This is a genomic window from Streptosporangium sp. NPDC002721, assembly GCF_042888905.1.
Taxonomy (GTDB): domain Bacteria; phylum Actinomycetota; class Actinomycetes; order Streptosporangiales; family Streptosporangiaceae; genus Streptosporangium.
Window position 1 is genome coordinate 208,284 of sequence record NZ_JBIAQI010000015.1, and the last position, 51,531, is coordinate 259,814.

Annotated in this window: 49 protein-coding genes and 2 tRNA genes; 13 read left to right on the forward strand and 38 right to left on the reverse strand. The window is 71.9% G+C overall.

The window, feature by feature from the left end:
- A partial coding sequence (locus ACFYWM_RS23010) for a hypothetical protein (RefSeq protein ID WP_389917482.1) occupies positions 1-255 on the reverse strand: 255 nt, incomplete at its 3' end.
- Positions 256-875: 620 nt separating this feature from the next.
- Here ACFYWM_RS23010 and ACFYWM_RS23015 point away from each other — a divergent pair.
- From ACFYWM_RS23015 to ACFYWM_RS23025, 3 genes are all read left to right on the forward strand, one after another.
- On the forward strand, positions 876-2,261 hold the full coding sequence (locus tag ACFYWM_RS23015) for a selenium-binding protein SBP56-related protein (protein ID WP_389917483.1): 1,386 nt from the start codon (positions 876-878) through the stop codon (positions 2,259-2,261).
- Between the two features lie 115 nt (positions 2,262-2,376).
- Complete coding sequence (locus tag ACFYWM_RS23020; protein WP_389917484.1) at positions 2,377-3,012, forward strand: hypothetical protein; 636 nt, start codon at positions 2,377-2,379, stop codon at positions 3,010-3,012.
- A 73-nt stretch (positions 3,013-3,085) separates the two neighbouring features.
- A complete protein-coding gene (locus ACFYWM_RS23025; protein WP_389917485.1) occupies positions 3,086-4,360 on the forward strand; it encodes a serpin family protein in 1,275 nt (424 codons plus the stop codon).
- A gap of 112 nt (positions 4,361-4,472) precedes the next feature.
- Here ACFYWM_RS23025 and ACFYWM_RS23030 read toward each other — a convergent pair whose 3' ends face one another.
- Positions 4,473-5,306, reverse strand: coding sequence for a hypothetical protein (locus ACFYWM_RS23030; protein WP_389917486.1), 834 nt, complete (start codon positions 5,304-5,306; stop codon positions 4,473-4,475).
- Between the two features lie 291 nt (positions 5,307-5,597).
- Between ACFYWM_RS23030 and ACFYWM_RS23035 the strand changes: the two genes are divergently transcribed.
- Positions 5,598-6,215 carry a MerR family transcriptional regulator gene (locus ACFYWM_RS23035; protein WP_389917487.1) on the forward strand — a complete coding sequence of 206 codons (618 nt, stop codon included), beginning with the start codon at positions 5,598-5,600 and terminating at the stop codon, positions 6,213-6,215.
- Positions 6,216-6,233: 18 nt separating this feature from the next.
- On the opposite strand, the gene ACFYWM_RS23040 is transcribed toward ACFYWM_RS23035, so the two are convergent.
- Both ACFYWM_RS23040 and ACFYWM_RS23045 read right to left on the reverse strand, forming a co-directional pair.
- Complete coding sequence (locus ACFYWM_RS23040; protein ID WP_389917488.1) at positions 6,234-6,728, reverse strand: SRPBCC family protein; 495 nt, start codon at positions 6,726-6,728, stop codon at positions 6,234-6,236.
- A 305-nt stretch (positions 6,729-7,033) separates the two neighbouring features.
- Positions 7,034-7,951 (reverse strand): diacylglycerol/lipid kinase family protein, encoded by a 918-nt coding sequence (locus ACFYWM_RS23045; protein ID WP_389917489.1) that lies wholly within the window; start codon positions 7,949-7,951, stop codon positions 7,034-7,036.
- A gap of 200 nt (positions 7,952-8,151) precedes the next feature.
- On the opposite strand from ACFYWM_RS23045, the gene ACFYWM_RS23050 reads away from it, so the two are divergent.
- Complete coding sequence (locus tag ACFYWM_RS23050) at positions 8,152-8,649, forward strand: hypothetical protein (RefSeq protein WP_389917490.1); 498 nt, start codon at positions 8,152-8,154, stop codon at positions 8,647-8,649.
- Positions 8,650-8,839: 190 nt separating this feature from the next.
- Here ACFYWM_RS23050 and ACFYWM_RS23055 read toward each other — a convergent pair.
- Together ACFYWM_RS23055 and ACFYWM_RS23060 are read right to left on the reverse strand one after the other, a co-directional pair.
- A tRNA-Ala gene (locus ACFYWM_RS23055) sits at positions 8,840-8,912 on the reverse strand.
- Between the two features lie 19 nt (positions 8,913-8,931).
- Positions 8,932-10,362 carry an MFS transporter gene (locus ACFYWM_RS23060; protein ID WP_389917491.1) on the reverse strand — a complete coding sequence of 477 codons (1,431 nt, stop codon included), beginning with the start codon at positions 10,360-10,362 and terminating at the stop codon, positions 8,932-8,934.
- Positions 10,363-10,489: 127 nt separating this feature from the next.
- Between ACFYWM_RS23060 and ACFYWM_RS23065 the strand changes: the two genes are divergently transcribed.
- Complete coding sequence (locus tag ACFYWM_RS23065) at positions 10,490-11,374, forward strand: RNA polymerase sigma-70 factor (protein WP_389917492.1); 885 nt, start codon at positions 10,490-10,492, stop codon at positions 11,372-11,374.
- A gap of 64 nt (positions 11,375-11,438) precedes the next feature.
- Positions 11,439-12,644, forward strand: a complete 1,206-nt coding sequence (locus ACFYWM_RS23070) for a phytoene desaturase family protein (protein ID WP_389917493.1) — start codon at positions 11,439-11,441, stop codon at positions 12,642-12,644.
- A gap of 17 nt (positions 12,645-12,661) precedes the next feature.
- Here ACFYWM_RS23070 and ACFYWM_RS23075 read toward each other — a convergent pair whose 3' ends face one another.
- From ACFYWM_RS23075 to ACFYWM_RS23095, 5 genes are all read right to left on the reverse strand, one after another.
- Entirely contained in the window at positions 12,662-13,606 is a 945-nt protein-coding gene (locus ACFYWM_RS23075; RefSeq protein ID WP_389917494.1) for a metal-dependent hydrolase, read from the reverse strand.
- 67 nt (positions 13,607-13,673) lie between these two features.
- Entirely contained in the window at positions 13,674-14,903 is a 1,230-nt protein-coding gene (locus ACFYWM_RS23080) for a CynX/NimT family MFS transporter (protein WP_389917495.1), read from the reverse strand.
- 284 nt (positions 14,904-15,187) lie between these two features.
- On the reverse strand, positions 15,188-15,835 hold the full coding sequence (locus ACFYWM_RS23085) for an SRPBCC family protein (protein ID WP_389917496.1): 648 nt from the start codon (positions 15,833-15,835) through the stop codon (positions 15,188-15,190).
- A gap of 67 nt (positions 15,836-15,902) precedes the next feature.
- Positions 15,903-16,283 (reverse strand): hypothetical protein, encoded by a 381-nt coding sequence (locus ACFYWM_RS23090; protein WP_389917497.1) that lies wholly within the window; start codon positions 16,281-16,283, stop codon positions 15,903-15,905.
- Positions 16,280-16,642 carry a hypothetical protein gene (locus tag ACFYWM_RS23095; protein WP_389917498.1) on the reverse strand — a complete coding sequence of 121 codons (363 nt, stop codon included), beginning with the start codon at positions 16,640-16,642 and terminating at the stop codon, positions 16,280-16,282. The genes ACFYWM_RS23090 and ACFYWM_RS23095 overlap by 4 nt, the downstream gene beginning before the upstream one ends.
- Before the next feature lie 86 nt (positions 16,643-16,728).
- On the opposite strand from ACFYWM_RS23095, the gene ACFYWM_RS23100 reads away from it, so the two are divergent.
- Positions 16,729-17,286: a DUF523 domain-containing protein gene (locus tag ACFYWM_RS23100; protein ID WP_389917499.1), complete on the forward strand. Its 558-nt coding sequence runs from the start codon at positions 16,729-16,731 to the stop codon at positions 17,284-17,286.
- Here the strand turns inward: ACFYWM_RS23100 and ACFYWM_RS23105 are convergent.
- A complete protein-coding gene (locus tag ACFYWM_RS23105) occupies positions 17,283-17,483 on the reverse strand; it encodes a hypothetical protein (RefSeq protein ID WP_389917500.1) in 201 nt (66 codons plus the stop codon). The genes ACFYWM_RS23100 and ACFYWM_RS23105 overlap by 4 nt on opposite strands.
- Here ACFYWM_RS23105 and ACFYWM_RS23110 point away from each other — a divergent pair.
- The 4 genes from ACFYWM_RS23110 to ACFYWM_RS23125 all read left to right on the forward strand — a co-directional run bounded on the left by ACFYWM_RS23110 (position 17,473) and on the right by ACFYWM_RS23125 (position 21,284).
- A complete protein-coding gene (locus ACFYWM_RS23110; RefSeq protein ID WP_389917501.1) occupies positions 17,473-17,991 on the forward strand; it encodes a hypothetical protein in 519 nt (172 codons plus the stop codon). The genes ACFYWM_RS23105 and ACFYWM_RS23110 overlap by 11 nt on opposite strands.
- 43 nt (positions 17,992-18,034) lie before the next feature.
- Positions 18,035-18,712, forward strand: coding sequence for a response regulator transcription factor (locus ACFYWM_RS23115; protein ID WP_389917502.1), 678 nt, complete (start codon positions 18,035-18,037; stop codon positions 18,710-18,712).
- The gene (locus tag ACFYWM_RS23120) at positions 18,709-20,049 is read left to right on the forward strand and encodes a sensor histidine kinase (protein ID WP_389917503.1); all 1,341 of its coding nucleotides are present in this window, start codon (positions 18,709-18,711) and stop codon (positions 20,047-20,049) included. The genes ACFYWM_RS23115 and ACFYWM_RS23120 overlap by 4 nt, the downstream gene beginning before the upstream one ends.
- Before the next feature lie 248 nt (positions 20,050-20,297).
- The gene (locus ACFYWM_RS23125; RefSeq protein WP_389917504.1) at positions 20,298-21,284 is read left to right on the forward strand and encodes a helix-turn-helix transcriptional regulator; all 987 of its coding nucleotides are present in this window, start codon (positions 20,298-20,300) and stop codon (positions 21,282-21,284) included.
- Positions 21,285-21,504: 220 nt separating this feature from the next.
- Here ACFYWM_RS23125 and ACFYWM_RS23130 read toward each other — a convergent pair.
- From ACFYWM_RS23130 to nadD, 4 genes are all read right to left on the reverse strand, one after another.
- Positions 21,505-21,577: transfer RNA gene (locus tag ACFYWM_RS23130), tRNA-Ala, on the reverse strand.
- 126 nt (positions 21,578-21,703) lie between these two features.
- Positions 21,704-22,357 carry a histidine phosphatase family protein gene (locus ACFYWM_RS23135; protein ID WP_389917505.1) on the reverse strand — a complete coding sequence of 218 codons (654 nt, stop codon included), beginning with the start codon at positions 22,355-22,357 and terminating at the stop codon, positions 21,704-21,706.
- On the reverse strand, positions 22,354-22,761 hold the full coding sequence (rsfS, locus tag ACFYWM_RS23140; protein WP_362873202.1) for a ribosome silencing factor: 408 nt from the start codon (positions 22,759-22,761) through the stop codon (positions 22,354-22,356). The genes ACFYWM_RS23135 and rsfS overlap by 4 nt, the downstream gene beginning before the upstream one ends.
- Positions 22,762-23,154: 393 nt before the next feature.
- The gene (gene nadD / locus ACFYWM_RS23145; protein ID WP_389917506.1) at positions 23,155-23,775 is read right to left on the reverse strand and encodes a nicotinate-nucleotide adenylyltransferase; all 621 of its coding nucleotides are present in this window, start codon (positions 23,773-23,775) and stop codon (positions 23,155-23,157) included.
- A gap of 74 nt (positions 23,776-23,849) precedes the next feature.
- On the opposite strand from nadD, the gene ACFYWM_RS23150 reads away from it, so the two are divergent.
- The gene (locus tag ACFYWM_RS23150) at positions 23,850-24,875 is read left to right on the forward strand and encodes a M48 family metallopeptidase (protein ID WP_389917507.1); all 1,026 of its coding nucleotides are present in this window, start codon (positions 23,850-23,852) and stop codon (positions 24,873-24,875) included.
- Between the two features lie 203 nt (positions 24,876-25,078).
- Here the strand turns inward: ACFYWM_RS23150 and ACFYWM_RS23155 are convergent, their stop codons facing one another.
- From ACFYWM_RS23155 to ACFYWM_RS23260, 22 genes are all read right to left on the reverse strand, one after another.
- Positions 25,079-27,016 carry a protein kinase gene (locus ACFYWM_RS23155; protein WP_389917508.1) on the reverse strand — a complete coding sequence of 646 codons (1,938 nt, stop codon included), beginning with the start codon at positions 27,014-27,016 and terminating at the stop codon, positions 25,079-25,081.
- A 180-nt stretch (positions 27,017-27,196) separates the two neighbouring features.
- Positions 27,197-28,486, reverse strand: a complete 1,290-nt coding sequence (locus ACFYWM_RS23160) for a glutamate-5-semialdehyde dehydrogenase (RefSeq protein WP_389917509.1) — start codon at positions 28,484-28,486, stop codon at positions 27,197-27,199.
- A gap of 17 nt (positions 28,487-28,503) precedes the next feature.
- Positions 28,504-29,628 (reverse strand): glutamate 5-kinase, encoded by a 1,125-nt coding sequence (gene proB, locus ACFYWM_RS23165; RefSeq protein WP_389917510.1) that lies wholly within the window; start codon positions 29,626-29,628, stop codon positions 28,504-28,506.
- 189 nt (positions 29,629-29,817) lie between these two features.
- On the reverse strand, positions 29,818-31,170 hold the full coding sequence (gene obgE / locus ACFYWM_RS23170) for a GTPase ObgE (RefSeq protein WP_389917511.1): 1,353 nt from the start codon (positions 31,168-31,170) through the stop codon (positions 29,818-29,820).
- 117 nt (positions 31,171-31,287) lie between these two features.
- Complete coding sequence (gene rpmA / locus ACFYWM_RS23175; protein ID WP_389917512.1) at positions 31,288-31,545, reverse strand: 50S ribosomal protein L27; 258 nt, start codon at positions 31,543-31,545, stop codon at positions 31,288-31,290.
- A 19-nt stretch (positions 31,546-31,564) separates the two neighbouring features.
- Complete coding sequence (gene rplU, locus ACFYWM_RS23180; RefSeq protein ID WP_030924785.1) at positions 31,565-31,867, reverse strand: 50S ribosomal protein L21; 303 nt, start codon at positions 31,865-31,867, stop codon at positions 31,565-31,567.
- Positions 31,868-32,076: 209 nt separating this feature from the next.
- Complete coding sequence (locus ACFYWM_RS23185; RefSeq protein WP_389917513.1) at positions 32,077-34,869, reverse strand: Rne/Rng family ribonuclease; 2,793 nt, start codon at positions 34,867-34,869, stop codon at positions 32,077-32,079.
- A 97-nt stretch (positions 34,870-34,966) separates the two neighbouring features.
- The gene (locus ACFYWM_RS23190; protein WP_389917514.1) at positions 34,967-35,728 is read right to left on the reverse strand and encodes a TIGR03936 family radical SAM-associated protein; all 762 of its coding nucleotides are present in this window, start codon (positions 35,726-35,728) and stop codon (positions 34,967-34,969) included.
- A 121-nt stretch (positions 35,729-35,849) separates the two neighbouring features.
- Positions 35,850-37,760, reverse strand: a complete 1,911-nt coding sequence (locus ACFYWM_RS23195) for a TIGR03960 family B12-binding radical SAM protein (RefSeq protein ID WP_389917515.1) — start codon at positions 37,758-37,760, stop codon at positions 35,850-35,852.
- A gap of 18 nt (positions 37,761-37,778) precedes the next feature.
- Complete coding sequence (locus ACFYWM_RS23200) at positions 37,779-38,675, reverse strand: phosphotransferase family protein (protein ID WP_389917516.1); 897 nt, start codon at positions 38,673-38,675, stop codon at positions 37,779-37,781.
- The gene (locus ACFYWM_RS23205) at positions 38,672-40,105 is read right to left on the reverse strand and encodes a hypothetical protein (RefSeq protein ID WP_389917517.1); all 1,434 of its coding nucleotides are present in this window, start codon (positions 40,103-40,105) and stop codon (positions 38,672-38,674) included. The genes ACFYWM_RS23200 and ACFYWM_RS23205 overlap by 4 nt, the downstream gene beginning before the upstream one ends.
- Before the next feature lie 31 nt (positions 40,106-40,136).
- A complete protein-coding gene (locus tag ACFYWM_RS23210) occupies positions 40,137-40,364 on the reverse strand; it encodes a hypothetical protein (RefSeq protein ID WP_389917518.1) in 228 nt (75 codons plus the stop codon).
- Positions 40,365-40,507: 143 nt separating this feature from the next.
- Positions 40,508-41,671 (reverse strand): rod shape-determining protein RodA, encoded by a 1,164-nt coding sequence (gene rodA / locus ACFYWM_RS23215; RefSeq protein WP_389917519.1) that lies wholly within the window; start codon positions 41,669-41,671, stop codon positions 40,508-40,510.
- Positions 41,668-41,880 (reverse strand): hypothetical protein, encoded by a 213-nt coding sequence (locus ACFYWM_RS23220; RefSeq protein ID WP_389917520.1) that lies wholly within the window; start codon positions 41,878-41,880, stop codon positions 41,668-41,670. The genes rodA and ACFYWM_RS23220 overlap by 4 nt, the downstream gene beginning before the upstream one ends.
- Positions 41,877-43,940: a penicillin-binding protein 2 gene (mrdA, locus tag ACFYWM_RS23225; protein ID WP_389917521.1), complete on the reverse strand. Its 2,064-nt coding sequence runs from the start codon at positions 43,938-43,940 to the stop codon at positions 41,877-41,879. Before mrdA ends, ACFYWM_RS23220 begins: the two co-directional genes overlap by 4 nt.
- Before the next feature lie 97 nt (positions 43,941-44,037).
- Entirely contained in the window at positions 44,038-44,565 is a 528-nt protein-coding gene (gene mreD, locus ACFYWM_RS23230) for a rod shape-determining protein MreD (protein ID WP_389917522.1), read from the reverse strand.
- Between the two features lie 4 nt (positions 44,566-44,569).
- Positions 44,570-45,652: a rod shape-determining protein MreC gene (gene mreC, locus ACFYWM_RS23235; protein WP_389917523.1), complete on the reverse strand. Its 1,083-nt coding sequence runs from the start codon at positions 45,650-45,652 to the stop codon at positions 44,570-44,572.
- The gene (locus ACFYWM_RS23240) at positions 45,652-46,683 is read right to left on the reverse strand and encodes a rod shape-determining protein (RefSeq protein ID WP_389917524.1); all 1,032 of its coding nucleotides are present in this window, start codon (positions 46,681-46,683) and stop codon (positions 45,652-45,654) included. The genes mreC and ACFYWM_RS23240 overlap by 1 nt, the downstream gene beginning before the upstream one ends.
- Before the next feature lie 191 nt (positions 46,684-46,874).
- Positions 46,875-47,285, reverse strand: a complete 411-nt coding sequence (gene ndk, locus ACFYWM_RS23245) for a nucleoside-diphosphate kinase (protein WP_389917525.1) — start codon at positions 47,283-47,285, stop codon at positions 46,875-46,877.
- 123 nt (positions 47,286-47,408) lie between these two features.
- A complete protein-coding gene (locus tag ACFYWM_RS23250) occupies positions 47,409-49,331 on the reverse strand; it encodes a hypothetical protein (RefSeq protein WP_389917526.1) in 1,923 nt (640 codons plus the stop codon).
- Positions 49,332-49,342: 11 nt separating this feature from the next.
- Positions 49,343-49,681 (reverse strand): DUF4233 domain-containing protein, encoded by a 339-nt coding sequence (locus ACFYWM_RS23255; protein ID WP_389917527.1) that lies wholly within the window; start codon positions 49,679-49,681, stop codon positions 49,343-49,345.
- A 197-nt stretch (positions 49,682-49,878) separates the two neighbouring features.
- Positions 49,879-51,171: a bifunctional folylpolyglutamate synthase/dihydrofolate synthase gene (locus tag ACFYWM_RS23260; protein WP_389917528.1), complete on the reverse strand. Its 1,293-nt coding sequence runs from the start codon at positions 51,169-51,171 to the stop codon at positions 49,879-49,881.
- Between the last annotated feature and the right edge of the window lie 360 nt (positions 51,172-51,531).

Consider the following 51,531-nt stretch of genomic DNA (forward strand, 5'->3'; position numbering starts at 1 on the left):
TCGCAGGCGCCGACGGCGCACCCGGACCGGAAGGACCAGCCGGACCCGCAGGCGCCGACGGCGCACCCGGACCGGAAGGACCAGCCGGACCCGCAGGACCTGAGGGACCCGCAGGGCCCGCAGGCGCCGACGGCGCACCGGGACCCGAGGGACCAGCCGGACCCGCAGGCGCCGACGGCGCACCCGGACCCGAGGGACCAGCCGGACCCGCAGGACCTGAGGGACCCGCAGGGCCCGCAGGCGCCGACGGCGCACCCGGACCGGAAGGACCAGCCGGACCCGCAGGACCTGAGGGACCCGCCGGGCCCGTTGGGCCTCAGGGCCCGCCCGGACCTCCCGGAGCGGGAACGGTCAGCAGGCCGATCGTCGGTCTCCCGGTCGTCGGTACCCCGGTGGTCAGCCTTCCGGTGGTCAGCACCCCGGTTTACTGGGCCCAGCCGAGGGCCTGCACGGTCGCCGCTGTGAGAGTCTGCTGAGATTTCCAGGGGCCTTACGGAAACAGGTCGATTGACGTGTCCCGGCCCGGCGGTTCACTTCGAAGGTCCGTAGGACCGGGAAAGTGAAACTCGGGAACGGCCGCGCGGGCCGGATGGCCGTCAACTGAAATATGGAGAGGTGCGGGGCATTATGCCTCGCACCTCTCCGCTTGTCCGAAACATTCGGTTTACTACCTTCCCCGCGAAACCCCTCGACCAGAGGATCTCGCGCCCACGCGGACCGTTTTCCGCGTTCACCGGCTCGCGAACCGGCGGAACCGGACGACCGGGCCCACCCTCCCGTCCACGCCGGTCACACAGAACGACCCCTGGACAACAGACAGTTTTCCTACATGATTAGTTGGGTACCGATTCCGGCTACGAGTTCAGGAGTTCACCGTGGCGCTCATTCAGCCCGATCCCACCTTCTATCCGTCGGCCCGCGACGCCATGACGGCCCCGAAGGAGGAGCTCGCCTACGTCGCGCTGCTCGCCACGACCGGTGACGACCGGCCGGACGGGCTCGCCACGATCGACCTGTCGGACGGGTCGATCGCCGACGTGCACGACATGTCCGTCCCCGGCGACGAGCTCCACCACTTCGGCTGGAACGTGTGCAGCGCCGCCCTGTGCCCGTACGCGCCGCACCCGCACGTGGAGCGGCGCTATCTGGTCCTTCCGGGCCTGAGGTCCAGCAGGATCTACATCTTCGACGTCAAGGACGACCCCTGGCGCCCCAAGCTCGTCAAGACGATCGAGCCGGAGACCATCTTCGAGAAGACCGGCTACAGCCGCCCGCACACCGTCCACTGCGGCACCGACGCCATCTACGTCAGCGCGCTCGGCAACGTGGACGGCGACGCGCCCGGCGGCGTGTTCACGCTCGACCACGACACCTTCGAGCCCAAGGGCCGCTGGGAGGCCGACCGGGGTCCGCAGCGGCTGCACTACGACTTCTGGTGGCACCTCGGGCACGACACGATGATCACCAGCGAGTGGGGCACGCCCAACCAGATCGAGCCGGGGCCCTCGCTGGAGCTTCTCGTCGGCCGGCAGTACGGCCACCGGCTGCACGTCTGGGACCTGGTCAAGCGCAGGCACCTCCAGGAGATCGACCTGGGCGACCAGCACCAGATGGCCCTGGAGCTCCGGCCCGCCCACGACCCGACCAAGACCTACGGCTTCGTCAACAGCGTGATCAACGTCGAGGACCTGTCGGCCAACATCTTCACCTGGTATCTGGACAACGGCGTCTGGAAGGCCCGCAAGACGATCACGATCCCGGCCGAGCCCGCCGACCCGAGCCTGCTGCCCGAGCCGCTCAAGCAGTTCGGCGCGGTACCACCGCTGGTCAGCGACATCTCGCTCACGCTCGACGACCGGATCCTGCTCGTCTCCGCCTGGGGCACCGGCGAGCTCAAGGCGTACGACGTCTCCGACCCCTTCGACCCGCGCGAGACCGGCTCGGTCCGGCTCGGCGGGATCGCTCGGCGCGAGGGCCACCCCGCCGATCCGGGCCGGGCGCTGAACGGGGGGCCGCAGATGGTCGAGGCCAGCAGGGACGGGCGGCGGGTGTACTTCACCAACTCGCTCTACCGCTCCTGGGACGACGTCTTCTACCCCGACGGCATCTCCAGCTGGATGGCGAAGGTGGACATCGCCGACGACGGTTCGATCGCCCTCGATCCGGGTTTCCTCGTCGACTTCGCCGCCGACGGCCGCCGCGCGCACCAGGTCCGCCTGCAGGGCGGCGACTCCTCCTCCGACTCCTACTGCTTCCCATGACCATGCGTCCCATGACCCCGGCCGCGGACCCACCGGCCACCGCCACCGCCTCCGCCGCCGCAGCCGCCCTCCCGCCGATCCCGGTCACCTTCCCACTTCCCGCGAGGCGTGTCCGATGGATCTGACGTCCCTGCTCGTCCTGGCCGGGCTCGGTGCCTTCCACGGTCTGAACCCGGCCATGGGCTGGCTCTTCGCGGTCGCGCTCGGGCTGCAGGAGCGCTCGCGCGACGGGGTGCTACGCGCGCTGCCGCCCATCGTGCTCGGTCACGCGGGCTCGGTGCTGATCACGCTCGGGCTGGTGTCGGCGGCCAGGCTGGCCGCCCCGCCCAAGGCGGTCTCGTACGGCGTGGCGGCCGTGGTGTGCGGGTTCGGCCTCTGGCGGCTGCTGCGGCGGCGCCATCCCCGCTGGGTCGGCATGAAGGTGACGAAGTGGCAGCTGGCCGGGTGGTCGTTCCTGATGGCCACCGCCCACGGGGCCGGGCTGATGGTGCTCCCGGTCACCCTGAACGGCGGACACGCCGGACACGGCGGGCACGGCGGCCACGAAGGACACGAGGCCGCCGCGCTGGTCTCGCAGAGCCTGCTGACGACCGGGGTGCACACGATGGCCATGCTGGTGACCACCACCGTCCTGGCCCTCGTCGTCTACGAGCGGCTGGGCGTGGCGGTGCTCCGCAAGGCGTGGTTCAACCTCGACCTCGCCTGGGCCGTCGCCCTCATCGGGGCGGGCGCCTTCGCCGCGTTCACCTGATGCCGCCCGCCCCGCGGACCGGCCGGCACGCGAACCGGGTGAACCGCCCGGCGGTGGCGTACGTCTCAGGAGCATGCGCCGACTGTTACCCGCACTGCTGGCCGTCGCCGCCCTCTCGGCGTGCGCCATGACCGAGTCCAGCGCGATCACCGCGAAGGGGGTGAAGCGGGAGGTCCCCAAGAACCCCCCTGTCGCGGAGACCGTACGTGGTCTGACCGCCTTCGGACACTCCCTGTTCGCCGCGACCGCGAAGCCCGGGGCCAACACCGTCCTGTCGCCTCTGAGCATCGGTTACGCCTTCGGCATGGCGAGGGCCGGGGCCACCGGGGGCACCGGGGGCACCGGGGGCACCGGGGGCACTGCCACCGAGCTCGACGCGGTCTTCGGCTTCCCCGCCGAGGGCCCGCACACCTCCCTCAACGAGCTCACCCGGCAGATCGTCACGACCGACGACCCGCCGCCCCCGCCCGGCCCGGACGCGGAGCGGGACGCCCAGGGAGGCGCCCCCGAGCCTCCGGTCATGGGCATCGCCAACGAGTTGTTCACCCAGGAGGGGCTGAGCGTCAAGCCCGGGTTCCTGCGCACGCTCGCGGCGCAGTACGGCACGGGCGTGCGCCAGGTGGACTTCACCGGGGACGCCACGGAGGTCATCAACGCCTGGGCCGAGGAGCGGACCGCCGGGCGGATCAAGAAGGTGTTCGACGACCTGCCCGCGAAGACCAAGCTGGTCATCGCCAACGCCATCTATCTCAAGGCCGACTGGACGACACCGTTCACCGACCCGCCGGAGGAGGGCGCCACCTTCACCCGCGCCGACGGTACGACGATCCGCACCCCCCTGATGCGCCGCGACGGCTCCATCCCGTACGCGGAAGGGTCCGGCTGGCAGGCCGTGGAGCTGCGTTACACCGGGGACGAGCTGGCCATGTGGGTCCTCGTGCCGCGGGCGGGCGGCTCCCCCGGCGACCTGCTCTCCCCCGCCGTGATGGCGCGGGTGGCCAACGGGCTCAAGGAACGGCCGGTGCGGCTCGCCATGCCCCGATGGGACTTCTCCGCGACCCTGGACCTGGCGGAGTCGCTCGCGAAGCTGGGGTTGCGGGGGAACGACTACTCGGGGATCGTCGACGGGGCCCACCTCGACCAGGCGATCCACCGCGCCAACATCGCCGTGGACGAGTGGGGTACCGAGGCCGCCGCCGTCACCGGCCTCGCCTTCCCCGCGTCGGCCCCGCCACCGCCCGAGGCCGAGGTCCGCGCCGACCGTCCGTTCGCCTTCGCGATCGTCCACCGGCCGACGCTGACCCCGCTGTTCATCGGCCAGGTCGCCGACCCGTCCGCGAGAAACTGATCCGGCCGCCCGGCGAGAGGTGACCGGGAAGGCCCCGGTCACCCCGCGGGCGACGACCGCGAGAACCCGTCCGCACGGCGAGGGTGACCGCGAAGGCCGTACCCCCGCGACCTCAGCCGGAGAGGGTGAGCAGGCCGTTGTCCACCACGGCCCGGCCGAAGGGGCGGGCCAGCTCGGCCAGGCGGGCCAGCTCGTCGTCGGAGAGCGCGGCGTACGCGGGCAGTGCCAGCTCGTCGGTGCGGTCCTCGATCCGCCGCCTGAGCGCCGCGCCCTCCTCGGTGAGCCCGTCGCCGGCCAGCAGGCCGCGCTCGCGCAGCCTCTCCTCGGCCCCGGCCCACTCCTCCTCGGGCCAGTCGCGGCTGAACTTGAGGAACACCGTGGGGACGTGCCCGGTCGCGGCGTGCAGGACCAGCGCGTCCAGCGGGCCGACACCCTCGGCGAGCAGGCACGCGACGTGCCCGTCCCCCCGGAACTCGCGAAGCAGCGTCTGGGCGTGCCAGAGCCGCGGGAGCGGCTCCGAGGGCCAGGGCAGCGCGGCGTGCGCGGCGAACAGCGGGCGTCCCTGGGGATGCTCACACGCCCTCTCCGCGGCGCGGACGGCGAGCTCCGTCGTCTCGGCGAGCGTGTCGATCTCGTGGATCCCGGCCCGGCGCAGGGCCGCCACGGCGGCTTCGAGGCGGGCCGCGAGCACCTTCTCCGGGGTCGTGACCTGCCACGCGGCGGGAAGCGCGCGCCGTACGAGAGCGGGGTGGAAGTTGTAGAAGGTCGCGATGACCAGCTCGGCGGAGGCGGTGCCGAAGGCCGCGGCGCGGGAGGCGAAGTAACCCGCGCGGCTGTCGAGACCGAGCGCGGCGTAGCGCTCGGTGGCCTCGGGCACGAAGTAGATCATCCCGTGGACGGGCTCCAGGCGGCGCCAGGATTGACGGGCCAGCTGGACGTCGGTCATCACGCCTCCAGGGAGTCAACAGGACAGCCGGCGCCCGGGACCCCCGGTCTCGCGCCGAGCGAGGCCGACGTCCCCTTCGAACCGACCAGTTGGTATCTGGGAACCTATTCCTACCCGCCAGTAGCCGTCAACGACGGTACGCCACGAAGACGCCCGGCCGGACCGGACGCGAGCACGACGACCGTGCGCGCCCGCTACCGAGGCCGTGGGCCGGGACTCGCGGAAGGGGCGGCGGAGACGGGGCCCGGGGTTGCGGCTGACACGGTGTCACCCCCTATACCTGGAGGCACCATGTTCAGCATCGGAGCGTTCTCCCAGCTCGGCCAGGTGTCGGTGCGCGTGTTGCGCCACTACGACGCGATCGGCCTGCTCCGGCCCGCCCACGTCGACCCGGGCAGCGGGCACCGCTTCTACCGGGCCGACCAGCTGTCGCGACTCAACCGCGTCATCGCCCTGAAGGACCTCGGCCTCACCCTGCGCCAGATCGGTTCGATCCTGGACGAGCGGGTCGACACCGCGGAGCTGTACGGGATGCTGCGGCTGCGCCGCGCCGAGCTGTGCCGGCGCGTCGACGCCGCCGGGGTGAAGGTCACCGGCTACGGCATCGCCCGGTACGAGCCCGAGGCCGACGGCCGGGTGACCGTGCGCGCCGGGCTGGAGGTCGCCGCGGAGACGAGCGGCGACCACGACTTCGCGGTCGTGGACCTGCCGGAGATCGAGCAGGCCGCCACGATCATCCACCGCGGCCCGATGGAGGAGGTGGGACCGACGTTCCAGACACTGGCCCACTGGATCGACGAGCACGACTACCGCGGTCTCGGGCTGGCCAGGGAGGTCTCCATCGACTGCCCGGAGGGCGACCACGACAACTGGGTGACCGAACTGCAGATGACGGTCACGCGGGTGTGACGACCACCCGGGCCGCGTTCACCGCGACGACCGGGGACAGCGGTCACGCGAGGTGGCCGTCCCCCGCGGACGGCGCCACGCGTCCGTGCTGACCAGATCGGCGAGGCGGCGGACGTTCTGCTGGAGCTTGCGCCTGAGCATGCGTTCGAGCATGGGAGCGCGCAGGCGCAGCAGGCCGGGGAGGCGGAGCCGGAACCACATGGTCACCCGGCACCGGTCGTCGTCCAGCGGCACGACCGACCTGCCGCCCTCGACGTCGATCCCCGACGTCCCCCGCCAGAGGAACTCCCTGCCTGGTACCACCGAGGTCACCAGGCCGCTGATGTAGAAGCCGCGTCCGGCGATACGCAGGGTCTCGTCGGTGGTGGTGCCCGGGACGACGAGACCCGGCGGATCGGGCGCCATCGTGGTCACGCCCGCGCGCCACCGGGGATCCTGTCCGAAGTCGGCGACGATCCGCCATATCTCGGCCGCCGGACGGTCTATGTCGATCGACACCTTCAGCTCGATCACGGTCCGTACACGATCCCCGTCGGCCGGTCGGGAACGGCGGCCTCGGTCCAGCGATTACCGGCCATCGACCCACTCTTTCCCACTAAGCGAAATCGGTCGATAAACCATATCCAATCTACATTTGTCATGAATGTTAACGAAAAGGGGGATTTTGTAACGCCCCCGGCGGCCGTACCCGCGAACCGGCCGCGCGCGGTGACCCGCGATCACGACCGGCCGGAACCGAGGGCCCGGGATCGACTCGTCAGAGCCGAGGGTCCCGGGATCACGGCCGGTCAGGGCCGGTCACGGCCGGCGCCCCCGGATCACGACTCGTCGGAGCCGGTGGACTCGGGGACACGGATGGTGATGCCGCCGGGCACGACCTTGGCCTTGAGCTCGGTGACGGTGCCCTTGGCGCCGCCGTCCAGCTCGTAGGTCATGGGGGTGGCGAACGTGGCGGTCACCTTGCGCGCCCGGGACATCCGGACGAACGGCGACTCGTCGGACCGCCCCACACTCATCCGGCCGAGCACGCGCGCCCACTGGATCGGCCCCGTCGCGGTGGTCACGCCGATCTCCAGCCACCCGTCGTCGGGACGCGCGTCGTCGAACGCCTCGATACCGCCGGTGATGGTGCCGACGTTGCCCAGCAGCAGGCAGCTCGCCTCGCCCTCGAACCACGTCACACCGTCGATCTTGACCTCCATCCGCACGAGCTCCCCCCGGACGTGGCGCAGGCCCGTCCAGACGTACGCCACGCGCCCCAGGCGGTCCTTCAGCCCCCGGTCGGCGTCCTCGATCATCGCCGCGTCGAAGCCGACCCCGGCCATGACGGCGAAGTGCTCCCCGTTGACCTTCCCGAGGTCCAGCTTCCTGCTCTCGCCGTGGAAGGCGATGTGCACGGCCTTGGGCAGGTCCTCGGGGATGCCCAGGTTCTGCGCGAAGAGGTTGGCCGTCCCGGCGGGAAGGATGCCGACCGTGACACCGGAGCCCGCGAGCGTGTCCACGCAACGCTGCACCATGCCGTCGCCACCCCACACCAGGACCAGGTCGGCCCCTTCCTTCAACGCCTTCTTCGCCTTCTTCGGCGCCTTCTTACTCTTGGGCACCTCGTACCAGAGCAGCTTGTCGACTCCCTCGTCGGCGAGAAGCCTGCGCAGCTCGTCCAGCCCTCCGCCGAACGTCTTCTTCTGGTGGGCGATCACCGCGACCGTGCCGACCTTCTGCTTGCCGGGCAGCATCTGACCTCCTGTGGCGCCACGTCGTGTTTGTCAACGGCTGCCCTCACCCCGGAGCGGCAAACGTCGCCCCTCCTCCGGGGAGTGAGTGCCCGCTCGTCGCGCGCCCCCAGCTCGTGCCCCGTTTTTTCCGTTTCCTGAGCGCCCATCCAGTTCGGCCAATCGGCGATGCGCGGATCCCGGGAGTCACTATGGTCACACCCATGGAGCAACTGGCGTTCGCCTCGACCACCCTGGTCAACTTCAAGGACAGGACCTACCGCTGGGTGGACGTGAAGCACTTCCGTCTCACCGCCCCGCAGGACGACGAACCGCTGCTCACCGCGCTGCTCTCCCACCAGCTGTACCGGAACGACTATCTGGGCTCCGGCTCCCGGGAGGACGACGGCCCGGTGCACGGCCCCTACCGCCTCGACGCGCTCTCCGCCGCCTCGTTCGAGGAGGTCGACCAGGAGACCGCCTGCGCCACGATCCGCACCTGGGCCGGCAGGTACGCCGACCTTCCCGAGACGATCGCCCACGACCTGGAGGCCGAGGTCTACCCGCTGATCCGCGCGGCCACCTCCCGCTACCGCCTCCGCACCCTCGACGAGGCGGCCCGCGACGACGACCTGGGGTGGATCCTCGGCGAGTTCCACGAACTCATCCTGATCGACCGGAACCAGGACTCCCTGGCCGTCGTCGTCGCCTCGGACGACTGACCCGCCCCGCCTTTCACAGAATTCGGGAACAGGCCGACGAGGCGGCCCCTGAGCGAAGCGAGGGAGGGGGGCGTGGGGGCGGAGCCCCCGCACCGGGGGGCCCGGGGGGTCGTCCCCCCGACAGAAACGACGAAGGGGCCCGCCGGAAGCAGGCTTCAAACCTGCGAACAGCGGACCCCAGTCACCGAAGTGGAGCTATGGGGATTCGAACCCCAGACCTCCTCCATGCCATGGAGGCGCGCTACCAGCTGCGCCATAGCCCCTTGCGATGCAGATGAAATCCTAACCGATTCGGGACAGTCCTCGCGCCCTCATTCCGGTCACGAGCGCGACGGCCGCCGAGCCCATGGCGCTCGCGGTGATGATGGCGAAGGAGATCACGTACGCGTCGCGGGAGGGGACGGAGGTGCCGGCGATGGTGACGGAGGTGAGGAGGGCCGAGGTCGCGGCGCCGGAGACGCTGCCGCCGATGGAGCGGACCAGGGAGTTGATGCCGCTGGCGATGCCGCTCTGGTCCATGGGCACGTGCTGCACGGCGAGCGCCCCCAGCGCCGCGTACCCGACGCCGAATCCCAGTCCCTGCACGGCGTTGGAGCCGATCAGGTGGAGCACCGAGTCGTTGAAGAGGGTGAACCACCCGAATCCGGTCGCGCACAGGCCCGCGCCGAGGGCGAGGGAGTAGGCGGGGCCGAGGCGCGTGGAGAGGCGGCCCGCCACGAAGGAGGCCAGCAGCATGGTCACGGTGCTGGGCAGGGCGTAGATACCCACGTCGAGGACCGACCCGCCGAAGCCGTACCCGGCCGACGGAGGTGTCTGGACGAAGCTGGAGATCAGGGTGAAGGAGCCGAACATGGCGAAACCCAGGAGCAGCGAGGCCAGGTTGGCCGGCAGGGACCGGGGCCCGACGAGCAGGTGCAGCCGCACCATCGGCGACCGGAGCCGCATCTGGCTGACGACCCACGCGGCGCAGGACAGGGCCGCGCCCGCGAACAGCCCGACGACGGTTCCCGAGCCCCAGCCCCAGTCGTTGCCCTTGGAGATCGCCAGCAGCAGGCAGACGAGCCAGACCGACAGCAGCGCCGCGCCGACGAGGTCGGGGCGGCCTCCGGCACCGGCCCCGCCGTCGTGGGCGCTGAGCGCGATGAGGACGACCGCGCCCACGGCGAGACCGGCGGTGATCCAGAAGACCGGGTGGTGGTCGGAGGTACGGTCGGCGATCAGGCCGGTGACGATCATGCCGAGGCTGCCGCCGACGCCCATGGTGGCGCTGACCACCCCGATGGCCGTCATGACCCTGGCGGGCGGGAAACCGTCCTTGATCATGCCGATGGCCAGCGGGATCAGCGCGGTCGACGCGCCCTGCAGGGCCCGGCCGGCGATCAACATGGGGAGCGAGCCGGACAGGGCGCAGACCACCGAGCCCAGGACGAGCAGGCCGACGGTGAGCAGGATCATCCGCTTCTTGCCGTACATGTCACCGAGGCGCGACAGCAGCGGCGTGGCCACCGCGCCGGCGAGCAGCGAGGCGGTGAAGACCCAGGTGACCTCGGCCACCGACACGCCGAAGGTGACCATCAGCCGGGGCAGCAGCGGGATGACCACGGTCTGCTGGACGGAGACGACCATCCCCGCCGTGGAGAGCGCCACCAGGGTCAGCCGCAGATGCCTGCCCTGCCGGATGGTGCCCGGTTCGGCGAGGGTCGTTCCCGTCACTGCCCACTCCTCCGCTGTCTCCGCTGTCTCCGCTGCGGACTTCCGCCCTCGCATGGTAAAGGGTCGCAGTAAACAACCGTTTACCGGGTCGTGTCACACCGGGGCCCCGTGATACGTCTGTCCTCCTATGGCCGTCGAGCGTTTCGAAGAGCACCGCGACCTGCTCACCGGGGTCGCCTACCGGATCCTGGGCAGCGTGACCGACGCCGAGGACGTCGTCCAGGAGGCGTGGCTGCGCTGGTCGGGGGTGGACGTCTCCCAGGTGGAGGACGACCGGGCGTATCTGATCAGGGTCGTGACACGGCTCTCCATCGACCGGCTGCGGCGGGTGAGGAGCCGGCGTGAGGCCTACGTCGGGTCGTGGCTGCCGGAGCTGGTCGTCACCCCGGACGTGGCCGAGCACGCCGAGCTCGCCGACTCGGTGGAGCTGGCCCTGCTCGTGGTGCTGGAGACCCTCTCCCCGCTGGAGCGCGCGGTGTTCGTGCTGCGGGAGGCGTTCGGCATGTCGTACGCGGAGATCGGCGAGGTGATCGGGCGCGGCGAGGCGGCGACCCGGCAGCTCGCCCGGCGCGGCAGGGAGCACGTCCAGGAGGGCAGGCCGAGGTTCGAGGTGGACCGGGGGCTGCGGCGCAGGCTCACCGAGCGGTTCGCCGAGGCGGCCGCGGGCGGTGACCTGGGGGCGCTGACCGCGATCCTCGCCGAGGACGTGTCGCTGGTCAGCGACGGCGGCGGCAGGGCCAAGGCCCCGCTGCGGGTCATCGTCGGCGCGAGCAGGGTGGCGCGCTTCCTGTCCTCGATCGCCACCGGGAGCCGCCTGCGGGGCTTCATGGAGAGCATCGGCGCCGGACCTGTCTCCGGTTTCGACGTGCGGATCACGGAGGTGAACGGCGGGCCGGCCGTGGTGGTGACCGCGGACGGCCGGCCGATCACCGTGTTCTCCCTGGTCGTCGAGGACGGCCTGATCAGGACCGTCTTCCTGGTGGCGAACCCGGAGAAGCTCGCCCACCTCTGATGTCCCCCGGGGAACGGCGCGGCGGTGATGTCACGAACGGCACCTCCCGGCCCGTCGTACGGGCATGACACGAGAGACGCGACAGATCAGCGGCGGCGACATCACCGTCGTCGGCGGCGGGCTCGCCGGCCTCACCGCGGCCATCGCGTGCGCCGAGGGCGGCGCACGGGTCACCCTCCACGAGGCGCACCGGGAGCTGGGCGGCCGGGCCCGCAGCACCGCCGCGCCGTACGTCGCCAATGAGGGCACCCACGTCTTCTACTCCGACGGCGAGCCCTGGCGCTGGCTGGCGGCCAGGGGGCTGGTCCGGCCGTACGCCAGGCTCACGCCGGGCATGCTCGCCAGGAGCAGGTTCCGCCACGGCGGCCGGCTGTCGGGGGTGCCGCCCAGGTCGCTGCTGGGGGCGCTCGCCAGGCGGCGGCTGCGGGCGCCGGTGGACGAGGACTTCGGCACCTGGGCCACCCGTCGTCTCGGCGAGGAGGGCATGCGGGCCGCCTCGGGACTGGCCGGGGTGATCACCTACGACGCGGACCCCGGGCGGCTGTCGGCGGCGTTCGTCTGGGAGCGGGTGCTGCGGGCGACCGCGCCGAGGTATCCGGCCCCGCGCTACGTCGTCGGCGGCTGGGGGCGGGTGATCGACCGGATGGCCGTCCACGCGCGCGGCCTGGGCGTGCGGATCGAGACCGGCTCGCGGGTGGACCGCCTGCCCGAGGGCGCCCCCGTGATCGTGGCGACCTCGCTGGACGCCGCCAGGACGCTGCTCGGCGACGGGTCGCTGCGCTGGGAGAGCGGGAAGGCCGTCCTGCTCGACCTCGGCCTGCGGGCGAGCGCCGGCGACCTCTTCTTCGTCTCCGACCTGGACGAGGGAGGCTTCCTGGAGCGCTACAGCCTGCCGGACCCCTCGCTCGCCCCCGGGGGGCACAGCCTCTGCCAGCTGCAGATGCCGGTCAGGCCGGGTGAGGCGAGGGCGGAGGCGATCTCCAGGGTGGAGCGGGTGGCCGATCTCGGGCTTCCCGGCTGGCGGGAGCGGACGACCTGGCGGCGGGAGGCCATGTGCGACGGCCGCACCGGCGCCCTGGACCTGCCGGGGGCCACCTGGCGGGACCGGCCCGCGATCGACCGGGGCGACGGCGTCTGGCTGGCCGGTGACGCGGTGGCGGCTCCCGGCCTGCTCAGCGAGGTCTCCTCGCACAGCGCCCTGATCGCCGCGGAGGCCGCCCTGCGGGCCGTCTCCGCGGCGGGCCGCCCGAAGCCGCGCCTGACCGCGTGATCCTCCCCCGGCGCCCCCTACGGGCCGACGGTGGTGAGCATGGTCAGCTCGGAACCGTCGGCGGACAGCTCCAGGGTCACGGCGACCGTGCCGAGCTCGGCGGTGCTCGACAGGTGCGTCCCCCCGCACGGGATGGAGACCTCGGCCTCGGGCAGGGCGCAGCGCCAGGTGCGCCGGGCGGTGAGCTCCGGGCCGGGGCTGTCGATCCCGACGGCGGCGTCGGCCTCGATCCACTCCCGGAGGCGGTCGCCGACCAGATGGGTGATCTTCGGGAGCTCCTCGGCCAGCCCCTCGGTGCCGAACCCCTTGCGGCGCAGCGACTTGCCCAGCCGGTAGACGTCGTGGCTGCCGCCGGGGAGGATCCGCGAGGAGACGATGGCGGCCTGGTCGAAGTCGGGGTGCCCCAGCCCGTCGGCGGGCACCTCCTTGCGCCACCGCCCGGCCAGCGCCGCGTTGAGCGCGAGGGCGGCGAGGTGGCAGGCGGTGTGCCCCGCCGAGAGCGCGCGACGACGCGCGGCGTCGACCACCAACTCGACCTCGCCACCGATCCCGACCCCGGCACCGGCGCCGGCACCGGCACCGGCACCGGCACCGGCACCGGTGAGACCGTCGGCGGCGGGACCGCCGCCCGTGACAGGTTCGCCCGCGACGGGTTCGGCCGTGACGTGGACGACCAGCCAGTGCCAGCCCGGGGTCCCCCGGCGCACCGGGATGTCCGCGCCGAGACGGACGGTCTCCTCACCCTCGGCCACGGCCCCGGTCACGCAGTCGGTCACCGCGATCCCGCCGATGGTCCCCGTGTCGGCGGGCTGGTCGGGCCAGGTGTGGTCCAGCGGGTGGAAAGGGGTCTCGGCCACGACGGTCCCGTACCCGTCGCCGACCGGCACGGTGGCGACGACGACCGAACGCCCCTTGACCTCTCCGCCCGGATAGCCGACCCGCGTCGAATCCGTGATTGGCATCGCCCCATTATGCCGGTACGGCCCGCGCCGCCCCCGAAAGGGCGCGGGCCGTACCGGTCACGGCGGGTCAGCGCGCCAGGGCCCGCTCGTCCTCCAGGTAGCCCGGACGGCCCGCGTGCCAGCCGGCCACGAACTGGACGGCGACCATCGCGAGCAGCAGCAGGAACGGCAGCGTCCAGCCACCGGTCGACTCGTGCATGACGCCGACGAGCAGGGGCCCGGCACCCGCGATGAGATACCCGGTGCTCTGCCCGAAGGCCGACAGCGCGGCCGTCGCCTCGGGAGTGCGGGTACGCATGGCGAGCATGGTCAGCGCGAGCGGGAAGGACCCCATGCCGATGCCGACCAGTCCGGCGAAGGCCCAGGCCAGGCTGGAGGGCCCGAGCCAGAGGCCGAGGAAACCGGCCGTGTAGAAGAGGACGAAGGCGGCCACCACCGGCCTCTGGTCGGAGAACCTCGACGCGATCGCGGGCACGACGAGCGAGACCGGGATGCCGATCGCGGTGAAGACGCCCAGGACCAGGCCCGCCTGCGAGGTGGTGTAGCCGCCGTCGGTGAGGATCTTCGGCAGGAAGCCGAACATGATGTAGGCGACCATGCTCTGGGTGCCGAAGTAGGCGGCGACCGCCCAGGCCAGCCTGCTGCGGAGCAGGACGCGGGCACCCGTTCCCCCGCTCGCTCCGTGCCGCTCCGGCTCACTGCGCGAGAGCGCAAGCCACGGAATGGCGGCGACGGCGGCGAACGCCCCCCACACCCCGAGGGCAACGTGCCAGTTGCCGTCGGTGGCCCGCTGGATGGGCACGGTCGCGGCGGCCGCGAGCATCGTGCCCACCGCGAGGGCGGTGGTGTAGACGGTGGTCATGGTCCCGGCCCGGCCGGGGAAGTGGCGCTTGATCAGGCTGGGGATGAGCACGTTGCCCACCGCCCCGCCCGACAGCGCCAGGGCGCTGCTGTAGAGGAAGACCTCGGCGGAGCCGACCATCGATCGGACGAGCAGGCCCGCGCCGAGGACGAGAAGGGCGAGGAGCAGAAGGCGGTGCTCCCCGACCTTCCTGGCCAGCGCGGGGGTGACCGCGCCGACCGAGGCGAAGATGAGCACGGGCAGCGTTGTGAGCAGCCCGGCTCCGACGGCGGTCATGCCGAGACCAGAGGTGATCTGGTCGAGAACCGGCCCGACGCTCGTGACGGCGGTGCGCAGGTTCAGCGCCGCGAGAACGATCCCCAGCACGAGCAACCAGGCGAGAGAGCCTGTCGTTCCACCGGTGCGGCCCCTGGTCTGATGGGTGAGCACGCTCATGCTGGTTTCAGTCCTCCTTAGGGTTTCATCCAATCGTAGGATGATTGGCTGACCCCGACTGTAACAGGACTAAAACCTCGATTTGTTCCTGACCTCGCGCGCCGGACCGCACCGGGCGCGAACACCTGACAACGTGAAAGCCGGGCCACGTCCCTCTTTACAGAACGTGACCCGGCTCTCTCACGCACCGGCGCGACCTCGGCTTCCGTGTGCCCGGAACCCCGGACAGTTCGGACGACGGACGCCGGGGCGACGGCACCGGGCGCGCCTACCTCGGGCGCGCGTCAGATGCGCGGCCCCGGGGAGGGCGGCGGCTCCTCGCCGAGCCCGCGACCGGCCGGGGGCAGCGGCGTGCCACCGGGCGGGGGGAGCGACGGGTCCGACGGGTAGGACTGGCCCACCGTACGCGGGGGCACAGGCTCGTCGAGGCCGTACCCGCCTCCCGTGCCCGTACCGGTACCGGCGTCGCCGTGCTCGTGCGGGCCGGGCACCTCGCCGCGCCACGCGCCGGTCTCGCCGCCGCGCGACTCGATGAAGGTCTTGAAACGCTCCATGTCGCCGCGGACGCGCAGACGGACGATCTGCAGCCAGTCACCGACGGTCTCGACGAACCCCTCGGGGTCGTACTCCATCTGCAACGTGACCCGCGTGGTGTCGGGGCCGAGATGGTGGAAGGTCACCACGCCCGCCTGGTGCGGCCGTTCGACCGACTTCCAGGCCACCCGCTCGTCGGGGTGCTGCTCGGTGATCTCCGCCTCGAACTCCCGGCGAACCCCTGCGATCTCGACGACCCACGCCGTGCGCGTGTCGCTCAGCTGCTTGATCGTCTCGACGCCTTCCATGAACTCGGGAAAGCTCTCGAACTGGGTCCACTGGTTGTACGCGGTCCGGATCGGCACGTTGACGTCGACGGACTGTTCAATCGAGCTCATGACCGTGTCCTCCCTTGTGGTTCGGTCGGTTCGGGAGGCACACATGCCCGGTGAGGTACGGCCCTAACTAACGGCGCCGCAAAAGCCAGTAAAGGCCCAGGACAGGGAGCACAAATGGGATGAACAGGTATCCACTTCCATAACCTGACCAAACCGTGGCACGTGGGAAGGCCTCGGGGTCGACCATGCTGAGCGTGCCCACGATGAGCACCCCGGCCAGCTCGACACCGCAGGCGACCAGCGCCAGGGTCCTGTTCCCCCTGGCCAGCGCCACGGTGAGCACGACGTAGACGGCGGCGGCGAACGCCGACAGCGAGTACGCCAGCGGGGCCTCCTGGAACCGGGTGGCGATCTGCACGGCGGCACGGGCCCCCGCCGCGAGGGCGAACACCCCGTAGACCGCCACCAGCGCGCGTCCGGGGCCGGTGCCGATCGCCGGCTCGCTCACGGCAGCCCCTGCCAGACCTGGAGCATCCGCCCGACCATCCCGGGGATCGCGAAGCCCGCCACCGCGATCACCGCCGGCCCCCAGCGCGAGCGCTCGCCGTACCCCCAGAACGCCGCCACCGGCGGGATCACCAGGCTGCCCGCCAGGTAGCCGATGAGCGTGGCCGTCTCCGCGGGCCCCTCGCCCCTCACCAGCGCGGCGATCACGAACCCCGCCTGGACGAGCAGGCCGAGCTCCAGCACCCCGAGCGAGACGAGGAGCGTTCTCCCCATCGGCCGGTTCCGCATCGTGGTGACAAGGCTGAAGATCCCGATCACCAGCGAAAGCAGGATCAGGCCGGTCGCGAGCGGGCCGATCATCGGAATCCCGGGACATCGGAAGGCATGGGCAGAAGGGTACTGCCCGGCCCCCTCGCCCCCCGCGCCGCGCCACGTACTCTGGGGCCGTGGAGAGGATCCTGGTCAGCGCCTGCCTGATGGGGCGGAAGGTCCGTTACGACGGGGCCGCCAAGACGAGCGGCGACGCGCTGCTGGCCGAGTGGCGACGGGAGGGGCGGCTCGTCCCGTTCTGCCCCGAGGTCGAGGGCGGCCTGCCCGTCCCGCGCCCGGCCGCGGAGATCGAGGGCGGGGCCGGGGGCGAGGCGGTCCTGGCCGGGAGGGCCCGGGTGCTGACCGCCTCGGGTGCCGACGTCACGGAGGCCTTCCTCTCCGGCGCGCGGGCGGCGCTCGCCGCCGCGCGGGCCCACGGCGTGCGGGTGGCGATCCTGAAGGAGGGCAGCCCCTCCTGCGGCAGCCTGAGCATCTACGACGGCGCCTTCGGCGGCCGGCGGGTGCCCGGTGACGGGGTCACCACCGCCCTGCTGGAACGGCACGGCGTCGCGGTCTTCGACGAGAGTCGCGTCGCCGAGGCCGCCGCGCGCCTGCGCGACCTCGGCGACCGGCCCCTCGGCGAGGACCGGGGCCGGGGGGACTCACCGGGAGAACACCCCCGCGACCGGTTCTAGTACTCCCACAGGTCGGTGCGGTTCTCCCCGCCGATGCAGAAGACCGCCGAGCCGTGCTGTCCCTGGACGAGGTCGACCCGGATCCAGCCGGTGGCCGAGGCGACCTTGGCCTCGTAGCCCGCGTTGGGAGCGGCGGCGATCAGGCGGCACACCCCGTTCTCGATGGCGAACGAGACCGAACCGCCCTTGACGTTCACCACGCGCAGGTTCTCGGTGGAGACCGACTGCGTCCGGGTGGCCGTGGCCCTGGGCGCGGCGGACGACGAGGGGGTGGGGGCGGCCCGGGTCGCGCTGGGCCTGGCCGGGGGCCTGGAGGAGGATCTCGACGGCGACGCCGACGGCTCGGGACGGGAGAGCCCGGCCTGCCGCGTGCGTACCGGCGTCGCGGCGGTCCTCGACGGGGAGCGCTCCGGCCGCGGCCTGGCGGTGTCCCGCGCGGGCGGGGTGAGGCGGGGCGCCGGGCTCCGGCCGAGCGCGACGGAGGAGGCGGTCGGCGTGCCGACGGTCGGCGGCCCCGTGGGCGCTCCCGGCGGCAGCGTCGAGTCTCCCGTACGGCCGAGGGCCGCGTTGAGGGGTTCGACGCTCGCGTCGTCGAAGACCTCGCTGCGGAGCACGTCGCGGACACCGAACCAGGCGACCGAGATCGCCAGGACGGTGGCCCCGCACCACACCGCTATGAACCCCAGCGTCTGCCGCATGTCGTGAATTATTACGCCATATGTCTCGTTGTTCACTACCGTTACACGGCATGGCGACGGTTCTGGTGGTCGAAGACGACGAGTACGTACGATCCGCGATCATTCAGGAACTCGGCAGGCGCCAGCACGCCGTGCGCAGCGCGGGGCGCGCCCTCGACGCGCTGAGGGAGATCACCCAGACTCCCCCGGACGCGGTGATCCTCGACCTCGGGCTGCCCGACCTGGACGGGGCTGAGGCGCTCAAGATGATCCGCAGCGTCTCCAGCGTGCCGGTCATCGTGGCCACGGCCAGGGACAACGAGGCGGAGATCGTCCGGCTGCTCCAGGCGGGGGCCGACGACTACCTGGTCAAGCCGTTCTCCGGCGACCACCTGAACGCCCGCCTGGACGCCGTGCTGCGCCGGGCGCGCAGCGCGACCCCGCCCTCGGTGCTGTGCGTCGGCGCGCTGTCGGTGGACCTCAACCGGCGCGAGGCCGGGCTGGACGGCGCCCCGCTCACCCTCACCAGGCGCGAGTTCGACCTCCTCGCCTACCTCGCCGCCCGCGCCGACCGGGTGGTCTCCCGCAAGGAACTGCTCACCGAGGTGTGGCAGCAGTCCTACGGGGACGACCAGACGATCGACGTCCACCTGTCGTGGCTGCGCCGCAAGCTCGGCGAGAGCGCCTCCGCCCCCCGCTACCTGCACACCGTGCGCGGCGTGGGGGTCATGCTGATCACTCCGCCGTGAGGCGGACCCTCGCCCTGCTCACCGTCGCGGGGACCTCGATGGTCGCCCTGGCCTTCCTGATCCCGCTCGGGCTCATCGTCAGGGAGATCGCCCACGGCCGGGCCATGGCCGAGGCGGAACGGCAGGCCTCGGCGCTGGTCCCAGTGCTGGCCATCACCGTCGATCCGGACCGGCTCACCCACGCGCTGCTCAGCACCGGCGCGCGGGACCGGATCGCGGTCCACCTGCCCGGCGGCGGCTCGGCCGGTACCGTCAGGGCCCCCGCCGACACCGTGGCCGCCGCCTCCCGGCTCACCCGGGCCATCACCGCGGAGATGGACACCGGCTACCTCCTGCTGCGTCCCGTCGCCCTGGACGGCGGCAGGACCGTGGTCATCGAGATCTTCATCCCGTCGGCGGACCTCACCCGGGGCGTGGCCTCGTCGTGGGCGGTGCTGAGCGGGGTGGCCGCGGTGCTCGTCGCCGGATCGCTGCTGGTCGGCGACCGGCTGGGCGTGCGCGTGGTGCGCTCGGCCCGGCGGCTGGGCAAGGCGGCGAGTGCCCTGGGCGCCGGGGACCTCAGCGTCCGCATCGAGCCCGAGGGCCCGCCCGAGCTGGTCGCGGCCGGTGAGGCGTTCAACAGCATGGCCGACCGCGTGGTCCAGCTGCTGGCCGCCGAACGGGAGATGGCCGCCGACCTGTCGCACCGCCTGCGCACCCCCCTCACCGCGCTCCGGCTCAGCCTGGACCACCTGGGGCCCGAGGCCGATCAGAGCAGGAGCGCGCTGGGCCGCCTGGAGGCCGAGGTGGACCAGATCATCGCGGCGGCCAGGCAGCCCTCCCGCGCTCCGGAGCTCGTCCACTGCGACGCCGCCGAGGTGCTGCGCGAGCGGCTGACCTTCTGGTCCGCGCTGGCCGAGGACCAGCGGCGCCCCTGGGAGCTGATCGGCGCCTCGGCGCCCGTACGGGTGCCGGTCGCGGCCACCGAGCTCAGTGCCGTGGTGGACGCGCTGCTCGGCAACGTCTTCCGGCACACCCGCGAGGGCACGGCGTTCACGGTGACCCTGCACCAGGGCGCGGGTACCGTCGGCATGCTGATCGCCGACGCCGGTCCCGGCATCCGCGACCCCGAGGCGGCGCTGCGGCGCGGGACCAGCGGGGCGGGCTCCACCGGGCTCGGCCTGGACATCGCCCGCAGGCTCGCCGAGTCCTCGGGAGGCACGCTGCGGATCGACGCCTCCTCCCTCGGCGGCGCCAGGGTCCAGCTCTGGTTCCGCACCGACCGGCACGACCGGCCCCCGCGTACCGCCCGGCGCCTGGTCGGCGACCGCTGGCCGCGCAGGAGGACACCACGCTGAGGAAGGTGCCGCACGCCCGGCACGGGCGTTGGTTAGGTCATCCGTAAACCCACCTTAAGTAAGCCTAAAACGCCCCCTCTCACCGTTCAGGCTGACCGATCATGAAGAGGAGCGCGGACGTCACCGGCGTCCGTGGTTCCCGGTTCGCCCTACCGTGCCGGCCTCGCGTTCAGACGGAGGAGGCGCGGCCGGCGCGGCAAGGGCGAACCGGGAACCCACATCCGCACCCTCGCCGGATAATTCACGACATGCGTGCGAGCCGTCTCATCTCCCTGCTGATGCTCCTGCAGGCCCGCGGCAGGATGACCGCCCGGGAACTGGCGGCCGAGCTCGAGGTCTCGGTCCGGACCGTCTACCGCGACGTGGACTCGCTCCACTCCGCCGGCGTGCCGCTGTACGGCGACGCGGGCCCCTCCGGCGGCTACCGGCTGCTCGACGGGTACCGGACCCGCCTCACCGGGCTGACCGCGGGCGAGGCGGAGTCGCTGTTCCTGGCCGGGATGCCCGGTCCCGCCGCCGCGCTCGGCCTGGGCCCGGTGGTGACGGCCGCGGGGCTCAAGCTGATGGCGGCACTCCCCGGCGGGCTCAGGGACAGGGCCGGGCGGATCCGCGAGCGCTTCCACCTCGACGCGCCCGACTGGTACCACGGCACCGACGAGACCCCGCACCTGGCGGCGGTGGCCGACGCCGTCTGGAACGAGCGCCGCCTGGAGATCCGCTACCGCCGCTGGAAGGCCCCCCAGGACGTGGCCCGCACGCTGGAGCCGTACGGGCTGGTCCTCAAGGGGGGACGCTGGTATCTCGTCGCGCGCGGCGACGAGCACGTGCGGACCTACCGGGTCTCGCAGATCCTGGAACCGCCCGCGCTCGGGGAGCCGTTCGAGCGGCCCGCCGGTTTCGATCTCGCCGCGCACTGGAACGGCGCCCTGGAGGAGTTCGAGACGTGGCTGCGGCGGGGCGAGGCCGTCATCCGGCTCTCGCCGTCCGGCATGGAACGGCTGCCGGACATGGTCCGCCCGGCCGTCCCGCGAGCCGCCGAGGCCACCGCCGAACCCCCCGACCACGAGGGCTGGACGCGGGTCACGGTCCCGGTCGAGTCCCCGGGGCACGCGCTGGCGGACTTCCTGCGCTTCGGCGCGGACCTGGAGGTCCTCGCCCCGGCGGAGTTGCGCGACCTCGTCGCGAGGACCGCGCGGGCGGTGGCCGGGATCTACGGCCGTCCCGGAAGCGGATGACCGGCTCGTGGCACGTCGTCGCTCACGCCCGCCGGGATCCACGACCGAGCCGGGACCGGATGACCAGGGCCGTTCCCGAGCTGGGGCCGTTCCCCAGCCGGGGTCGTTCCTGAGCCGGGGCCGTCCCCCAGCCCCACAAACGCAGAGATCCCGCCCGATCGAGATGATCGGGCGGGATCTCGGCGACGCGCTCCGGGCCCGTTCGGAGAACGGCCCGACGTGGAGCTATGGGGATTCGAACCCCAGACCTCCTCCATGCCATGGAGGCGCGCTACCAGCTGCGCCATAGCCCCTGGTCACCGCTTCGAGTGCTCTCGTCGCGGCGCTCGGGAAGCATATAAGGACACCCGCGTGTTCACCTAATCGACGGCCGCCCGGCCCGCGCCCGCCACCGGGGCGCAAGCCGTGCCGCCCGAAGGTCACCCCCGGGCGGCCTCGGGGCCGTCGTCGGTGGCCTCGGGGCTGTCGTCGCTCCTGACCGGCTCGGGGAGGGTCCCGGCGTTGTGCTCCAGCAGGCGCCAGCCCTTGCGCGCCTCCTCCAGCACCGACCACGAGCAGTTTCCGAGCCCGCCCAGGGCGGGCCAGAGCTCCTGCGGCAGGTTCATGAGCTTGGCGATGCCGAGCCGGATCGCCGCCCCGTGCGAGGCGACGACCAGCAGGCCGTCGGAGTCCATCTCCCCCGCCCAGCGGCGGATGGCCGAGGAGACCCTGTCGGCGACGTCGCCGACCGCCTCACCGCCCGGGGCGTCCCAGTTGGTGAACTCCCTGGGCCACCTCTCGGAGATCTCCTCGCGGGTGAGCCCCTCCCACTGACCGCCGCCCCGCTCGCGCAGGTCCTTGTCGACGGTGACGTCCAGGCCGGTGACGCGGCCCAGCGCCGAGGCGGTGTCGAAGGCCCGCTGGAGATCGGAGGAGACGATCATCGTGGGGCGGAGCGCGGCGAGCAGCGAGGCCGCGCGGGTGGCCTGCGCGATCCCGGTCTCGTCGAGGGGGATGTCGCTGTGACCCTGGAAGCGGTGCTCGACGTTCCACAGCGTCTGGCCATGTCTGAGGCAGACGACGCGACGACTCACTCAGCTACCGCCCCGCGGGCGCGCTGGGCGGCGACCTGGGTCACGCTGTCGGGCAGCGCGATGGAGGGGCAGTCCTTCCACAGGCGCTCCAGCGCGTAGAAGGTGCGGTCCTCCTCGTGCTGGACGTGCACGACGATGTCGATGTAGTCCAGCAGGACCCAGCGGCCCTCGCGCTCGCCCTCGCGGCGGACGGGCTTGGCGTCGGCCTCGATCCGCAGCCGGTCCTCGATCTCGTCGACGATGGCGCGGACCTGGCGGTCGTTGGAGGCGGAGCAGAGCACGAACGCGTCGGTGATGACGAGCTGGTCGCTCACGTCGTAGGCGAGGATGTCATCGGCCAGTTTGTCCGCGGCCGCCTCGGCGGCGAGCCTGACGAGCTGGACGGATCTGTCGGTTGCTGTCACGGTGTGGGTCAGTCCTCCTGCTAGTCGGCGCTGTCACCTATCAGGGTGCCCGATTCGGGGCTCGTTGAAGAGCCACCTTTTGAACAACGCCTATCGTGTGCCACCCGATTCCGCGCCGCAAACGAATTGGCGGCCTGATCAGGGGCGTCCTTCGCGGCCGGGACCGCGCTTGTCGATCTCGGGTGGGACGGGCACCGGCCGGGCCGTTCGACGATCATGCCGGTGAGCTGCGGACACTCGTCCCACGCAAACGTCTCAAATCATAGCGAATTTCATGGGAACACGTTCTAACCTGCGACATTTCACCAGCTCATCGCGATTCGCAGGATTTTTCACCATCCATCCGCTCCGGCTGCCCCCGGCCCGCTCCGCTCGTCGACGGGCACCGGAAGATCACGAGGACGTGTCGCTGTAAAGACCACGCTTGTTGATGTACTGGACGATGCCGTCGGGGACGAGATACCAGATGGGCTCCCCCGAGGCCACCCGCTGGCGGCACTCCGACGACGAGATGGCCAGCGCCGGGATCTCCACCAGGCTGACCTTGCCCTCCGGCAGGCCCGGGTCCCGCAGGACGTGGCCGGGCCTGGTGGCGCCCACGAAGTGCGCGATGGTGAACAGCTCGTCCACGTCGCGCCAGCTCAGGATCTGGGCGAGGGCGTCGGCCCCGGTGATGAAGTAGAGGTCCACGTCGGGCCCCCAGGCGGCGGAGATCTCCCGGAGCGTGTCGATCGTGAAGGTCGGCCCCGGACGGTCGATGTCGACGCGGCTCACCGAGAACCGGGGGTTGGAGGCGGTCGCGATGACCGTCATGAGATAGCGGTCCTCGGCGGCCGAAACGATCTTGTCGGCCTTCTGCCACGGCTTCCCCGTCGGCACGAAGACCACCTCGTCGAGATCGAAGTGGTGGGCGACCTCGCTGGCCGCGACCAGGTGGCCGTGGTGGATCGGGTCGAAGGTCCCGCCCATGACGCCCAGACGTCGCTTTCCCTGGCCAGTAGGCGCGTTCATCATGAAACGGACCATACGTGCAAGCCGTACACAGCTTTTAACCACCCCCCGCGCGGGGCAGGCATACCCGACGTAGCATGCCGGACATGACCACCACCCCGGATCGCAACCGCGTGCAGCTTCCCGGCATCAGCTCACGCGCCTACGAACATCCCGCCGACCGGTCAGCGCTGGTCGCCCTCCGGTCGCTCAGCGGGTTCGACACGGTGCTCAAGCAGATGTCCGGCCTGGTCAGTGAGCGCCGCCTGCGCCTGATCTACCTCGCCTCGGCCGTGCGGACCAGCGACACCCAGTTCCGAGCCCTGCACGACATGGGCCGCGACGCGGCCTACACGCTCGACCTCCACCGCATTCCCGAGGTCTACGTGCAGCAGAGCCCGCTGGTGCAGGCGAAGGCGATCGGCTTCGACGACCCGTTCATCGTCGTCACGACCGGCCTCCTGGACCTGATGGACGAGGAGGAGCAGCGCTTCGTCATCGGCCACGAGACCGCTCACATCCTGTCGGGCCACGCCGTCTACCGCACCATGCTCGACATCCTCACCCGCCTGGCCACCCGCGTGGCCTGGATCCCGCTCGGCTACATCGGCCTGCGCGCGATCGTGGCCGGCCTGGAGGAGTGGCACCGCAAGTCCGAGCTCTCCGCCGACCGTGGCGGCCTGCTCTGCGGCCAGGACCCCGACGCGGCACTGCGCGCCCTGATGAAGCTCGCCGGCGGCTCGCGCCTGCACGAGATGAACATCGAGGCCTTCCTCGACCAGGCGCGGGAGTACGACACGGCGGGCGACGTCCGCGACGGCCTGCTCAAGGTCCTCAACCTGCTGGGCACCACCCACCCGTTCGCCGTCTCCCGCGTCGCCGAGCTCGACAAGTGGCGCCGCGGCGGCGAGTACGATACGATCATCGCCGGGGAATACCCCCGCCGCGCCGACGACGCCAACGCGAAGATCTCCGAGGAGGTCAGGGCCGCCGCCCGCTCCTACCGCGACTCCTGGTCACAGTCCCAGGACCCGTTCATCGGCGTCCTGCGCGACGTGGCCGAGGGTGCCGTCAACGCCGGAGAGCGCATCTTCAACCGCTTCTCCCGCCGCGATGGAAATTAACCAGAAGCTCCACCGAAAGGGCCCGGACAACTGTTCCCGGGCCCTTTTGCATTCAACACCGCACGAACAGGGTCCCTGAGAATCCGGGCGATCATCGCCGGGGCGAGCGTGGCCGGACCGTTTCGCACGGCACGGCGAACACCTCCCCGATCGGGCTCCTCGCCGGACAGGGGTTCTCCTGCGACGCCCCCGGGTCGAACCCCCTACACGAGGAGGGCGATCGCGCGTACGGCGGCGGAGCACAGGGCGACGAACCCGCCCAGCACGGCCAGCGCGCGCAGGCCCTCCTTGCGGAGCTCGACGAGCTCGGCGCCGATCCGCTCGATCTCCCGGCCGAGGATGCCGCCGCAGACGACGCCGAACACGACGCCGGCGACGGCGACCGGGGCCGGGTGCGCCCACCAGTCGGGGGGCAGCGAGCCGCCGAGGGTGAGCCAGAGCGCGGAACCCGCGAGGGCCGCCGCCGGCAGTCCGGGCCACACCAGGGCGGTCAGCAGCGAGACGGCGAAGGTCAGCGGGAAGCCCAGCACCCGCAGGGCCGCCCGGGTCCTGGCCGACTTGCGCTTCCTGACCATCCAGTGACCGGCCCACAGCGCGCGGGCCAGCGTGGCGAACAACCCGGTGACGGCGAAGGTGGCAGGCGGCCAGATGGCCGTGGCCACGACGCACGGGACGGCCAGGACGGCCAGCAGGAGCAGCGCCGCGTTGCCCGCGGGCAGCGGCCCCGCCCTGCCCCCCTCCCGGAGCTTCCCGGCCGCGCCGCCCCTGCCCTTACCCGCCTGGCGCCGGACGGTCCTGGCCGCGGCGGCCGGACGCCCGCCGCGCGACGTCTCGGCGGGCGCGGGGACCCGGCCGGCCCTGGACGTCTCACCGGTCGCGGCAGCCACCCGTCCCCCGCGAGGCGTGTCACCGGTCGTGGAAGCCGTACGCCCCCCACGGGGCGTGTCACCGTTCGAGGCGGCCGTACGCCCCCCGCGAGGCGTCTCACCGGTCGTGGAAGCCGACCGGCCGCCGCGGGCCGCCTCGCCTACCGCGGAGGCCGCGCGCCCGCCCCTGGCCGCCTCACCCGCCACCGGGTTGTTCGCCACGCCGGTCCGCGCCGCACGGGCCGCCTCGGCGGCGGGCACCGCCCGCCCGCCGCGTGGCGTGCCGTCGGCACCGGACGGGAGCCGGGACGGGCGCACCGCGCCGTCCGCCGGGACGGGCGGCCTGCCCCTGCCGCTCTCCGCCCTCGCCGCCCTGCCGCCCCTGGCGGGATCCTCGCCCTTGGCCCCGGACCTCGCCGTGCCGGGCTTCTCCCCCTTGGGAGCGGACGGCTTCCGGGCCGCCCCCGCCTCGGACGGGATCACGCGGGCCAGCCGCCCCAGGCGACCGGTGAGGAGCGCGGCGGTCGGGCGTTTGGCGGGCTCACGATGGAGGGCGGCGCGCACCAGGGGCAGCAGGGCGGCCGGGACGCCCTCGAGGTCGGCCTGGCCGTTGAGGATCGCGTACATCTGCGCCTCGACGGTGCCCCCGCCGAAGGTGGGGCGGCCGGTCGCGGCGAAGGCCACGGTGGCCGCCCAGGCGTGCACGTCGGCGGGCTCGCCCACGTGCTCGTCGGCGAACAGCTCGGGGGCGGCGTAGCCGGGGGTGCCCAGGAAGGTGCCGGTCAGGGTGAGCCGGGTGGCGTCCAGGACGTGGGCGATGCCGAAGTCGATCAGGACGGGCTCGTCGTCCCCGCTGACCACCACGTTGGCCGGCTTGAGGTCGCGGTGCACGACCCCGGCCGCGTGGATGATCGACAGGGCGACGGCGAGCCCCTGCGCGACGCTGAGCAGGGCACCGTCCCTCAGGGGGCCGTCGCGGCGCACCCGCTCCAGGAGGGTGTCCCCCTCGATGTGCTCCATGACCAGGTAGGGCCGGTCGCCGTCGAGGTCGGCGTCGACGACGCGGGCGACGTAGGGGCTCTCGACCCTGCGCAGGGCGCGGACCTCCCGCTCCAGGCGCACCCGGGCCTCGGAGCCGGCGTCGTGGACGTCGTGGAGCACCTTGAGCGCGACGTTGTCACCCCGGCGGCTGGAGGCGAGGTAGACCTCGCCCATTCCCCCACGGCCGAGACGTTCCAGCAACGTGTAGGGACCGACCCGCCCGAGACGACCCACGTGACCTCCTGCGTCGGCCACATGGGTCAGGGACCGCTGCGCCTATCGGGTCGCTCACTCCCGCTCGCTTCCCTGCTCTCCAGCCATAGGAGACCACACCATAGCGGGCGAGTGTGACGTTTTCCCGACGGCACGCCGGACTCCCCGAAAGATCCGGGAGCCCGGGACACTCCGGCGGGACTAGCGGCCGGCCGCCTCGGGCGAGGCGAGGACCGTGCCCTCGGCCGTACGCAGATGACCCTCGCCGGTGTAGACCCACTTGGTGGAGGTCAGCTCCGGCAGGCCCATGGGACCGCGCGCGTGCAGCTTCTGGGTGGAGATGCCGATCTCCGCGCCGAAGCCGAACTCCCCGCCGTCGGTGAACCTGGTCGAGGCGTTGACCGCCACGGCCGCGGAGTCGACCAGCGCGACGAACCTGCGGGAGGCGCTCACCGAGCGCGTCACGATCGCGTCGGTGTGGGCCGAGCCGTACTTCCTGATGTGCGCCACCGCGTCCTCCAGCGAGTCGACCACGGCGGCGGCGATGTCCAGCGAGAGGTACTCCACCCGGAAGTCCTCCTCCCCTGCGGGCACCACGTCGCCGTACGCCGCGACGCGCGCGTCGCCGTGCACCGTGACGCCCTCCGCGGCCAGCGCGGCCAGCGCGCGCGGCACGAAGGAGTCGGCCACGGCCGCGTGCACCAGGAGCGTCTCGGCGGAGTTGCACACCGAGGGCCGCTGGACCTTGGAGTTGATCAGGATCTGGATCGCGAGGTCCTGGTCGGCGTCGGCGTCGACGTAGACGTGGCAGTTGCCCACGCCGGTCTCGATCACCGGCACGGTGGACTCCTCCACCACCGAGTTGATCAGCGAGGCGCCGCCGCGCGGGATCAGCACGTCGACCAGGCCGCGGGCCCGCATGAGCTCCTTGACCGAGTCGCGGCTCTGCCCGGGGACCAGCTGGACGGCCCCCGCGGGCACCTGCGTGCCCGCCAGCGCCTCCTGCATCACCCTGACCAGGACGGTGTTGGACTCGTACGCGCTGGAGGAGCCGCGCAGCAGGGTGGCGTTGCCGCTCTTGAGGCAGAGCGCCGCGGCGTCCACGGTCACGTTGGGACGGCCCTCGTAGATGATGCCGATCACGCCGAGCGGGACCCGCAGCTGGCGTAGCTCCAGGCCGTTGGGCAGCGTGTTGCCCCTGATCACCTCGCCGACGGGGTCAGGAAGGTCGGCGACCTGGCGGACCGCCTCGGCGATCGCCTCGATCCTGGCCTCGTCGAGACGGAGGCGGTCGATCATGTACTCGGAGATCCCGCTCGCCCTGGCCCGTTCGACGTCGAGCGCGTTGGCCGCGACGATCTCGGCGGAGGCGGCCACGAGCGCGTCGGCCATCACGCGGAGCGCGGCGTCCTTCGGCGCCCTCGGCAGCGGGGCCAGCTCGGCGGCGGCCTCTTTCGCCGCCAGGGCAACCTTCAGGAAGTCCTCGGACATCTCGCGCTCCAAAAGAACTAGTTGTGGGATTCCAGTATGACGATGTCGTCGCGGTGGATCAGCTCTCGCTCGTACTCGGGCCCCAGGCTGGCGGCCAGCTCCCGGGTGGAGCGTCCGAGCAGCCCGGGGATCTCCCCCGCGTCGAAGTTGACCAGGCCGCGCGCGACCACCCGGCCGAGCGGCCCGCACAGGTCCACCGGGTCGCCCGCCGCGAACTCCCCCTCGACGGAGGTGACCCCTGCCGGCAGCAGCGACTTGCGGCGGCTCACCACCGCCTCGACGGCGCCGGAGTCGAGGTGGAGACGGCCCCGGCCGGTGGTGGCGTGGGCCAGCCAGAGCAGGCGGGTGCCGGGGTGGCGTCCGCCGGGGTGGAAGTAGGTGCCGACGTCGGTTCCCGCGAGGGCCTGGGCGGCGTGCGCGGCGGCGGTCAGCACCACGGGAACCCCCGCCCCTGTGGCGATCTTGGCGGCCTGGACCTTGGTGATCATGCCTCCGGTGCCGACCGCGCCCCCCTTGCCGAGCTCGACCCCGACGAGGTCCTCGGGCCCGCGTACGTCGGCGAGCCTGCGGGCGCCGGGACGGCGGGGATCTCCGTCGTAGAGGGCGTCCACGTCCGACAGCAGCACCAGCGCGTCGGCCCGGGTCAGGTGGGCGACCAGCGCGGCGAGCCGGTCGTTGTCGCCGAAGCGGATCTCGTCGGTGGCCACGGTGTCGTTCTCGTTGACCACCGGGACGATGCCCAGCTCCAGCAGCCGGGCCAGCGTGCGCTCGGCGTTGACGTGGTGCGAGCGGCGCATCATGTCGTCGGCGGTGAGCAGCACCTGGCCGACCCGCAGGCCGTAGCGGGCGAAGGAGGAGGTGTAGCGGGCCACCAGCACGCCCTGGCCGACAGAGGCGGCGGCCTGCTGGGTGGCGAGGTCGCGCGGCCTGGCGGGCAGGCCCAGCGGGCCGAGGCCCGCCGCGATCGCGCCCGAGGAGACGAGCACGATCTGGGTGCCCGCCTTCCGCCTGGCGCCGAGCACGTCGACCAGGGCGTCCACCCGGTCGACGTCGATCATCCCCTGCGGGGTGGTGAGCGAGGACGAACCCACCTTCACGACGAGGCGCGAAGCCGTACGGATCCGTTCGCGCGCAGAGTCCACGACACGCACCTCTCAAAGATGATCACTTGGAAGGTCAGGTTATCCGAGCCGCCCGTCCGGACCCCCGGACGGGAACCCGAGTCGCCCGGATCCGCTCGCACGGACCCGTTCACACGAACCCGCTCTCACAGATCCGTTCTCACAGGCTCACTCTCACAGACTCGCTCTCACAGGCCCGCCGGGCTCCCGCTAACCGAGCCGGTTGTCCGAGCCGCGCGGCCCCTGGCGCACGGCCTCGGCGTTGAGCGTCGGCTGCCAGTCGAAGATGTAGCCGTTCTCCATGGAACCGATGATCACCTCGGCCCCGGCCTTCGCCCCGGCCTTGGTGAGCTCCTCCTCGACGCCGAGCCGCTCCAGCCGGTCGGCCAGGTAGCCCACGGCCTCGTCGTTGGTGAAGTCGGTCTGGCGGATCCACCGCTCCGGCTTGACCCCGGTGACCTGGAAGGTGCGCTCGTCGACCCTGCGGACGGCGAATCCCGTGTCGCCGTGCTGCTTGGGCCTGATGACCAGGCGGGTCGGCTCCAGGACGGGAGCGGCGGCCCTGGCGGCGGCGACCATCTCCCCCATGGCGTACGTCAGCTCCTTGAGCCCCTCGTGGGTGGCCGCGGAGATCGAGAAGACCCGCAGGCCCCGCTCCTTGAGCATCGGCCCCACGATCTCGGCCAGCTCGCGGGCGTCGGGCACGTCGGACTTGTTGAGCACCGCCAGGCGCGGCCGGTCCTCCAGCTTGCCGTACGCCGCCAGCTCGGCCTCGATGGCCTCGTAGTCGCTGATCGGGTCGCGGCCCGGCTCCATCGTGGCGCAGTCGATCACGTGCACGAGGGTGTTGCAGCGCTCGACGTGGCGCAGGAACTCGTGCCCCAGGCCCTTGCCCTGCGAGGCGCCGGGGATGAGGCCGGGCACGTCGGCGACAGTGAAGATGGTCTCTCCCGCGGTGACCACCCCCAGGTTGGGGACCAGGGTGGTGAACGGGTAGTCGGCGATCTTCGGGCGGGCCGCCGAGAGCGCCGCGATCAGAGAGGACTTGCCCGCGCTGGGGAAGCCGACGAGCGCCACGTCGGCGACGCTCTTCATCTCCAGCATGACGTCGATCTCGTCGCCGGGCTCGCCGAGCAGCGCGAAGCCGGGGGCCTTGCGCTTGGCGGAGGCCAGGGCGGCGTTGCCGAGCCCGCCGTGACCGCCCTCGGCGATCACGTAGCGGGTGCCCGCGCCGATCAGGTCGATCAGGACCTCGCCGGTGTCGGCGTTCTTGACCACGGTGCCGTCGGGCACCGGGATGATGATGTCGCCGCCGTTGGCGCCGTCGCGGTTGGCGCCCTGCCCCTGCTTGCCGTTGTCGGCCTTGCGGTGCGGGCGGCGGTGGTACTCCAGGAGGGTCGCCGTGTTGGCGTCGACCTCCAGGATCACGTCACCGCCCCGGCCACCGTTGCCCCCGTCCGGGCCCCCCAGCGGCTTGAACTTCTCCCGATGGACAGAGGCACAGCCGTTTCCCCCGTCACCGGCCTTGATGTGCAGGACCACCTGGTCCACAAAGTCCGGCATGTCTACTTTCCTACCTCTATCCGAGGGAACCTCTGCGGGAACCTCTGTCGAAAACGCGAACAGGGGTGGACCGCTGAATGCGATCCACCCCTGCCGTCAACGTCTGTCGGCGCGAATCTACTCCGCGACCGGGACGATGCTCACCGCGCGGCGCCCACGCTTGACACCGAACAGAACGTGGCCGGCGCTCAGCGCGAACAGCGTGTCGTCACTGCCACGGCCGACGTTGTCGCCGGGGTGGAAGTGGGTGCCGCGCTGACGGACGATGATCTCGCCGGCGTTGACCAGCTGACCGCCGAAGCGCTTCACACCGAGCCGCTGGGCGTTGGAGTCGCGGCCGTTCCGAGTGGACGACGCGCCCTTCTTGTGTGCCATCTCGCAAAACTCCCGAAACTCAGGCCTGGTCGATGCCGGTGATCTTCACCTGGGTGTACCGCTGGCGGTGACCCTGGCGCTTCTTGTACCCCGACTTGTTCTTGTACTTCAGAATCCGGATCTTCGGACCCTTGGTCTCACCGAGAATCTCGGCGGCAACCGTGAACTTGCCCGCCTCGGTGGTCACGTCGCCGTCGTTGACGACGAGGACCGTCGGCAGCGAAACCGTGGAACCGACCTCGCCGGCGACCTTGTCCACTTCAAGGACGTCACCGACGGAGACCTTCTGCTGCCTGCCGCCGCAACGAACGATCGCGTACACCGCGGAACCCTTCTTCTGACTGCTTGCTCGCTGGATGCTGCGCCCCGCATCCGGCTGTGGTCATTGATGACGTACCGGGTAGGCGCGCGAACAGGGCGCGCCATGAGCGCACCGGTTCACCAGAGTACCGGATTGACGGTGTCCTGGTCGAACCGGGCGGAACGTCGGGGGTGCCGGCCTTCGGCCCCGTCCCTGTGCGGGACGGGGGTCTAGTCGGCCGGCCTGGCCTTGCGGGAGCGTCTCCGCCCCCGGCCAGAAGCCTGTGCTGCCTGACCGTCCTCGTGCTGGACTCCGTCAAGCGCATCGGTCACCGTATCACGGCCCGACTGGTCACCGGCCGCCACAGCGTGGTTACCGTCCTTGCCGAGCTTCTCCGCGACGGCCTTCTCCACGGCCATCTTGCCCTGGGTGCCGCGCGGCTCGGGCTTGCCCTCCACCGGCTCGGACGAGACGTGCAGGCCCCGGCCGTTGCAGCACTCGCAGGTGGTGGAGAAGGCCTCCAGGAGGCCCTGGCCGACCCGCTTGCGCGTCATCTGGACCAGGCCCAGGGAGGTCACCTCGGCCACCTGGTGCTTGGTACGATCGCGGGCCAGGCACTCCAGCAGCCGCCGCAGCACCAGGTCGCGGTTGTTCTCCAGCACCATGTCGATGAAGTCGATCACGATGATGCCGCCGATGTCGCGCAACCTGAGCTGGCGGACGATCTCCTCGGCCGCCTCCAGGTTGTTGCGGGTGACGGTCTCCTCCAGGTTGCCGCCCTGGCCGGTGAACTTGCCGGTGTTGACGTCGACCACGGTCATGGCCTCGGTCCTGTCGATCACCAGCGAGCCGCCGCTGGGCAGCCAGACCTTGCGCTCCATCGCCTTGGCGATCTGCTCGTCGATCCGGTAGGCGGCGAAGACGTCGCCGCCCTCCTCCCACCTGCTGAGCCGGTCGGCCAGGTGCGGGGCGACGTAGCGGACGTACTCGTCGACCGTCTCCCACACGTCGCCCGCGACGACCAGCGAGGCGAAGTCCTCGTTGAAGACGTCACGGACCACCCGGACGGTCAGGTCGGGCTCGGAGGAGAGCAGCTCGGGCGCGCTGGCCGACTTGGCCTTGCGCTGGATGTTCTCCCACTGCGCCGACAGCCGGGCCACGTCGCGGGCCAGCTCGTCCTCCGACGCGCCCTCCGCGGCCGTACGGACGATGACCCCCGCGTTCTCCGGCATGACCTTCTTCAGGATGCTCTTGAGACGGGTCCGCTCCTTGTCGGGGAGCTTGCGGCTGATGCCGGTCATCGAGCCGTCGGGCACGTAGACCAGGTAGCGGCCCGGCAGGCTGATCTGGCTCGTCAGGCGGGCGCCCTTGTGGCCCATGGGGTCCTTGGTGACCTGCACCAGCACCGACTGGCCCGACTTCAGCGCCACCTCGATCCGCTTGGGCTGTCCCTCCAGCCCGGCGGTGTCGAAGTTCACCTCACCGGCGTACAGCACCGCGTTGCGGCCCTTGCCGATGTCGACGAACGCCGCCTCCATGCTCGGCAGGACGTTCTGCACCTTGCCGAGGTAGACGTTGCCCACGTACGACTGGCTCGCCTCGCGGTTGACGTAGTGCTCGACGAGGACGCCGTCCTCCAGCACCGCGATCTGGGTGCGCCCGCCGGTGCGGCGGACCACCATCACGCGCTCGACGGACTCCCTGCGGGCCAGGAACTCCGACTCGGTGATGATCGGCGGACGCCTGCGGCCGAGCTCGCGGCCCTCGCGGCGGCGCTGCTTCTTGGCCTCCAGGCGGGTCGAGCCGCGCACGCTCTGCACCTCGTCCACCGAGGTGCTGCGCCCGGCACGGGGCGCGCGGATGCGCACCACCGTGTTCGGCGGGTCGTCCGGCACGTCGCCGGCCTCGTCGGTGCCCCTGCGCCGCCTGCGGCGACGGCGGCGCGAGCTGCCGCTGTCGGCGTCGTCGTCCTCCTGCTCGGCCTCGGGCCGCTCCTCGTCGTCCTGCTCGGCCTCGGTCTCCTCGGACTCGTCGAGGTCGCGCGCCTTGCCACGGCCCCGGCCGCCCCTGCGGCGCCGGCGCCGGCGACCGCTGGCGTCGTCGTCTCCGTCGGAGTCGTCGTCCTCGATCTCCTCGGCGAGCTCGGCCTTCTCGGCCTTCGTCTCGGCGGGCTCGGGCTCCGGCGCGGCGGGCTGGACCGGCGCGGGACGCGCGGCGGGCTGGGCGGCCCGCTGCGGGTCGGGGGCCTGGAACAGCGGCTGGAACACCGCGGCGGGCGCCTGGAAGGTCACCGAGGGCACCTCGGAACGTTCCTGGGCGGCGAGCCCGAAGGGGTCGGCGAACAGCCCGGGCCGCTCCTCGACGATGTCCTCGCCCGCGGGCTCGTCGTCGAGCGGCTCCTCGGCGGGCAGCAGCTCCTCCTCGGCCTCCTCGATCTCCGCGGCCTCGACGGGGGCCACCTCGCGCGGGGCGGCCTTCTTGCGTGTACGGGTGCGCTTGGCGGGGGCGGCGGGCGCTTCCTGAGGCTCAGGCCCGGCGTCGGTCTCGGAGAAGGGCTGGGGAACCGCGAAGGGGTCAGGCACGACGGGCGCCGCGGGAGGAACCACCGCGGGCGCCGGTGTCTCCGGAGCCGCCGTCTCGGCGGGCGCCGTCTCGGCGACCTCGGCGGGCGCCGTCTCGACCGGCTCGGCGACCGCCTTCTTCGCACGGCTACGCCGCGTGGTGGTGGTCGCACCCTCCGCTACGGCCGCCTTGCGCCTGCCAGCGCGCTTGGGGGCCGCCGCCACGGGCTCCGGCGCCTCGGCCGGTGACTCCGGCGACTCCGGCGCGGAAGCCTCGGGCGTCACGGGGGACGCGGCAGGCACGGGCGGGGCCGTGACCACGGGGGCCGGCTCCGGCTCCTCCGGCGGGGGGCCGGCGGGCCGGCTCGCCGCCCTGCGGCGGGTCACCGTCGGCCGGGTGTCTTCTGTTGTCGTATCCCCGTCGGGGCCGTTAACCCCGGCGTTGGGCTCGTTGTCGAGCATGCGGGCGCTCTCCCGTTCAGCTCCCGGGCGCGTCTCCGCGCCGCGCGGGAGCTCTCGTCTCTCACTGTCCGCCAGGCCTGGGGCCCGGCGCCAAGTCCTATATGTCGCCGCCGACGTGCCTGCCCACCGGTTCCGCTTCGCCGCCGCGCGTGATGTCGCGGTCAAGGCCGAACGGATCGGCGGGCTCACCGGTGTGAACGTCCAGCGGGCCCTGCGCCAGCCTGGTTACCTCGGGGGGCACCGGCGGCGCGAAGTCAGCCACAAGACGCAGTCCAGTGAGAACGTCGTCGGGTCGAACGGCAGGAGTTTCGTGCCGTACAACCATGCGAAGTATGACACATGGCTGACTGGACGCCTGACCTGCTGTTGTCTCGGTTCCCTCAAATGCCCGAAGGCTCAGCACCGCTTCACGTGCGTCGAAGCGTCGCATCCCCTTCTTGGTAAGGCGTTCTACCTCGATGTGGTCCGTGGCGACGAACTTCTCGGCCGCGGCCCCGGCGAGGGCGGGATCGGCCCCCGGCAGCCGCAGCTCCCACGCCGAGCACTCCATCTGGTCGGCCAGGCTCGCCGGGCCCGCCTCGACGACGTCGAGCACGTCGAGACCGGGCGGCAGCGAGGTGTCCAGAGCGGCTCGCAGCCGGTCGGGATCGCACTCGCGCGTCACGCTGATCTCGAAGTACTCGGCCTCGCTGGCGACCCCGGTGGGGGCGGCCGCTCCCACATAGGAGATCTTCGGATGGGGCGAGAAGCCCGCGCTGAACGCCACCGGGACGTCGGCTCTCCGGACCGCCCGTTCGAGGGCCCGGGTGATGTCGCGGTGACTGGTGAAGCGCAGGCGGCCGCGCTTGGCGTAGCGCACGCGAAGGCGCTGCACCACGGGCGCGGGCGGCGGCCCGTCGGGAGCGGGTTTCAGGGTGGTGTCGTCCTTCCCAAGTCGTGGTCGTCGTTTCCGGAAAAGCGGTGCTCACGCACCGCCCACCTCAGACAACCGTCAGTGGTAGCAGCTTCTTCCCGGTGGGCCCGATCTGGATCTCGGTCCCCATCGTGGGGCAGACGCCGCAGTCGTAACACGGGGTCCAGCGGCAGTCCTCGACCTCGACGTCGTTGACCGCGTCCTGCCAGTCCTGCCAGAGCCACTCGCGGTCGAGACCGGCGTCGAGGTGGTCCCAGGGCAGGACCTCGTTCTCCTCGCGCTCGCGCGTGGTGTACCAGTCGACGTCGACGCCGACGGCCGCGGCGGCGTCCATCCAGCGCTGGTAGGAGAAGTGCTCGCTCCAGCCGTCGAACCGGCCGCCCCCCGCCCACACCTCGCGGATGACCTTCCCGACCCGGCGGTCCCCCCGGGAGAGCAGGCCCTCCACGATCGAGGGCTTGCCGTCGTGGTAGCGCAGGCCGATCGCGCGGCCGTAGTCCCTGTCGCCGCGCAGGGCGTCCTTCAGGGCCTTGAGCCTGCGGTCGACCGTCTCGTGGTCGGCCTGGCCGGCCCACTGGAACGGGGTGTGCGGCTTGGGCACGAAACCGCCGATGGAGACCGTGCAGCGCACGTCGCGCGACCCGGTCGCCTCGCGGCCCGCCTTGATGACCTTCTTGGCCAGGTCGGCGATGCCCTGGACGTCGGCGTCCTCCTCGGTGGGCAGGCCGCACATGAAGTAGAGCTTCACCTGCCGCCAGCCCTGGGTGTACGCGGTGGTGACAGTCCTGATCAGGTCTTCCTCGGTGACCATCTTGTTGATCACCTTGCGCATCCGCTCCGAGCCGCCCTCGGGGGCGAACGTCAGGCCGGAGCGGCGGCCGTTACGGGAGAACTCGTTGGCCAGGTCGATGTTGAAGGCGTCGACCCGGGTCGAGGGCAGCGACAGGGAGGTGTTGGTGCCCTCGTAGCGGTCGGCCAGCCCCTTGGCGACCTCACCGATCTCGGAGTGGTCGGCCGAGGAGAGCGACAGCAGGCCGACCTCGTTGAAACCGGACGCCTTGACGCCCGCCTCGACCATGTCGCCGATCGTGGTGATCGAGCGCTCGCGCACCGGACGGGTGATCATGCCGGCCTGGCAGAACCGGCACCCCCGGGTGCACCCGCGGAAGATCTCCACGCTGAACCGCTCGTGCACGGTCTCGGCCAGCGGGACCAGCGGCTTCTTGGGGTACGGCCACTCGTCCAGGTCCATCACGGTGTGCTTGTGGATCCGCCACGGCACGCCCGACCTGTTGGGCGCGACGCGCTGGATCCGGCCGTCGGCGTGGTAGTCGACGTCGTAGAACTTCGGCACGTAGACCCCGCCGGACTCGGCCAGCCGCATCAGCAGCCCGTCGCGCCCGCCGGGCGAGCCCTCGGCCTTCCACTCGCGGATGACCTCGGTGATCGCGATGGCGATCTGCTCCCCGTCGCCCAGCACGGCGGCGTCGAGGAAGTCGGCGATCGGCTCGGGGTTGAACGCCGCGTGACCGCCGGCCAGCACGATCGGGTCGTCCTCGCCCCGGTCGGCCGCCTCCAGCGGGATGCCCGCCAGATCCAGCGCGGTCAGCATGTTGGTGTAGCCGAGCTCGGTCGAGAAGGACAGCCCGAACACGTCGAACGCCCGTACGGGCCGGTGCGCGTCGACCGTGAACTGGGGCACGCCCTCGGAGCGCATGAGCGCCTCCAGGTCGGGCCAGACCGCGTAGGTCCGCTCGGCCAGCGTCTCCGGCAGCTCGTTGAGGATCTCGTAGAGGATCTGGACGCCCTGGTTGGGCAGGCCGACCTCGTAGGCGTCCGGATACATCAGCGCCCAGCGGACCGTGGTCTCGTCCCAGTCCTTGACGGTCGAGTTGAGCTCACCTCCGACATACTGGATCGGCTTCTGCACCTTGGGCAGGAGCACTTCCAGGCGGGGAAACAGCGACTCGACAGACATGCCGTCAAGAATATCCGCCTACAGGGGGTGCCACAGGCGGTCGTCGCCCGCTCGCAGCGAGTCGAGCCGGTGGCGCAGCTCCTCACGGGCGGTGCGATCGCGGTGCGCGTTGCGCAGCACGGCCGTGAGAGTCTGCAGTTCGCGCATGTCACGCAGCACCGGATAGCCCTCCCAGGCGGTCGCGTCGTAGCCGTAGGCCTCGCTGAAATCGGCCCGCTGGCGCTCGGTCAGACCGAACCTGCCCCCCTGGAGCGTCGGGATCAGATCGATCTCCCTGGGCCCCGCGCACACCCCGTCCCAGTCGCACAGCAGGAAACCGCCACGCGTGCGGATCAGGTTGCCCCGGTGGGCGTCCGCGTGGACGAGCCCGTACGGCAGGACGAACTCCACCCGCTCGTAGTAGGCCTCGGCCAGCGCCTCGCAGCGGCCGAGCAGCCAGTCGCGATCGTCGCCGGCCAGCGCCACACTCGCGCCGATCGCCCGGCGCACCCCGCCGAACGGATCATGGGTCGGCAGGTCGAACGGCACGGGCGGCAGGTCGTGCAGCCGTCGCAACAGCGGCCCCAGCGGCACCGGGCCGGGAGGCGGCCCGATGTGCTCCTCGTGGTGCCAGAACGTCGCCAGGAAGCCCTCCGCGACGACCGGCTGCCTGATCTCCAGCGGCCTGACGGCGGGGAAACCCTGCTCGGCGAGCCACCGGGTGACCCTGATCGAGGTCACCAGCCGGTCGTACCTGCCGGGCGTGGTCGCCTCCGTCAGCCGCACCACGACCTTCTCGCCCGCCAGGTGGTAAACAGCGTTGGCGAAATCGCGCATCAGCGTCGCGCCCCCGGTGTCGAGCCCGGTCCTCCGGCACGACTCGGCGAGCGCCACGGCGGCGCGCGGGAGGGGCGGGCCCTCCGCGGTGACGGTCATCGTCCACTTCTCCCGTCCGAGATGGCGTGTCTGGCCCGCTGCGGCAGGCCCACGGCGCAGAAACCCTCGATCTGCCCGGCCATCTGCTCCCCGCCGGGGCGCGAGGCCAGCAGCGCGCGGCTCGCGCCGAGGGTGGCGCCCAGGCTGCCGATGCGCCGGTCGGGCGGGAGCGCGAGGATCGGCGCCATGGCGCCCTCGGCCCCCGAGGTGTCGCCCTCCATCAGGTGGGCGATCGCCAGATGGGCGCTGGCCATGGCCTCACACCCGTAGGAGCGGTTCTCCGGGTCCCCCGAGGCGTACAGGGACAGCGACTCGCGCGCCGACTCGATCGCCGGGGCGGAGGCGCCGAGCTGCAGCTGGGCGACCGCCGCGTAGTAGTGCTCCTTCGCCGGGCGGAACGCGAACTCCCCGGCGATCTCGTCGTGCAGCTCGTCACCCCCGCCCTCGGCGCGGGCGCCGGCCGCCTCGCGCAGCGCTTCGGAGGCCTCCCCTCGACGCCCGAGAAGCGCGTACGAGCGGGCCCTGAGCATGTGCAGACGGGTGGCTCCCGAACCCGCGCGGACATGGGTCAGCCCCTCCTCCGCGTAACGGGCCGCGTCACCGTGGCGGCGGTCCCACAGCGCCACCGACGACTGCATGCCGCGCGCCCACCCCATCAGCGCCGCGTGCCCGGCCACCTTGCCGTACGTCCACGCGGCGCGGGCGAGGGTGTCGGCGGGGACGCGGCGGTCCATGTCCATGCTGGCGTTGGCCATCAGCCCGCACAGCGCGCCGGTGAGGAAGTACAGCTCCCTGGCCTGCCCGGGGTGGACGCGCCGCTCCAGCGCCCTGCGGGTGCGCTCCTGCAGCTCACGCATCTCCACGAAGAGCGGCAGCGGGGCCTCGGACACGTAGCGCCTGCCGACCCAGATCACCTGGGTGCGCAGCCGCTCCAGCGCCCCGGCGCCCAGCTCGCTCTCCTCGGCCCGCTCGGCGTGCGCGCCGGCCTCGTCGGCCGCCACCGTGATCATGTCGAGGACCGGCGGCGCGGGCGGCGCCGAGCGCAGCTCCTCGGGGGTGTAGTCCTGGGCGAAGCCGAGCTGCACCGGACCGGTCTGGAAGAGCCTGCACAGCAGGTCCGTGTAGTCGCGGTCGGGCCTCGACCCCGCCTCCCACTCCCGCCAGGAGCGCTCGCTGAGCCCGCGCCGCTTGATCCCCTCCCTGTCGCACATGGTGTGGAAGTGGTCGATGGCCTCCTCCACGGTCCACCCGTGGGCGAGCCTGCGGCACTTGAACCTGGTCTGCTGGGGACAGCGGACGTGGATCTCGTCCACCATCTGCTGGATGACCGCGGCGGACGGCGGCCCGGAGACACCGGCCAGCGTACGGTTGCGGATGATCGTCGCGTACGCCAGCGCGGCGCGGTCGCCGCCGCGTGAGACCGAGGTCATCGGCGCCCCCCAGGGTGCCCAGGCGCCCGCCTCACGAACCGCCGCCGCCCTGGAAGGGCACGACCGTGCCGCCGTTGCGAAGCTGCGCCTGGAACAGCTGCCCGCACAGGCTGCTCGGGGTCTCGGCGAACCACACCGCCGGCGGGCTGCCCGCCGACACCGCGGCCCAGCGCCCCTTGCTGAACACGATCCGGTAGTCGGGGAACGCGGTCCGTAACAGTTCGAGTGCCCGTTGCCGCTCGGCGAGCTCAGAGATCACGGCTCCTCCGTCATCGCGATTTCCGTCTTCGTTCCTAGAATGTTCGCTTGACGAACGCCATGCCAGTGAGAATCGGGGATTCGCGACATGCGGGCCGCTCTCATGTCGTCGCCGGAAAAAGGGCGAGACGGGCACCGAGCCGACTACTGGAACGACTGCCGGCGCATGTGGATCGCCTGGAGCAGGCCGAAGGCGATCATATTGGCGAAGGTGGCGGTACCGCCATAGGAGACGAACGGCAGCGGAAGACCGGTGATCGGCATGATCCCGACGGTCATCCCGATGTTGACGAACGACTGGAAGGCCAGCCAGCACACGATCGAACCGGCCACCAGCGTGCCGAACCGGTCCTCGCACTCGCGCGCGATCCGCACCCCGCGCAGCAGGATCACCCCGAGCAGCGCCACCACGGTGACCGAGCCGAGGAAACCGAACTCCTCTCCCGCCACCGTGAAGATGAAGTCGGTGTGCTGCTCGGGCACGAAACGCCCGGTGGTCTGGCCACCCCCGAACAGCCCCTTGCCGAACACCTCCCCCGACCCGATCGCGATCAGCGACTGGGTGCTGTTGTAGCCGACCCCGCGCGGATCGCTGGCCGGGTTGAGGAACGCGGTGAACCGGGCGATCTGGTACGGCTCCAGGACGTCGAGGAACCACGCGGCCACCCCCGCGCCGACCACGCTGAGGGTGAGCCCGGCGATCCAGCGCTTGCGGACCCCCGCCACGACGATCGTGCCCGCCGTGATCACCCCGATGACCATCGTGGTGCCCAGGTCGGGCTGCAGCATCACCAGCCCCATGGTGAACATGGACACCACCAGCGCGATCACGACGTCGAAGCCGCGCGGCCGGTCGGTGCCCCTGGCGGGCTGGGCCAGCAGCATGGCGAGCATCAGCACCAGGCCGAGCTTGGCGAACTCCGACGGCTGGAACGCGAAACCGCCGCCCAGCATGATCCACGAGTGGGCGCCGTTCACGGTGCTGCCGAGCGGCGTGATCACCAGGATCAGCCCCACCAGCGTCGCGCCGTAGATCAGCGGCGTGAAGGCCCGCAGCGACCGGTGGTCCACCACCGAGGCCGTACCCGCCAGCACGGAACCGATGACGAGGTTGAGGATGTGCTTCTTGACCAGTCCCGTGGAACCGGCCGCCCAGGTCCTGGTCGACGACCAGACCAGCATCGTGCCGATCACCGCCAGCGCGGCGACGGCGACCAGCATCAGCCCGTCCATCCGGCCCACCGTGGAGGCGACCGCCACCGTCCGGCCCGCCAGGGACGACCTCGGCTGCGCGGCCGCCCGGTTCACACCGCCTCCCCGGCGGACGTCACCACCGGCGCCCTCACGAGCCCCGGCGCGGACGTCGAGGCGAACCCCGTCGCGGACATCGGGACGGGCACGCTCACGGGCACCCGCGCGAACGCCCCCTCCGGCACGGCCACGGCCACGGGCGCAACCCGCACCACCGGCGTCGTCGACATCGGCGGCATCGGCATCGGCATCGTCGAAGTCGTCACCGCGACACCGTCCCGTCCTTGGCGATCACCGGGAGCGCCCTCGCCGGGCGCCCCTCCGGCAGGACCGAGGCGGACGGCTTCCCGTCGGGCTTGAAGCCGTAGATGCCCTCGTAGATCTTCCGTACCGCCGGAGCCGCGGTCTGCCCGCCCATCCCGCCCTGCGACACCATCGCGACGATCACGAACCGCGGCTTGTCCGTCGGCGCGAACGAGGCGAACCAGGAGGTGTCGGCCTTGCCGTAGACCTCGGCGGTGCCGGTCTTCCCACCGATCTTGACCTTGTCCATGGGGAACCCCGAGAAGGCCCCCGCCGCGGTGCCGTCGGAGGCGACCTCGCTCAGCGCCCCCTTGATGTAGGCCCGCTCCTCCCGCGTGATCGGCAGTTTCCCCACCACCGGCACCTTGATCTCCTTGACCTTGGTGCCGTCGGGACGCACCAGCGCCCAGCCCACCCGGGGACTGCGCAGCCTGCCGTCCCCGACCAGCGCCGCGTACGCCGCCGCCAGCTGCAGCGGCGTCACCAGCACGTCACCCTGCCCGATGGAGAAGTTGGCGGCGTCACCCGGCCGCCACTGGAACCCTTCCAGGCAGTTCTCGTACGCCAGCCGCTTGAGGAAGGCGGCCCTGCTGGGACTGCTTTTGGCCACCTCCGGATAGCCCGACTTGGCCCGCTTGCAGTTGTCGTCCTTGGTCACCGCCCAGAGCGCCTTCTTCCACGCCCGGTCGGGGATCCTGCCCGGCGACTCGCCCGGCAGGTCGATGCCCGTGGGACGGCCGAACCCGTAGGCGCGCGCCATGGTCGCCATCGGCTCTTTCGGCCTGCCCTTGGGATTGAGCCCCCCGTCGCGCAGCCACTGCTCGTACGCCGCCCGGTAGAAGATCGTGTCGCACGACTTCACCAGCGCCATGTGCAGGTTGAGGACGCCCAGCCCGATGCCGCGGAAGTTGTTGAACGGCCGGTCGCCCACCATGAAGGACCCCGGGCAGTCGTACTTGCCGTGCAGCGGGTAGCCGTCCCTGAGCATCGCCGACACCGACGAAACCTTGAACGTCGAACCGGGCGCGAACTCGCCCTTGATCGCCCGCGACACCAGCGGCTTGCCGGTCTTGCCCGACAGCAGGCGCTGGTACTCCGCCTCGGAGATCCCCCCGCTCCAGACCGCCGGATCGTACGTCGGCGCGCTGGCCAGCGCGATCACCCGGCTCGTCCTCGCGTCCAGCACCACCGCCGCCGCCCCGTCGGCCTTGGGCGCGCCCTTCATCGCCTCGGCCAGCGCCTTCTCCGCCAGGGTCTGCACCCTGGCGTCGATGCTGGTGATGAGCGTGTCGCCCGGGATCGGCGGCACGTGCCGCTCCACCCCGATGACCTTGCCCAGCCGGTCGACCTGCACCCGCCGCATCCCCGGCGTCCCCCGCAGCGGCACGTCGTAGACCGACTCCAGGCCGTCCCTGCCCACCAGGTCGACCCCGGAGAACGCCGCCCTGAGCCCGTCGCGCCGGTCCAGCTCCTCCTGCGTGATCGGCTGCAGGTAACCGAGCGCCTGCGCGCCCGCCCCCTTGCGCGGATACTCCCGCACGGCCTGCACCTCGGCCGTGACCCCGGGGAACTCCTCCTGCCGCTCCAGGATCTGCAGGGCCTCGCGCGTGGTGACGTCGACGTCGATGGGGATCGGCTGGTACGGCGACCCCGGCCAGCAGGGACGGGCCACCCCGGGCCCGCACGCCCTGATCCGCTCCCGCAGCTCGGTGGGACGGCGCCCGAGCACCTCGGCCAGCCTCTGGATCACCTCCTGGCCGTTGCCCGCCATCCGGTTCAGGCGCGTACGGTCGACCGAGACCACCAGCGTGGTCCGGTTGCGCACCAGCGGACGGCCCGTCGCGTCGAGAATCTGCCCGCGCACCGCCGGGACGACGACGTCACGCGTGCGCGTCTCGGTAGCGGCCTCCACGTACTCCGTGCCACGCACCACCTGCACCTGCCAGAGCCGTACGGCGAGCAGCGCCAGCATCGACACCACCAGCACCTGCACCACGACCAGCCGCCCCCGCATCAGGCCCATACCCCGTCCTCCCCACGCACCCGGCCGGAACCCCCGGCCCACGACCCGCCCGACCCCCTCCCGGACCCCCACGGCGTACGAGGTCGCGTACGTGACCTCATGGGCGGCTCCGCATGATGTGCCGGGGCACCTGGACCGGACGCGGCTCCGGCCCCCGGACGACCCGCCGCACCATCCACACCACGGGCGGCGCGGCCAGCAGGTTGTACGCCATCGCCTGCGGCAGCACCGTCGTCAGCATGGACAGCCCGGTCCGCGGATCCCCCACCAGGGCGCCGGTCACCAGGGCCACCACGGGACCGGCGACCGCGCAGGCCATCGCCGCGAGCGGCGCCGCGCCCGGCCGGCTCTCCACCGCGCGTCCCGCCAGGAAGCCCATGAGGCAGAACACGAGCGCGTTGTGCCCGAGCAGGTGCGCCGCCGGCGGCAGCAGGTCGCTGACGAGGCCGGCGGCGAAGCCCATGACGGCCCCCTCGGCGGCCCCGCGCGCCAGCGCGTACCCCAGCACGGCGAGCAGCACCAGATCCGGCGCGGCGTGCCCGGGCAGTGGCAGCCTGTTCACGACGGTCACCTGGACGACCATGATCCCCAGGAGCAGCAGCACGAAGGCCGCGGTGCGGCCCATCCCGTCAGGCCCCCTCTCTCCGGCCGCGAGAAGCCTCCGCCTCGCGCGGGCCGGGACCGGGCGAGGCCGGCGCCGACCGCTCAGGCGTCGAGACCTCCCTCTCACGCGGACCGGCCGGGTCCTCCGCCTCGTCCCGCGAGCCCGTCGTGGCCTCCTCGTCGCGCGGGCCCGTCGAGTCCTCCGCCTCGTCACGCGAGCCCGTCGAGGCCTTCGCCTCGCGCGGGCCGGGCGGGAGCAGCGCGTCACGCGGATCGCGGTGCGGCGCCCGCACCACCACGCCGACCACGTCCAGCGCCGTGAGATCGGCGGACGGCCGCGCGTACGCGATGCGGGTGAGCTCACCCGGCGTGGCCTCCACCCGCTCCACCACCCCGATCGGCACTCCCGCCACGTACGGCGCGCCGCGCTGGGAGCCGAAACTCACGATGCGATGGCCCGGCGTGATCGGCGCGGTCGAGTCGAGCAGCCGGAAGCGGACCAGGCGGCCGTTCTCCCCCACGCCGTGCACCACCCCGATCTCGTTGCTGCCCTCCAGCCGGGCCCCGGCCGCCGAGGCGGGATCGCTGAGCAGGACCACCGTCGAGGTGGACGGCCCCACCTGGACCACCCTGCCGACCAGGCCGTCGGCGTTCAGCACGGTCATCTCCGGGCGCACCCCGTCGTCGCGCCCCACGTCGAGCTCGACGGCCTCCTCGAACCCCGGGGCGCCGCGCCGGGCGATCACCTGGGTGGGCAGGATCCGGTATCCGCCGGTCCCCGCGACCCCGAGCAGCCTGCGAAGCTCCCGGGAGCGCCCCCGGTCGAGGCTCTGCGCCGCCAGGTCGTGCCTGAGCCGCTGGTTCTCCGCGCGCAGCCTCTCGATGCGGGCGCGCGCCGAGGGAGCCTCCGCCATCGTCTCGAAGAACTCGCCGACCGGCCGCACGAGCCCCGCCCCCGCGCTCTCCGCGGCGCCGAACAGCGTCGTGCCGGCCGTCCTGAGCGGACCGAACGGCGACTCCGTGACCGAACGGTGGTCGATGGTCACGAGCACGAGCGCGGCGGCCAGCAGCAGCCCCAGGTTGACCCGTGCCCGGCGGGTGTCCTTCATCAGTGCCGCGGCTCGGGGACCAGGACCTGCTGCAGGGCGTCGAAGTCCTCGACGCACTTGCCCGAGCCGAGCGCGACGGAGTCGAGGGCGTTGTCGACGAGGTGGATCGGCATACCGGTCTCGGCCTTCAGCCGCTCGTCCATGCCCTTGAGGAGCGCCCCGCCCCCGGTGAGGGCGATCCCGCGGTCCATCAGGTCCCCGGAGAGCTCGGGCGGGCACTTGTCGAGCGTGGTCTTGACCGTGTCGACGATCACGTTCAACGGCTCCTCGATGGCCTTGCGGACCTCCGCGGCCGACACCACGATCGTCTTGGGCAGGCCGCTGACCAGGTCGCGGCCCCGTATCTCGGCGTGGCTCTCCTCCGGGAGCACGCACGCGGAGCCGATGGCCATCTTGATCTCCTCGGAGGTGCGCTCGCCGAGCATGAGCGAGTGTTCCTTCTTGGCGAAGGCGATGATCGCCTGGTCGAGCTCGTCGCCGCCCACCCTGATCGACTGGCTGGTGACCACTCCGCCCATCGAGATGATCGCCACCTCGGTGGTGCCACCGCCTATGTCGATCACCATGTTGCCGGTGGGCTCGTGCACCGGGAGCCCGGCGCCGATCGCGGCGGCCATGGGCTCCTCGACGATGTAGACCCTGCGCGCGCCCGCCTGGTAACCGGCTTCCTTGACCGCCCGCTGCTCGACCCCGGTGATCCCGCTCGGGACGGCGATGATGATGCGCGGCTTGGCGAAGTGGCGGCGCTTGTGCACCCGCTGGATGAAATAGCGCAGCATGCGCTCGGTGACGTCGAAGTCGGCGATCACGCCGTCCTTGAGCGGGCGGATGGCCACGATGTTGCCGGGAGTGCGGCCTATCATCCGCTTGGCCTCGATGCCAACAGCCACGATCTTCCCCGTCGCGGTGTTGATCGCCACGACGGACGGCTCGTTGAGCACGATCCCGCGGCCCCGTACGTACACGAGGGTGTTCGCGGTGCCGAGGTCGACCGCCATGTCACGGCCCAGAAAAGCAAGATTGCTGCCCATGGGGAAGGCCGGCCTCCTTCCGTCAGGTCGTCGGCGAAAACTACGGAACGCACTCGAATCGTAACGTGACGTACCCACCATTGAGCGCAATGAGGCGGCCTGCCGCAGCAAAATCTTGGGTTGGCCGAACACACCGGGCCCCGCCGCCCACAAGGACGGCAGGGCCCGGCAAACGCGGCGAAAGCGTGCGCCTAGAAGCGATCCGGGAAGAAGATCTTGATCTCCCTCGCGGCGGACTCGGGAGAGTCGGAGCCGTGGACGACGTTCTCACCGATCTCCAGGGCGTGGTCGCCGCGGATGGTGCCGGGGGCGGACTTGACGGGGTCGGTGAGGCCGGCGAGACCGCGGAAGGCCTCGATGGCGCGCGGCCCCTCGAGCACCAGCGCGACCAGCGGGCCGGAGGTGATGAAGTCCACCAGCTCGCCGAAGAACGGCCGCTCGGAGTGCTCGGCGTAGTGCGTCTTGGCGGTGTCGACGTCCAGGGTGCGCAGCTCCAGCGCCACGACCTTCAGACCCTTGCGCTCGACACGGGCGATCACGTCGCCGATGAGGCCACGTGCCACACCATCGGGCTTGATCAGGACAAGGGTGCGCTCGGACACTGAAGTTCTCCTTTGAACATGTATGGGTCGCGGACTGCGGTGATCGCGCGAAGTTTACCGTCCTTCACGGTTGCGACCCCTCCTAGGGCCGATGAGGACCGCGATTCCCCGTGGTCGGCGAGGTCACTGGAGGGCGGGCCCGCCTCCCGGGCCGTCCTCGGGCGAGGGCGCGGGCGGCGGCACCACCACGGGCGGCGCGACGACCTTCTCCGGCTCGGTCTCCGTCTCCGGCTCAGGGTCGCGTTCGGGAACGCGGTCGGGCTCGTGCCGGGGCCTGGGCCACCCGCCCGTACCCGCCCCGTGCCCGCCCCCGGTGACGGTCATGGACTCGCTCTCCGCCCTGGACCCGGCCTCGGGATCCGGACGGGCCTGCGGCGGTGACGCGGCCTCGGCCTCGGAGCGCGGCCGTACCACCGCGTGTCTCACCTGCCCGTCCCGTTCCGGATGCCCGGTCTGCCCGGCGGGCTTCGAGGACCCGGCATTCCTGGGAGGACCTGATGCCGTGGCGGCCGGCCACGCGCCACCGGCGAGATCCGCCTCCCCCGCCGGGGAGGGCACCAGCCCGGAGGCGGACCCCGCGCCGGGCGAGGCACCGGCCGTACCGCCCGGGGTGACCCTCGTATCCCCGGTGTCCCGCGCGCCCGCCGAGGCGCCGGGCAGGAAGCGGGCCAGGACGGCGCCGAGCACGATCACCACGAGCACCAGGCCGCCCCCGATCAGCGCCCACAGGTGCAGGGCGTCCACGAACCCGTCGACCAGCGCCTGCGGGCTCGTCGCCTCCTCCAGCCGGGTGACCTGGACGCCGCTGCCCAGCAGGAATCCCACGAGCACCGCGGGGAAGAACAGCGACAGCGCCATGAGCGCCGCCCCCTCGCCGCAGGAGCGCAGCGCGCCGGTGAGCGCCACCGAGGCTCCACCCGCGAGCAGCGCGAACGGAAGGATCAGCGGAAGCCCGCCGGGGGCGGGAAGGAACAGCCGTACGGCACACAGCCCCGCGACCATCACCACGAGCCCTCCCGCGGTGACCACGGGCATGGCCGCGTGCCCCAACCGGTTCGCCGGCACGGCGGACAGCAGACCCACCAGCGCGGCGATCGCGAAGGCCGGCCACAGGCCGGACAGGCCGGGACCTCCCAGCCCGCCGAGTTCCACGTAGGTGATCTGCGCGGCGGTCGGCAGGGCGACGACGCCGACCGCGACCATCGCGTACGCGGGCGCCCGGCCGGCGGCCCCCTTGGAGGCGCCGAACGAGGCCAGGGCCAGCAGGGCGAGGACGGACACCAGCGCCGCACGGATCACCAGGCTCGGCGACCAGTCGAACGTGCTGCCCAGGGCGAGGGCCGCGACCCCCACGGCGGGCACGACCGCCCACAGCGTGCGCCCGCGCTCCGCGACGACCCGCGCCGGACCGCCGCTCTCGCCCTCCTTCAGCCACAGCACCAGGTAGAGCGCGGCGAGCACGAGCGCGACCCCGGTGAGCATCGGGTACGGCTGGAGGGTGACGCGCCAGGAGTCGACCTGGTCGAGGGGCCACAGGGCGAGCGCCTGGGCGGCCAGGAGGCTCGCCGTCAACGCCGCCGCCCACACGGCCCGCAGGAGCACCGAACGCCCCCACACGGCCATCAAGGTGGCCGGTACCAGCAGGCCCGCACCGATCCCGTGCAGGACCCGCAGGACCCCCACCAGCGCCGTCGACCCGGCGTACCCGCCGGCGGCGTCGGCGAGGGCGAGCAGGGTCAGCCCCGCGACCATCATCGGGGCCGCCCTCGTCCGGTGCACGGCCACCGCCGCCACCGGCACGGTCAGGACCATCGCGGGAAGCGCCAGCCCGTGCGCCCTGATCATCGCTATCTGCGAGATCTCCGGCGGCAGGAGGGCGGCGACCACCGAGATGGTGTTGGGGATGGCGACGATCGCCAGCGGCAGCACTACCGCGACGAGCAGTCCGAGGACGACGTCGAGCATCAGGGAGACACGGAGTGCGCGCACCAGGCCCGTGGGCCCGGTGGACACCGCCCGAGTCGGTTGGATGGGAGGGACGGCCATGTTGGCCGACTTTAGCGAGAAGTCACGCCCTCGACACGGCGAGCGACGAATATCGCTGTGATCCACAGCGCGGCGAAGACCACACCGAGGAGATACATGGTCGGGACCATGAGGCCGGACGCGATGGCGAGCACCTGGATCACGCTCCCCGCGATGTAGGCGAAAGGCCGTTTGAGCAGGCCGATCACCACCACGCAGAGGAACGCCAGGCCAAGACCGACGGTGGCCGCGACGGCCGGTTCGATCCCCTGGACGTTGATCGCGACCGGCGTGAACAGGCCGACGACTATGGCCTCCATGCCGAGCACGCTGGCGCAGAGACGCCTCATCCCCGGAGTGACCGTGATCATTTTTCGCTCCTCCAGAGTCGCCTCGGCCGCGCCCCGCCTGCCGTACCCGGCCGGCTCATCCCGGCTTGTCCGCTCACTGCGTTTCGTTCACTCACCGCGGCCGGCCCGCCCGGCACGTCGCCGCTGCCCGGCCCGTTCCGCCCGCGTACCGTGTCTCGTCCGCTCATCGTCTCGTCCACCCACCGCGTCTTGCCCGCTCACTGTGCCTCGTCCGCCCTGAGCAGGAGCCGGGCGTCACCGGCGGTCACCACCGACCCGGTGATCAGCACCCCGGCCCCGCTGAACTCGCCCAGGGCGTCGACCAGGCCGATCGCCCGGTCGATCGCACTGTCCAGCCTCTCGACCTGGTACACACGGTCGAGCCCGAAGATCTCCTCGGCCAGCGCGGCGAGATCGTCCACGTCCATGGACCTCGGCGAGGAGTTCCTGGTCACCACGATCTCGTCCATCATCGGTTCCAGCAGCTCCAGGATGCCCTGGACGTCCTTGTCCTCGAACACCGCCACCACGCCGATGAGCTTCGCGAAGTCGAAGGACTCCTGTACGGCGTCCAGGGTGGCCCTTATCCCCGCGGGATTGTGCGCGGCGTCGACGACCACCGTGGGCCCCCGGCGAACCACCTCGAGCCTGCCGGGCGAGCGCACCTGCGAGAACGCCTGCCGCACCAGCTCCTCGTCGAGAGGCTCGTCCCCGCCGGTCAGCGCCTCCGCAGCGGCCAGCGCGCAGGCGGCGTTGCTCGCCTGATGAGCGCCGTACAGGGGGAGCAGGACATCCTCGTACGTCCCCTTGAGCCCCTTGAGCCGGAGCAGCTGCCCGCCGATGGCGAGCTCCCTGCTCAGCACCCCGAACTCCAGCCCCTCACGCGCCACGGTGGCACCGGTGTCGGCCGCCTGCCTCATCAGCACCGAGGCCGCGGGCAGCTCCTGCTGCGCGAGCACCGCGGTCGCCCCGGGCTTGATGATGCCGGCCTTCTCACCGGCGATCGTCTCGACGTCGGGCCCGAGGTATTCGACGTGGTCGAGGGAGATGGGCGTGATGACCGCCACGACACCGTCGGCGACGTTGGTGGCGTCGGTGATGCCCCCCATACCGGTCTCGATGACCGCGACGTCCACCGGAGCGTCGGCGAAGGCGGCGAACGCCATCGCGGTGAGAGTCTCGAAGAAGGAGAGCCGCCGCCCCTGGGCGTCGACCATCTCCAGGTAGGGCGCGATGTCCTCGTACACCTCGACGAAGCGCTCCTCGCTGAGCGGGACACCGTCCACGCTGATGCGCTCGCGCATGGAGACGAGGTGAGGGCTGGTGAACCGGCCGACCCGCAGGTTGCGCTCGCGCAGGAGTGCTTCGATCATCCGGGTCGTACTCGACTTGCCGTTCGTACCGGCCACGTGCACGACGGGATAGGAGTGCTGCGGAGAGCCGAGCAGATCCACGAGCGCGGCGATCCTGTCGAGGCTGGGCTCGAAGTTCCACTCGACGCCACGTTGCATGATCGCTTGTTCAACAGCTCGATAGTCCACGTATCCACCCTACTGACGTCCCGGGCGGGTCCCGGACGGGGCCGTAAAGGCTGGTACAACGCGGACCCCGCACCCCATAAAACTCCACAGGACGGGATTCCCAGACACGGCGGCCATACCGAGACGGAGGCCACGAAAGACGAAACTCACAAGACGGGAAAGCCGTCTTCGACCCCAAAAGGATCTACATCGGCCGACAAACCGAAAGATCGCGAGGACCCTCGCGAAATGTCGCCAGAAAAGGGCCCGTGAAAGCACGAAGGCCCCCACCAACGGTGAGGGCCCTACGTGAAACGATTGTCCGGCGGTGACCTACTCTCCCACACCGTC

What these genes read in the sequence shown, in the direction of transcription:
- ACFYWM_RS23020 (WP_389917484.1), top strand. Translation starts at nt 2,377, where the DNA reads ATGGATCTGACGTCCCTGCTCGTCCTGGCCGGGCTCGGTGCCTTCCAC.
- ACFYWM_RS23025 (WP_389917485.1), top strand. Translation starts at nt 3,086, where the DNA reads ATGCGCCGACTGTTACCCGCACTGCTGGCCGTCGCCGCCCTCTCGGCG.
- ACFYWM_RS23030 (WP_389917486.1), bottom strand. Translation starts at nt 5,306, where the DNA reads ATGACCGACGTCCAGCTGGCCCGTCAATCCTGGCGCCGCCTGGAGCCC.
- ACFYWM_RS23035 (WP_389917487.1), top strand. Translation starts at nt 5,598, where the DNA reads ATGTTCAGCATCGGAGCGTTCTCCCAGCTCGGCCAGGTGTCGGTGCGC.
- ACFYWM_RS23045 (WP_389917489.1), bottom strand. Translation starts at nt 7,951, where the DNA reads ATGCTGCCCGGCAAGCAGAAGGTCGGCACGGTCGCGGTGATCGCCCAC.
- ACFYWM_RS23050 (WP_389917490.1), top strand. Translation starts at nt 8,152, where the DNA reads ATGGAGCAACTGGCGTTCGCCTCGACCACCCTGGTCAACTTCAAGGAC.
- ACFYWM_RS23065 (WP_389917492.1), top strand. Translation starts at nt 10,490, where the DNA reads ATGGCCGTCGAGCGTTTCGAAGAGCACCGCGACCTGCTCACCGGGGTC.
- ACFYWM_RS23070 (WP_389917493.1), top strand. Translation starts at nt 11,439, where the DNA reads ATGACACGAGAGACGCGACAGATCAGCGGCGGCGACATCACCGTCGTC.
- ACFYWM_RS23075 (WP_389917494.1), bottom strand. Translation starts at nt 13,606, where the DNA reads ATGCCAATCACGGATTCGACGCGGGTCGGCTATCCGGGCGGAGAGGTC.
- ACFYWM_RS23080 (WP_389917495.1), bottom strand. Translation starts at nt 14,903, where the DNA reads ATGAGCGTGCTCACCCATCAGACCAGGGGCCGCACCGGTGGAACGACA.
- ACFYWM_RS23085 (WP_389917496.1), bottom strand. Translation starts at nt 15,835, where the DNA reads ATGAGCTCGATTGAACAGTCCGTCGACGTCAACGTGCCGATCCGGACC.
- ACFYWM_RS23095 (WP_389917498.1), bottom strand. Translation starts at nt 16,642, where the DNA reads ATGATCGGCCCGCTCGCGACCGGCCTGATCCTGCTTTCGCTGGTGATC.
- ACFYWM_RS23115 (WP_389917502.1), top strand. Translation starts at nt 18,035, where the DNA reads ATGGCGACGGTTCTGGTGGTCGAAGACGACGAGTACGTACGATCCGCG.
- ACFYWM_RS23125 (WP_389917504.1), top strand. Translation starts at nt 20,298, where the DNA reads ATGCGTGCGAGCCGTCTCATCTCCCTGCTGATGCTCCTGCAGGCCCGC.
- nadD (WP_389917506.1), bottom strand. Translation starts at nt 23,775, where the DNA reads ATGATGAACGCGCCTACTGGCCAGGGAAAGCGACGTCTGGGCGTCATG.
- ACFYWM_RS23150 (WP_389917507.1), top strand. Translation starts at nt 23,850, where the DNA reads ATGCCGGACATGACCACCACCCCGGATCGCAACCGCGTGCAGCTTCCC.
- ACFYWM_RS23160 (WP_389917509.1), bottom strand. Translation starts at nt 28,486, where the DNA reads ATGTCCGAGGACTTCCTGAAGGTTGCCCTGGCGGCGAAAGAGGCCGCC.
- obgE (WP_389917511.1), bottom strand. Translation starts at nt 31,170, where the DNA reads ATGCCGGACTTTGTGGACCAGGTGGTCCTGCACATCAAGGCCGGTGAC.
- rpmA (WP_389917512.1), bottom strand. Translation starts at nt 31,545, where the DNA reads ATGGCACACAAGAAGGGCGCGTCGTCCACTCGGAACGGCCGCGACTCC.
- ACFYWM_RS23185 (WP_389917513.1), bottom strand. Translation starts at nt 34,869, where the DNA reads ATGCTCGACAACGAGCCCAACGCCGGGGTTAACGGCCCCGACGGGGAT.
- ACFYWM_RS23195 (WP_389917515.1), bottom strand. Translation starts at nt 37,760, where the DNA reads ATGTCTGTCGAGTCGCTGTTTCCCCGCCTGGAAGTGCTCCTGCCCAAG.
- ACFYWM_RS23200 (WP_389917516.1), bottom strand. Translation starts at nt 38,675, where the DNA reads ATGACCGTCACCGCGGAGGGCCCGCCCCTCCCGCGCGCCGCCGTGGCG.
- ACFYWM_RS23205 (WP_389917517.1), bottom strand. Translation starts at nt 40,105, where the DNA reads ATGACCTCGGTCTCACGCGGCGGCGACCGCGCCGCGCTGGCGTACGCG.
- mrdA (WP_389917521.1), bottom strand. Translation starts at nt 43,940, where the DNA reads ATGGGCCTGATGCGGGGGCGGCTGGTCGTGGTGCAGGTGCTGGTGGTG.
- mreD (WP_389917522.1), bottom strand. Translation starts at nt 44,565, where the DNA reads ATGGGCCGCACCGCGGCCTTCGTGCTGCTGCTCCTGGGGATCATGGTC.
- mreC (WP_389917523.1), bottom strand. Translation starts at nt 45,652, where the DNA reads ATGAAGGACACCCGCCGGGCACGGGTCAACCTGGGGCTGCTGCTGGCC.
- ACFYWM_RS23240 (WP_389917524.1), bottom strand. Translation starts at nt 46,683, where the DNA reads ATGGGCAGCAATCTTGCTTTTCTGGGCCGTGACATGGCGGTCGACCTC.
- ACFYWM_RS23250 (WP_389917526.1), bottom strand. Translation starts at nt 49,331, where the DNA reads ATGGCCGTCCCTCCCATCCAACCGACTCGGGCGGTGTCCACCGGGCCC.
- ACFYWM_RS23255 (WP_389917527.1), bottom strand. Translation starts at nt 49,681, where the DNA reads ATGATCACGGTCACTCCGGGGATGAGGCGTCTCTGCGCCAGCGTGCTC.
- ACFYWM_RS23260 (WP_389917528.1), bottom strand. Translation starts at nt 51,171, where the DNA reads ATGCAACGTGGCGTCGAGTGGAACTTCGAGCCCAGCCTCGACAGGATC.